The organism is Nostoc sp., from assembly GCF_036917615.1.
In the GTDB taxonomy this organism is placed as follows: Bacteria; Cyanobacteriota; Cyanobacteriia; order Cyanobacteriales; family Nostocaceae; genus Nostoc.
The window spans coordinates 57,672-115,342 of sequence record NZ_JBALCZ010000056.1 but is presented as its reverse complement, the minus strand read 5'-3'; the positions used below and the strand labels follow the sequence as shown (position 1 = coordinate 115,342).

General features: G+C 42.5%; 49 protein-coding genes and 1 pseudogene (1 of these 50 only partly in view). 28 read left to right on the top strand and 22 right to left on the bottom strand.

Annotated features, from left to right (window positions below; genetic code table 11):
- The 4 genes from V7K85_RS18755 to V7K85_RS18740 form a co-directional block, all read right to left on the bottom strand.
- The coding region annotated (locus V7K85_RS18755) for an AAA-like domain-containing protein (RefSeq protein ID WP_334815377.1) crosses the window boundary (this coding region is incomplete at its 3' end): on the bottom strand, nucleotides 1-1,773 show 1,773 of its 2,024 nt. Its footprint begins 251 nt before the window's first position.
- A complete protein-coding gene (locus V7K85_RS18750) occupies nucleotides 1,766-3,301 on the bottom strand; it encodes an AAA-like domain-containing protein (protein WP_334815375.1) in 1,536 nt (511 codons plus the stop codon). The genes V7K85_RS18755 and V7K85_RS18750, both read right to left, overlap by 8 nt.
- Before the next feature lie 896 nt (nucleotides 3,302-4,197).
- Entirely contained in the window at nucleotides 4,198-4,797 is a 600-nt protein-coding gene (locus V7K85_RS18745; protein WP_334815373.1) for a hypothetical protein, read from the bottom strand.
- 129 nt (nucleotides 4,798-4,926) lie between these two features.
- Nucleotides 4,927-5,463 carry a DUF6658 family protein gene (locus V7K85_RS18740; protein ID WP_334815371.1) on the bottom strand — a complete coding sequence of 179 codons (537 nt, stop codon included), beginning with the start codon at nucleotides 5,461-5,463 and terminating at the stop codon, nucleotides 4,927-4,929.
- A gap of 345 nt (nucleotides 5,464-5,808) precedes the next feature.
- On the opposite strand from V7K85_RS18740, the gene V7K85_RS18735 reads away from it, so the two are divergent.
- Nucleotides 5,809-6,729 (top strand): lysylphosphatidylglycerol synthase domain-containing protein, encoded by a 921-nt coding sequence (locus tag V7K85_RS18735; RefSeq protein WP_334815369.1) that lies wholly within the window; start codon nucleotides 5,809-5,811, stop codon nucleotides 6,727-6,729.
- A 12-nt stretch (nucleotides 6,730-6,741) separates the two neighbouring features.
- Here V7K85_RS18735 and V7K85_RS18730 read toward each other — a convergent pair whose 3' ends face one another.
- Complete coding sequence (locus tag V7K85_RS18730; RefSeq protein WP_334815367.1) at nucleotides 6,742-8,061, bottom strand: hypothetical protein; 1,320 nt, start codon at nucleotides 8,059-8,061, stop codon at nucleotides 6,742-6,744.
- Nucleotides 8,062-8,401: 340 nt separating this feature from the next.
- Between V7K85_RS18730 and V7K85_RS18725 the strand changes: the two genes are divergently transcribed.
- From V7K85_RS18725 to V7K85_RS18700, 6 genes are all read left to right on the top strand, one after another.
- Complete coding sequence (locus V7K85_RS18725) at nucleotides 8,402-8,647, top strand: hypothetical protein (protein WP_334815365.1); 246 nt, start codon at nucleotides 8,402-8,404, stop codon at nucleotides 8,645-8,647.
- 188 nt (nucleotides 8,648-8,835) lie between these two features.
- Entirely contained in the window at nucleotides 8,836-9,369 is a 534-nt protein-coding gene (locus V7K85_RS18720) for a TetR/AcrR family transcriptional regulator (RefSeq protein WP_334815363.1), read from the top strand.
- Between the two features lie 1,138 nt (nucleotides 9,370-10,507).
- Nucleotides 10,508-10,720 (top strand): NAD(P)H-quinone oxidoreductase subunit L, encoded by a 213-nt coding sequence (ndhL, locus tag V7K85_RS18715; protein WP_334691763.1) that lies wholly within the window; start codon nucleotides 10,508-10,510, stop codon nucleotides 10,718-10,720.
- 24 nt (nucleotides 10,721-10,744) lie between these two features.
- A complete protein-coding gene (locus V7K85_RS18710) occupies nucleotides 10,745-11,056 on the top strand; it encodes a DUF3007 family protein (RefSeq protein ID WP_334815361.1) in 312 nt (103 codons plus the stop codon).
- Nucleotides 11,057-11,151: 95 nt separating this feature from the next.
- Complete coding sequence (trpA, locus tag V7K85_RS18705) at nucleotides 11,152-11,979, top strand: tryptophan synthase subunit alpha (protein WP_334815359.1); 828 nt, start codon at nucleotides 11,152-11,154, stop codon at nucleotides 11,977-11,979.
- Between the two features lie 236 nt (nucleotides 11,980-12,215).
- Nucleotides 12,216-12,881 (top strand): heterocyst differentiation related protein, encoded by a 666-nt coding sequence (locus tag V7K85_RS18700; protein WP_334815357.1) that lies wholly within the window; start codon nucleotides 12,216-12,218, stop codon nucleotides 12,879-12,881.
- Nucleotides 12,882-13,039: 158 nt separating this feature from the next.
- On the opposite strand, the gene V7K85_RS18695 is transcribed toward V7K85_RS18700, so the two are convergent.
- Complete coding sequence (locus V7K85_RS18695) at nucleotides 13,040-14,962, bottom strand: protein kinase domain-containing protein (protein WP_334815355.1); 1,923 nt, start codon at nucleotides 14,960-14,962, stop codon at nucleotides 13,040-13,042.
- Nucleotides 14,963-15,125: 163 nt separating this feature from the next.
- Here V7K85_RS18695 and V7K85_RS18690 point away from each other — a divergent pair, with 163 nt between their 5' ends.
- Nucleotides 15,126-15,614, top strand: a complete 489-nt coding sequence (locus tag V7K85_RS18690; protein WP_334815353.1) for a hypothetical protein — start codon at nucleotides 15,126-15,128, stop codon at nucleotides 15,612-15,614.
- A 107-nt stretch (nucleotides 15,615-15,721) separates the two neighbouring features.
- Here V7K85_RS18690 and V7K85_RS18685 read toward each other — a convergent pair whose 3' ends face one another.
- Nucleotides 15,722-17,923, bottom strand: coding sequence for a dynamin family protein (locus tag V7K85_RS18685; RefSeq protein WP_334815351.1), 2,202 nt, complete (start codon nucleotides 17,921-17,923; stop codon nucleotides 15,722-15,724).
- A gap of 311 nt (nucleotides 17,924-18,234) precedes the next feature.
- On the opposite strand from V7K85_RS18685, the gene V7K85_RS18680 reads away from it, so the two are divergent.
- Nucleotides 18,235-18,531: a hypothetical protein gene (locus V7K85_RS18680; RefSeq protein ID WP_334815349.1), complete on the top strand. Its 297-nt coding sequence runs from the start codon at nucleotides 18,235-18,237 to the stop codon at nucleotides 18,529-18,531.
- Nucleotides 18,532-19,101: 570 nt separating this feature from the next.
- On the top strand, nucleotides 19,102-22,605 hold the full coding sequence (locus tag V7K85_RS18675; protein ID WP_334815347.1) for a GAF domain-containing protein: 3,504 nt from the start codon (nucleotides 19,102-19,104) through the stop codon (nucleotides 22,603-22,605).
- A gap of 249 nt (nucleotides 22,606-22,854) precedes the next feature.
- Here V7K85_RS18675 and V7K85_RS18670 read toward each other — a convergent pair whose 3' ends face one another.
- Both V7K85_RS18670 and V7K85_RS18665 read right to left on the bottom strand, forming a co-directional pair.
- Entirely contained in the window at nucleotides 22,855-23,076 is a 222-nt protein-coding gene (locus V7K85_RS18670) for a type II toxin-antitoxin system HicA family toxin (protein ID WP_334815345.1), read from the bottom strand.
- A complete protein-coding gene (locus V7K85_RS18665) occupies nucleotides 23,066-23,272 on the bottom strand; it encodes a type II toxin-antitoxin system HicB family antitoxin (protein ID WP_334691741.1) in 207 nt (68 codons plus the stop codon). The genes V7K85_RS18670 and V7K85_RS18665 overlap by 11 nt, the downstream gene beginning before the upstream one ends.
- 136 nt (nucleotides 23,273-23,408) lie before the next feature.
- Here V7K85_RS18665 and ygfZ point away from each other — a divergent pair, with 136 nt between their 5' ends.
- Nucleotides 23,409-24,404 carry a CAF17-like 4Fe-4S cluster assembly/insertion protein YgfZ gene (ygfZ, locus tag V7K85_RS18660; RefSeq protein ID WP_334815343.1) on the top strand — a complete coding sequence of 332 codons (996 nt, stop codon included), beginning with the start codon at nucleotides 23,409-23,411 and terminating at the stop codon, nucleotides 24,402-24,404.
- Between the two features lie 361 nt (nucleotides 24,405-24,765).
- On the opposite strand, the gene V7K85_RS18655 is transcribed toward ygfZ, so the two are convergent.
- Nucleotides 24,766-25,104 (bottom strand): hypothetical protein, encoded by a 339-nt coding sequence (locus tag V7K85_RS18655; RefSeq protein WP_334815341.1) that lies wholly within the window; start codon nucleotides 25,102-25,104, stop codon nucleotides 24,766-24,768.
- 366 nt (nucleotides 25,105-25,470) lie between these two features.
- Here V7K85_RS18655 and V7K85_RS18650 point away from each other — a divergent pair, with 366 nt between their 5' ends.
- From V7K85_RS18650 to V7K85_RS18630, 5 genes are all read left to right on the top strand, one after another.
- Nucleotides 25,471-26,076 carry a vWA domain-containing protein gene (locus V7K85_RS18650; protein WP_334815339.1) on the top strand — a complete coding sequence of 202 codons (606 nt, stop codon included), beginning with the start codon at nucleotides 25,471-25,473 and terminating at the stop codon, nucleotides 26,074-26,076.
- Between the two features lie 55 nt (nucleotides 26,077-26,131).
- Nucleotides 26,132-26,737, top strand: a complete 606-nt coding sequence (locus V7K85_RS18645) for a vWA domain-containing protein (protein WP_334815337.1) — start codon at nucleotides 26,132-26,134, stop codon at nucleotides 26,735-26,737.
- A 27-nt stretch (nucleotides 26,738-26,764) separates the two neighbouring features.
- Nucleotides 26,765-27,157, top strand: coding sequence for a salt stress protein, Slr1339 family (locus V7K85_RS18640; RefSeq protein ID WP_334815335.1), 393 nt, complete (start codon nucleotides 26,765-26,767; stop codon nucleotides 27,155-27,157).
- A 252-nt stretch (nucleotides 27,158-27,409) separates the two neighbouring features.
- Nucleotides 27,410-29,815, top strand: a complete 2,406-nt coding sequence (locus tag V7K85_RS18635; protein WP_334815334.1) for an ATP-dependent helicase — start codon at nucleotides 27,410-27,412, stop codon at nucleotides 29,813-29,815.
- A gap of 358 nt (nucleotides 29,816-30,173) precedes the next feature.
- A complete protein-coding gene (locus V7K85_RS18630; protein ID WP_334815332.1) occupies nucleotides 30,174-30,338 on the top strand; it encodes a hypothetical protein in 165 nt (54 codons plus the stop codon).
- 135 nt (nucleotides 30,339-30,473) lie between these two features.
- Here V7K85_RS18630 and V7K85_RS18625 read toward each other — a convergent pair whose 3' ends face one another.
- Nucleotides 30,474-31,142: a DUF1345 domain-containing protein gene (locus V7K85_RS18625; protein ID WP_334815330.1), complete on the bottom strand. Its 669-nt coding sequence runs from the start codon at nucleotides 31,140-31,142 to the stop codon at nucleotides 30,474-30,476.
- A 194-nt stretch (nucleotides 31,143-31,336) separates the two neighbouring features.
- On the opposite strand from V7K85_RS18625, the gene V7K85_RS18620 reads away from it, so the two are divergent.
- Genes V7K85_RS18620 through V7K85_RS18605 form a run of 4 tightly spaced genes read left to right on the top strand, consistent with a single transcriptional unit; the run spans nucleotide 31,337 to nucleotide 36,397 of the window.
- Nucleotides 31,337-32,443, top strand: a complete 1,107-nt coding sequence (locus tag V7K85_RS18620) for a sugar ABC transporter substrate-binding protein (RefSeq protein ID WP_334815328.1) — start codon at nucleotides 31,337-31,339, stop codon at nucleotides 32,441-32,443.
- Between the two features lie 33 nt (nucleotides 32,444-32,476).
- Nucleotides 32,477-34,006, top strand: coding sequence for a hybrid sensor histidine kinase/response regulator (locus V7K85_RS18615; RefSeq protein WP_334815326.1), 1,530 nt, complete (start codon nucleotides 32,477-32,479; stop codon nucleotides 34,004-34,006).
- Between the two features lie 9 nt (nucleotides 34,007-34,015).
- Complete coding sequence (locus V7K85_RS18610) at nucleotides 34,016-35,050, top strand: ATP-binding protein (protein WP_334815386.1); 1,035 nt, start codon at nucleotides 34,016-34,018, stop codon at nucleotides 35,048-35,050.
- A gap of 54 nt (nucleotides 35,051-35,104) precedes the next feature.
- Nucleotides 35,105-36,397: a sensor histidine kinase gene (locus tag V7K85_RS18605; RefSeq protein ID WP_334815324.1), complete on the top strand. Its 1,293-nt coding sequence runs from the start codon at nucleotides 35,105-35,107 to the stop codon at nucleotides 36,395-36,397.
- A gap of 33 nt (nucleotides 36,398-36,430) precedes the next feature.
- Here the strand turns inward: V7K85_RS18605 and V7K85_RS36565 are convergent, their stop codons facing one another.
- A complete protein-coding gene (locus tag V7K85_RS36565) occupies nucleotides 36,431-36,499 on the bottom strand; it encodes a DUF1499 domain-containing protein (RefSeq protein WP_442940599.1) in 69 nt (22 codons plus the stop codon).
- A gap of 885 nt (nucleotides 36,500-37,384) precedes the next feature.
- On the opposite strand from V7K85_RS36565, the gene V7K85_RS18600 reads away from it, so the two are divergent.
- Nucleotides 37,385-38,533: an alanine--glyoxylate aminotransferase family protein gene (locus V7K85_RS18600; protein ID WP_334815322.1), complete on the top strand. Its 1,149-nt coding sequence runs from the start codon at nucleotides 37,385-37,387 to the stop codon at nucleotides 38,531-38,533.
- Nucleotides 38,534-39,104: 571 nt separating this feature from the next.
- Here V7K85_RS18600 and V7K85_RS18595 read toward each other — a convergent pair.
- The 3 genes and pseudogenes from V7K85_RS18595 to V7K85_RS18585 all read right to left on the bottom strand — a co-directional run bounded on the left by V7K85_RS18595 (nucleotide 39,105) and on the right by V7K85_RS18585 (nucleotide 42,251).
- Nucleotides 39,105-39,251 (bottom strand): hypothetical protein, encoded by a 147-nt coding sequence (locus V7K85_RS18595; protein WP_334815320.1) that lies wholly within the window; start codon nucleotides 39,249-39,251, stop codon nucleotides 39,105-39,107.
- A gap of 612 nt (nucleotides 39,252-39,863) precedes the next feature.
- Nucleotides 39,864-41,309: pseudogene (locus V7K85_RS18590) on the bottom strand (hypothetical protein).
- Nucleotides 41,310-41,921: 612 nt separating this feature from the next.
- A complete protein-coding gene (locus tag V7K85_RS18585; RefSeq protein WP_334815318.1) occupies nucleotides 41,922-42,251 on the bottom strand; it encodes a hypothetical protein in 330 nt (109 codons plus the stop codon).
- Nucleotides 42,252-42,583: 332 nt separating this feature from the next.
- Here V7K85_RS18585 and V7K85_RS18580 point away from each other — a divergent pair, with 332 nt between their 5' ends.
- A complete protein-coding gene (locus V7K85_RS18580) occupies nucleotides 42,584-43,357 on the top strand; it encodes an MlaE family lipid ABC transporter permease subunit (protein WP_334815316.1) in 774 nt (257 codons plus the stop codon).
- Nucleotides 43,358-43,500: 143 nt separating this feature from the next.
- On the opposite strand, the gene V7K85_RS18575 is transcribed toward V7K85_RS18580, so the two are convergent.
- Both V7K85_RS18575 and V7K85_RS18570 read right to left on the bottom strand, forming a co-directional pair.
- On the bottom strand, nucleotides 43,501-43,950 hold the full coding sequence (locus V7K85_RS18575) for a hypothetical protein (protein ID WP_334815314.1): 450 nt from the start codon (nucleotides 43,948-43,950) through the stop codon (nucleotides 43,501-43,503).
- Between the two features lie 284 nt (nucleotides 43,951-44,234).
- Complete coding sequence (locus V7K85_RS18570) at nucleotides 44,235-44,585, bottom strand: hypothetical protein (RefSeq protein ID WP_334815312.1); 351 nt, start codon at nucleotides 44,583-44,585, stop codon at nucleotides 44,235-44,237.
- Between the two features lie 1,020 nt (nucleotides 44,586-45,605).
- On the opposite strand from V7K85_RS18570, the gene V7K85_RS18565 reads away from it, so the two are divergent.
- Nucleotides 45,606-46,196, top strand: coding sequence for a DUF4360 domain-containing protein (locus V7K85_RS18565; RefSeq protein ID WP_334815310.1), 591 nt, complete (start codon nucleotides 45,606-45,608; stop codon nucleotides 46,194-46,196).
- A 190-nt stretch (nucleotides 46,197-46,386) separates the two neighbouring features.
- On the top strand, nucleotides 46,387-46,917 hold the full coding sequence (locus tag V7K85_RS18560; protein WP_334815308.1) for a hypothetical protein: 531 nt from the start codon (nucleotides 46,387-46,389) through the stop codon (nucleotides 46,915-46,917).
- Between the two features lie 532 nt (nucleotides 46,918-47,449).
- Here the strand turns inward: V7K85_RS18560 and V7K85_RS18555 are convergent.
- The gene (locus V7K85_RS18555; RefSeq protein WP_334815306.1) at nucleotides 47,450-48,577 is read right to left on the bottom strand and encodes an ABC transporter ATP-binding protein; all 1,128 of its coding nucleotides are present in this window, start codon (nucleotides 48,575-48,577) and stop codon (nucleotides 47,450-47,452) included.
- A gap of 208 nt (nucleotides 48,578-48,785) precedes the next feature.
- Here V7K85_RS18555 and mrdA point away from each other — a divergent pair, with 208 nt between their 5' ends.
- Both mrdA and V7K85_RS18545 read left to right on the top strand, forming a co-directional pair.
- Nucleotides 48,786-50,633, top strand: a complete 1,848-nt coding sequence (gene mrdA / locus V7K85_RS18550) for a penicillin-binding protein 2 (protein WP_334815304.1) — start codon at nucleotides 48,786-48,788, stop codon at nucleotides 50,631-50,633.
- Nucleotides 50,634-50,711: 78 nt separating this feature from the next.
- Nucleotides 50,712-51,749: a serine hydrolase domain-containing protein gene (locus tag V7K85_RS18545; protein WP_334815302.1), complete on the top strand. Its 1,038-nt coding sequence runs from the start codon at nucleotides 50,712-50,714 to the stop codon at nucleotides 51,747-51,749.
- Between the two features lie 112 nt (nucleotides 51,750-51,861).
- On the opposite strand, the gene V7K85_RS18540 is transcribed toward V7K85_RS18545, so the two are convergent.
- The gene (locus tag V7K85_RS18540) at nucleotides 51,862-52,665 is read right to left on the bottom strand and encodes a M15 family metallopeptidase (protein WP_334815300.1); all 804 of its coding nucleotides are present in this window, start codon (nucleotides 52,663-52,665) and stop codon (nucleotides 51,862-51,864) included.
- Between the two features lie 102 nt (nucleotides 52,666-52,767).
- On the opposite strand from V7K85_RS18540, the gene V7K85_RS18535 reads away from it, so the two are divergent.
- Nucleotides 52,768-53,685 carry an AEC family transporter gene (locus V7K85_RS18535; RefSeq protein WP_334815383.1) on the top strand — a complete coding sequence of 306 codons (918 nt, stop codon included), beginning with the start codon at nucleotides 52,768-52,770 and terminating at the stop codon, nucleotides 53,683-53,685.
- Nucleotides 53,686-54,072: 387 nt separating this feature from the next.
- Here the strand turns inward: V7K85_RS18535 and tsaB are convergent, their stop codons facing one another.
- The 3 genes from tsaB to V7K85_RS18520 all read right to left on the bottom strand — a co-directional run bounded on the left by tsaB (nucleotide 54,073) and on the right by V7K85_RS18520 (nucleotide 55,776).
- Nucleotides 54,073-54,723 (bottom strand): tRNA (adenosine(37)-N6)-threonylcarbamoyltransferase complex dimerization subunit type 1 TsaB, encoded by a 651-nt coding sequence (tsaB, locus tag V7K85_RS18530; protein WP_334815298.1) that lies wholly within the window; start codon nucleotides 54,721-54,723, stop codon nucleotides 54,073-54,075.
- A 221-nt stretch (nucleotides 54,724-54,944) separates the two neighbouring features.
- Nucleotides 54,945-55,394, bottom strand: a complete 450-nt coding sequence (locus V7K85_RS18525; protein ID WP_334815296.1) for a 6-aminohexanoate hydrolase — start codon at nucleotides 55,392-55,394, stop codon at nucleotides 54,945-54,947.
- 133 nt (nucleotides 55,395-55,527) lie between these two features.
- A complete protein-coding gene (locus V7K85_RS18520; protein ID WP_273765271.1) occupies nucleotides 55,528-55,776 on the bottom strand; it encodes a Ycf34 family protein in 249 nt (82 codons plus the stop codon).
- Between the two features lie 86 nt (nucleotides 55,777-55,862).
- Between V7K85_RS18520 and V7K85_RS18515 the strand changes: the two genes are divergently transcribed.
- Complete coding sequence (locus tag V7K85_RS18515) at nucleotides 55,863-57,179, top strand: CCA tRNA nucleotidyltransferase (protein WP_334815294.1); 1,317 nt, start codon at nucleotides 55,863-55,865, stop codon at nucleotides 57,177-57,179.
- The last annotated feature ends 492 nt before the right edge of the window (nucleotides 57,180-57,671 follow it).

The following is a 57,671-nucleotide window of genomic DNA, read 5'->3' as shown; positions in this document are numbered from 1 at the left end:
ACGTTCCTTGACTCCATAAAGCACCTGCTGGAGTGTGGCTACTGCCAAAATGCGGGTATCTGGTTCTACATTTTTATTTGATATTTTGAGTCGTTTTCCTACCTTCAAGCTAGTTACTAAAGCATCAAGTTCTAAATTTGCTGCCATCAGGTTTTGTGATTTGAGGCTATCAGCCCGAATTTCGGCATTTATTCGACCTTTATCTGCATCTGCTTTAGCGGCGATTGCTTCCTGTCCTTTTACCTTTGCCAAATCTCGTTGCTTTTCAGCGTCTACCTGTCTGTCCTTAGCTAATTGTTCAGCAGTTTTTGTTTTCTCAAATGCATTTGCTAACTTTATTCGGCTTTCTTCAGCTAATTGTTGTGCAGACTTTGCTTGCTCCTCTCCTTTTTTAGCTCTTTCACTCTCCTGATTAGCAATCCGCTTTTGCTTTTCTGCCTCCCTGCCTTTTTCCTCTGCTTCTTTCTGCTGTGTTCGCGCATTTCTAGCCTGATACCTTGCGTTATTTCGTTGAGTTTCTACTTCTAGACGCTGTTTTTCTACCTCTTTGAGGGCATCTTGGACAGTCAGACGTTCGCTATTCACATACACAACCACTCCCGTCATTAAAACCGAAAATACTACTAATATTGCCACATAGGGCAGCGCAGGTTTAAGCTGTTCCCACCTATCCCGCAAGTTAAACGGCAAATGTTTATTAATCCACTTGTAATCAAAGACTTGCCGATAGATTTGATTCCGCACCCGCAAAACATTATTCTCCCGCCGTACCACCCCCGATAGCTTCAAGTGAGATTTAGCTAAAGACTGCTCCTCATCCACAACTGCCCGCTTGCCTTGGCGAATCTCGCGGTAAATAGTCAAAACCTCCGGGTCTGGTGAGCGTTTAGTCAACATATCCCGTACAAACTGCAAGTTATTGTCTTGCTCACTCATCGCGCCAAAAAATGTGCTGTTAACTATTCGATTTACATCTGCTTCGCCAAGAGAAAGAAATTCACCTTCCCTGTTACTCTCTGCTAACAAAACACCGCACAAACGCTGAGTTAAATATGGATGTCCCCCCGTCCACTTCAGCACCCACCGCAGTACTTTCTCTGCCTCCTGGGCGGAAAGTCCCAAACCATCAGCCAAGGGTAAGGCTTCCTCAAAGGTAAAATCAGTTAAATCCACCTGTTGTCCGATATTAAACGGTGTGCGCTTGGCATCGCGGATTAAATCGCCGGGAGTCGCTACCCCCATTAAGACAAAAGAGAGACGGTGAAATTCAGGATTAGTCGCACGGGCAACGTAGAGATAGCGAATTGCTGTATAAAAATCATCGGTAAAATCTAAGCTGAGGGTGGAATCAATTTCATCCACAAAAATCACCACCCGTTCTTCAACCTCAGCCAGTAAAACCTGCTCAAAAAACAGCGTTAGCCGTTGCGATACTCCTAAATGCTCGTGTTGTTGCCACCAACTCACCACATCTGTATCAAACATGAGTTGGTCATCTAGCTTCACCAAAAAGCCAAAATACCACTGTTCTACTGTGACTTGTGCCCCCAATTCCTGAAGGTCAACAATAACAGAACGAATTCCCTTGTTTGTTAGCGTTTGCGCCGTGCGTACCATCAGGCTAGACTTACCCATTTGGCGCGGCGTGAGAACATAGGCGAAAGTTGCTGACTCACATAAACCGAGCAATTCTTCATCAGCTTGGCGGGGAATGTAAATACCACCGCCAGCCTGTACAGTTCCCCCAACAGTGTAAATGCTTGGATTAACCACGCAGATGCTCCCGGAAATAGTCGGTGTAAAGTTGACAACGGGGAAACACTACACGTCCTTCTCGACGCACTAAACCCGCACCCCGCAAACGGAAAAAGATGCGCTCATCTTCACAGGTGTTCTGGCGAATTATTTGGAACATACCCTGAACCAACTCCTGTTTGTTATGCAGCCGGAAGAGGTGGTTACGCAGATGATTGCCAAAGGGGCCATTATCTGCGATCGCATTGGCAAATAATTCGGTAGGATGGAGGCGATCGCTAGCAACTGAGTAGAGGGCAAGGCGTACTAAATAAGGATGTCCACCTAGTAACGCGATTAATTGCTTTTCTTCGCTGGCGTTGAGAGGTGAACCATGACGGCGGTTTAAATCAGCAACCTGTGCTGCTGTAAAGTCCTCTAAATCAATTACTAGCCCAACATTAAAGGGGGATTGGTTGAGATTATCAATTAGCTGGTAGGGTTCGGTGGAAGTAACCAGCGCTAAATCCAGTTGCTTCCAGATGGGAGTGGTGGCGCGGCTATTGTGCCAGCTTCGCAGCATTCCAAAGAAATCAGAGCGGAATTCAGTATCAAAGACCCTTTCAACTTCATCCATCGCTAAAACAATGGGGTTGCCAAACTCTTTGAGCAAATAGCGCCCAACATAGCGGGTGCAACGCTGACTATTGCCCAAAGGCATATTCCAATACTCATCAACTTTGTCAGTCATTTCCAGTTCATCAGTTAACCAACTACAGAACTGGCGAAAGAAAAGATCAGCATTAGTTAAAGCGGCTTTATCAAACAATTGGAAATCCAGCAAAGCAACCCGCTTCCCTGCATTCACAGCAGTGTTTATTGTGCGGATTAACAGCGAACTTTTGCCCATTTGCCGGGGGCCTTTAATTGTAATTGTCACACCCTGCCGCTCAATAGTCTGCAAAGTAAGTGGATCAGATAAGCGTTCCACGTAAAAAGCAGATTGCGATTCCATTGTCCCTTCCGGCATTTCCAGTGAGACGGGCTGTGCTGAAGGAAAGGGATGGGGTAAGGGTGACGGCTGACTTATTTGGAGTAAATCTGCCTTCGATTTTTCATCACTGATAGCCAATGCACTGCCAGAGACAGCTTGCAACAACTCTGCAATCAGGCGCGGCGTATCTTCTGCATCTTTCCAGAAAGCCCAGTTAATGCCATTTAAGTAAGCACTCAAGGGATACAAGAACGGTTCTTGATACGCCAGACGCACTGGGAGAATTATCGGGCGTCCTGACTGTGATTTTGCTAAGTGGTGTGCTGTCTCTATCTCTGCCACCACCATCTCGCTGCTGGTTGACAAGGCTGAAAGGAAAGTAATCAGAAAATCAGCTTGGCGGATTTCTGCTTCAATACATTCAGCCCAGCGTGTGCCAACGGACATCGTTTGGTCGATAAAAACTTTGTGCTGCTGCGATAGAGCCTGGAAGACTTGCATCGCCACCGACTCATCGGGGCTAGCATTGCGCTTATAGCTGATGAAGATGCGTTTAGCCTGTGACTTTAACATTACTATTAACCTTGTCTTGCTTCAGCTTTTTGAGTGCAAAAGCTTGTCTAGTTGCGAGTCAATCTGGTACAGAAGTTGGTTAATTCTGTGTTTCGTCATCCAAAGGCAGCTTTTCCCTATTTTGAGGATTAGCTGAACAAATTAGGGTTTTATTCACAGCACAATCAAGTAGTTACACTCTACTACAGTGCAGTTGCAGGCAATTACCGACAACACAAAAAAATTGTTCATGGAGTTCAAACACTGATTAACAGAGTTAAAACACTCATTAATGGAGTTAAAACACTCATTAACGGAGCTAAAACACTGATTAACGGAGTTAAAACACTCATTAACGGAGCTAAAACACTGATTAATGGAGTTAAAACACTCATTAACGGAGCTAAAACACTGATTAATGGAGTTAAAAGACTGATTAATGAAGCTAAAGTCATTTCTGATGAAAAAAATACCTATGTTAACGAGTTTCGACTTCGCTCAACTCTCGACCATTCAGTTGGTTGAGCGAAGTCGAAACCAACGGCTATGGTAAATTTATTACTAGTAATTCACCTAAAAGACTAATTAACGGAGTTCAAACACTGATTAACGGAGTCCAAACACTCGTTTCCAATCTCCGACTATTGGTGACAATTTCAAAAACAGGTAATTTTGTCAAACTGTGCATCCAAGGTAAGTAGGGGGACAAAAATACTTACCCTCATTACGAACGGAGCGAAGCAATCTCGTCAAGACTGGGATTGCTTCGCTCCGCTCGCAATGACTAATCACCACTGCGTAAGTCCTACCCACCTAAAACTAAAACAAAGCCTGGGTAGGCAGGCTTTGTTTAGGTAGCCCCATATTAAAGGTCTGTGGGCGCTTTCATATCTTTGCAGAAGATTGAATAACTAATTTCAATCAACGTCTTTGACTGTCCTCTTCACTGCGTTGCCTGCATCTTCAGCTCCACGCTGAACATTTTTACCAGCATCTTCAGCTCCACGCTGAACATTTTTTGTCACGTCTTCGGCAGCATTCTGGGTATTACCCTTAATATTTTCAATTCCTCGCTGAGTTCCCTTAACAAGACCTTTGCGAACTTCTTCAGCTGAACTGCCGATATCTTCACCCAGGTTCTTCACTCTTCCACCAAGGGATGTCCCTTGTTTGTAATTTTCGCCATATTGCTCTGGGCTGTCAGCTCCCTTTTGCTCAATATTCCTTTGAGCATTTTTTGCCATCGCATCACCTCTGTCATTCACTGCCTTTTCATCTTTCGCTCTAGGATCTACATCACTAAAGTTATTTATCCCACCAGCAGGAGAAGAGAGAGGATAATCTTTTGTGGGATCGTATCGTTTGGAATAAGGTGATTGAGCGTCAGGCTGTGGTGGCGGTGTTGCTATTCCTGGCGCACCACAAGCCTGTGTCAGAAATAAGAATATTCCTGCTAAAAAAACAGTTAAAACTTTCAAGGGACGAATGTTTTTCAGCCAATTCATTGCTTTTTTCATACTTCTAACTCCTTGCATTTTTCTGACTAAGTTAAACTTCAACCAAGATAGCATTTGGAATTAATTTTGTATCCCAAGTATTCAGACAAAATAAGGTTTCTATTTGTCTATTGCTGGATTTAGTTGTAATTAAGGTCTTGCTTTAGCTTCATCTGGGTTCTTTTTCAAAAAGCCGGAAGCTTCTTCAACAGCCTCTTTTACAATCTCAAGACGATCTTTAACCCGATCTCCTACATTTGATTCATCCTGAATCAAACCACCTGGTTCAGGCTGGCGGAAGTCCTTATCAGTGATGATTGGCAGTTCTGCTTCTTTCTGGACTCGACCTGCTGGTGTCTCAGCACCAGGATAAAGGATCTCGGATTCTCTATTTGTAGCAATCAACAATTGCGAACTTGGTTGTAAGCTAGCTTGGTCGCTTCCCTGATTGGCTTTTGGGTTTGTTATTTTCGGATCGGTGGACATTCTGTTGTTGGTATAGTTGTCTCCACCATTCTTATAAGGATTGTTTGCTCCACCAGCTTGTACAGCCGGATTTTGTGGATTTGCACCTTGAGCATTTGCCCCACTACAAGCAGTGCTAACTATCAACAATAGTCCAGCTAAAAAGATAGTTAATATCTGGCGCAATCTTATTTTTTTCAAAAAAACTCTCACAGTGTTCACGTAGTCCTCCTTACCAAAATATTAATTAAGTTAAACTTTTGCTGAATTCATTGGATCGGTCAGCAAATTATTGTGCTTGTTTTGGTTAACTTGCATTTGATAACCTCATATTAAGGATATGAATAATAAAATTAACTTTACCTCTAGCGCAGGCCACATTTTAATTATGATCAATATAATATTCTTATCTAACTATAGGAAGATATAAATTAAAATAATATCCTTTTATGAAAAAGAACTACATAAACCTATTTAATACTTCAAAAGCTTTGGATAGGTAGCTGATGTGCTGTAATAGTTGAGGTATTCAGCCCTTGTTGGTCTAACCGTTAAATTACTAAATTAATGAAGCAATTTTTACGCTGGATAATTTTGGGCGGAACGCTGTTTTTTTTAGGGAAAGCTTTGAAGGATAATTGGCTTGAAGTGACTGCTATCCGCATTGATCAGGTAGGATGGGCAATTATGGCGATCGCTACAGGCGTCACTTTAGTGGCACATACTTGGGCTGGCTGGATATGGACTTGGATTCTGCAAGAGTTAAATCAACCTGTATCATCTTCCCAGTTCATCCTAGTTTACCTAAAAACGAATATAGCTAAGTATTTACCAGGAAATATCTGGCATCACTACGGGCGAATTGTAGCTGCCAAAAATGCCAATATTTCCGCTGGTGCAGCCACCTTAAGCGTTTTACTGGAACCGCTACTGATGCTAGCGGCTGCTTTAATCATCATTGTCCTATGCAGTAGCCAATTTGCAGCAGATAATACTACTTTTGTTGTACAAATACTACAATTGCTGAGTTTAGCTGTAGTCCTTTGTGCGATTCATCCTTGGTTTTTAAACCCAGTTATTCGCTTTTTGTACAGATTGAAAGCAAAAAAGTCTGCTGTCACCACTGAACCAACTGTTCCCTTCAGTCTTAAAAGCTATCCCCTACGACCTTTGTTAGGAGAATTGGGCTTTATGGGACTGCGTGGAACTGGCTTTATATTAACTATGTTCGCCCTGGATTCGTTGAATGCGAATCAAATTCCTTTATTGTTAGGGGCTTTTAGTTGCGCTTGGTTGTTAGGGTTTATCATTCCGGGTGCGCCTGGTGGGTTAGGTGTGTTTGAAGCGACTGCATATGAACTTTTACGACACCACTTTCCAGCCGCCCTAGTTTTTAGTGCGATCGCTCTATATCGCCTCATTAGTATTCTAGCTGAAACTGCGGGTGCTGCCTTAGCTTGGTTAGACGAACGCCTTGCTAAATCATGAATCAGGCGACACTCATTTTTGTCTATCTACCTTCATCTGTGAAAACACACGATAACTATCCAAATTTAACTGCGGATTACTGCTTTGTTCTTCTTCCATCTTAATCAAGTTGTATTCTACGTTTTCTGCATGAATTGCAAACGTGATATTAAAAATCTCGATAAAATTTATTACTCCCTTGCATTCTTCTTCGGGATACTTTTCGTAAAAACGAATCAGATGAGCAATCTTAATTTCTAAATGCCTGCGAGAATTTTTACAAATTAAAATAATCTTTAGCAGGATAATCACCAATGTTAGAGAGTGACCTGAGGTAAGCAATAAGATAAATAATGATGAAGGGTCTTTCCCATTTTCTGTTGTCAAGCAATCAATCACTCGATTACAGGTTCTCAAAAACAATTCTTTAGTGATAATTTCTTGATTACAATCCGTTTTCCATAAGGATAAAGTATCCGCAAACTGCTGCCTCCAAGTCTCGACTATTTCTTGATTTTCTACAGAAAAGAATAAATATTTTTCCAGATTTACTTTAAATTCTTCAAGAGTTTGATTTTGAGTTTGCTTAATAAATATATGGGCAATATTTTCATGGCTAAATACACCTCTTCTTAAGACAATTGCTTTTATTAAACGCAGAACATGGTCTCCCAAAATACTGGGATTCGTGTAGCGTGTTGTGCTTGATACGGCAGATTGAGAACGAGCAATATATATTGCTAGTTCAAACTTAAATTTTTCTTTTATTTGTTTAGAAAGCCTTCTAGCAGCCTCTTGTTGTTCTTTGGGATTATTCTCATTAACAGATTGATCAATTAATAAATAGGAAGTGTAGCGATTAGCCCACTGACCTTTAGATGATTCGTCATATTTAATAACAAATAATTTCAGTTCTTGGTAGTCTTTGCTATTGACAAAAGTCTCTAACCAGCTTTTATAAATCTTTAATAAGGGAGGATCATTGGTCTTTATCTTCAGATTTTCATTAACCAATGAATTAAGTAATTTTTGGATATATTTGTCTTTTCTGTTGGTTTTCCAATTATTAACTATGATGTAGCAACACCGCTTAAGTGTATTACAAAACTCTTGTTCGTTATCATCTAAAAAAATGCTGTATATCCCAGGTATATAATCGGGATCTATTGAATACAGACCGTCTAAAAATAAACCTTTGAATTTCCGTAAAACATCATCTGGCGACAATTGTTTGACAATTTCCACGAAGAAGCTATAAACCTCTTCTTGTGCAATTTGCAAATTTGGCGGTCTAGATTTAGACGTAACAAAGTGCGGATATTCCTGACTAATTGATAAACGATTAGCGTTCATTCCAGTTCTCAGGACAAAAAGGCTTCCTGTTCATATTATTACCAGTTTACCTTGGTGAACAGTAGCATCAATCTATTCTTGAGAGATTCAGTAATCTTTTTACACAAATTTGATAAACTCGGACTATAAATAAAGTATTAAACAATTTGTGTTTAATACTTCATCAAATACTTCTGTTAAATTACTTAGTTTTAAGAATCAGAGCCAATACAAAACTATATGGGCGAGTTAGTCAGACTCAAATACTAATTTTCAGACAGGGAAAGCCGAGAGTGAACTCATTGAACAGTTTGCTACCCAAACAGGAGTAGGAGCTTGCTCTTGGATAGTTGGGGTTGGGATGTTAGGTGAAGGGGTTTCTATTAATCGCCTGAAATACCGTATTCACGCTACCAATATTCGCGCTCTTCTATCTTTTACCCAAGACTTAGGGCGCTTGCTACGCCTTTTCCCTAAAGAAAACCCAGAATCTGTAGAGACGCTGATTCCAGCACACCCAATGCTAATTAATTTAGCTTTGAGTGTTTTAGACCAAATATGCTCATATTGTCCAAGAGAGGGAACAAGAGGACGCAGACGAAGATGAAACGGAGCTAGGCAATGAAGGAGACAGAAATGCTGGTGAAGTTTAAACGCGAATGCTGTCGAGAGTGAACCAGCCAGTGAGCGGTCTGATCACCGAAATAGCCAACATCCTTCTTCCGATACAGTACTATCTTCGATTTCTCCCCCCGTATGCTCGAAATTCCCAAAAACAAGGTTTGGATGTGGCAGATGGGAAAAGTCTTGCCAGAACTGAATGTAATTTTGAAAATCTGTTTTACTCTTCAGGTATCTGTGCTGGATTTTTTGACTCAAGATACTGCTAAAGAAAATTCTAGTCAATTTTCTGCTATGCCTCAAAAGCAAGTGGTAGATAGCAGCAGAAAAAAGCTTGAAGTAAAGTTTGATAGCGATCGCACTCAACAGTTACTTGAAAATGTGCTTCAAGCGAATGAACAACCGCTACCTATGACAGCAGTAGCGAAACGCCTTGGGTATCCTAAGCGAGTTCTTTACAGGCATTTCCCAGAGCTATGCCGAGCGATTTCAGCCGAGTACGTTAAGTATATGAAAGAATCTCGCATCAAACGAATCGAACACTGTTGCGAGGAGGTAAAACAAGCTGTTAGGCAAGTTCATACTGAAGGTATTTATCCTAGTGAGGCAGCTATTTCAAGGCTATTAGCTAAACCAGGATGTTTTCGTGACAAACAAGTTCGCGCTGCTTTAAGGGCAGCGCGAAAAGAAATTTGTTTGGAACTATAACCTTGCCATCCTTTATTGGAAGCATAAGCTTAGCGTTGCGGCAAAGTTATGGGTAAAGTCACAGGAAGCCTTTTGGCATTTTCAATTTTTAATGGGGGTGGAGGGACTTGAACCCACACGACCTTTTACGGTCAACGGATTTTCATTCTCCCGCAGTTTTCACTGCTACCTGATGACTTTAACAAGGCCAGGTTTTGAAAATTGGACTCTCCCTTTACCCTCGACTTAACGTTAGGGTAGCTCCCGTCGGGTCTCTGCACCTTCCCGCAATTTTGGATTTTAGATTTTGGATTTTGGATTGAAGACTAATCGCAAATCTCAAATCGCAAATCTCAAATTTTGGGCTTGGCTCAGGATTGCCATGTCTGTCACCAGATTTAGGTTTCCCTGAGTTTGAGAGCTTCCACTTGAGGGATTTCTCCTCCAAGGCTCAGTTATCTAAGTCCGTAGCGTCTACCATTCCGCCACACCCCCGTTGGTGTTTGGCAACTAGTATAACTAGTTATTTTGTGAAGGCAGCAAATACCTCCTCATCTATTCCACCATCAATTGTGTCTTTTGTCCAACTAGATTGAAAATATTTTTTCAGATTTTGCGATTGTTTTCCAAAGTTGGAAGTCTTGCTTGTCTCCTCGTAATATCTGAATGAGTTTTTGATCTTGTCTGACTAGAGCATTTGTTTGCTAGTGGGTTCACCATAATAGCATGATATTAGCTTTTGTTATGATCTGCGTTGAATTGCCCATAGTAAAAGTACTCCACCCCGCCAAAGCTGCGCTTTAGCTCCCCAACCCGTAAGCCTACGGGGTACACACAAGTTCCTAACAACTTAGTAATGCAAGGGTGTGTTATGCCATAGGGTAACGCACCCTACGAGATTTTCGGTGCGTTAGGACTAATGTGCATAACGCACCCTACCAGATTCAAACCGTGCATGAGGTTTTCCTACTTGTGTGTACACAGTAGCCTCGCAAGCTCTTAGGGTTTGGGGGTGGGGTTGTAAAGAATTCAGGTTAAGTCAATTTGGACATAGACGAGGAATTATGGCGCAGTTATGTTGAAAGCATTTATGACTATACTTCTCTGAGTCTGGCTCTTCAGCCTATGATGGAAAACAGATGCTTAAGACTTGAAAGTTATGATTGTCGCCCTGCTGTATCTGATTTTGGCTGGAGCTTACCTTCTAGTAATCCCCGTTGCTATCTTGCTGTACCTGAAGCAGCGTTGGTATGTAGCTACCTCCATCGAGCGTACTTTTATGTACTTTTTGGTGTTTTTCTTCTTTCCGGGTTTGTTGGTTCTATCGCCCTTTGTAAATTTTCGACCTCAACGGCGACAAATTCAAGTTTAACGAGATTGGTAGGTCATAACTCTCATGCGACGGATTGACGCTATTGGAATTAGCTTAGGTGTTTTTATTGCCGGCGGCTTGGCATTTGTAGGATTGCAGCTAGTCGGTTTGGATAATCAGAAAGCTGGTATATGGAGCCAAGTCTTACTAGTTAGTGGATTAATTGGCTGGTTAGCCACCTATTTTTTCCGTGCGGTGGGACAAAAAATGACCTACCACCAACAGCGGGAACAGTATGAGCAAGACTTTCTGCAAAAGCGGTTAGAAGAGCTTACTCCCGAAGAACTAGCACGAATTCAAGCCCAAATAGAACAAGAAGAGCAATCCCAGGTGTAAAGTTATCATTGATGAGTCAAGAGTCCAGAGTCCAAAGTCCAGATTTTGAGCCTTGACCCTTGGCTCTTGACCTTTGACTCTTGACACTTGACTAAATGACTGCAATTTCTGATTGCTTTGAAACTCTTGGGCGCAATCGTGAGTGCGCTCTGATTCCGTTTATCACTGCTGGAGATCCAGATTTAGAAACAACAGCAGCAGCGTTGCAAATTCTGGATCGCAATGGGGCAGACATAATTGAAGTGGGTATACCCTACTCCGATCCTCTAGCGGATGGGCCAGTAATTCAAGCTGCTGCTAGCCGCGCCTTGCAAAAGGGAACGAAATTAGAGCAGGTGCTGCAAATGTTGCAAGGAATTACTCCCAATTTGCGATCGCCTATTGTCCTGTTGATCTACTACAACTCAATTTTGCACCGTGGGATTGAAAAATTTCTTGGACAAATTGCTGCTGCTGGGGTCGTAGGATTGGTAATACCTGATTTACCCTTAGAGGAAGCAGCAGGCTTGCTCCAAGCAGCTAGTGAGATGGGAATTGACGTAATCTTGTTGGTCGCTCCCACCAGTTCTGCCCAACGCATAGAAGCGATCGCTCGTTCTTCCCAAGGATTTATTTATTTAGTTAGCGTCACAGGGGTTACAGGGATGCGATCGCAACTGGAAAACCGCGTGTCTGATTTACTCAACCAAATTCGTAGTGTTACTGATAAACCCATCGCTGTCGGCTTTGGGATCTCCGAAGCTGCACAAGCCCGTCAGGTAAGGGCATGGGGCGCAGATGCGGCGATCGTGGGCAGCGCTTTTGTGAAACGGTTAGCCCAAGGCACACCAGAGCAGGGACTTTCGGCGATCGCCGAATTTTGCCAAAGTCTGAAGGCAGCCATCAAGACCACCAACACCAGCACAAATACTCTTCTTGATTAGACGGGCAAAGTAGATTAAGAAAGTATAACAGCGCAGTTTTTCTATGCTTGCTTGGTAGACAATTTGACCGTTATGGTCTTGAATATTAACATCAGATATCAGGATGTAAAAAAACTAGCTGATACGGTCGCTTATAGTTTGAGTATTATGTGAAATCAAGTAGGCATAATTTATGAGTGTGAGAGTGAGTCAGTCACAAATGGTTATAGTTACGTCGCAATTGAGGAGCAAAGGCGATGAGTGAGAGTATGGCGTTTATCGGCGGGGTTGCTGTAGCTGGGCTGGCGGCTCTGGTATTGCTCAAAGGGACAAATACCCCCTTACAACCTAACTTCGCTGTTGCTCCCCAAATGCCAGGGACTGTAGTAGCGCCGGGAATGCAGCCACAAATGTATCCTTACGGCCCTTATGGGCAACCAATGTATCCCAATCCTAATCAGTCGCCAGTGGCTCCTAATTCTGACCAGCGTCTGGAGATGGAGAAGCTGAACACACAGATGCAACTGGAGCGTTTGAAAAACGACAATGAACAGCTGAAGGTGCAAAATCAACAACTCCAAGGCCAAGTTCAAAATTTCAATACTCAGCAACAGTGGCAACAAGCCCAGCAGTATAATCAACAAAAAGTAACAGCACTCCAGCCGCAAAATCCTGCTTGGTGGTCTTCACCCATGCTTTGGGCTGTGGGAGGCGCAACTCTCACTATTGGTGGTGGTGTTGTCGTCGCTGGGGTATTGGCTTTATTCTCACCACGGCAGCGTCCAGCCCGTACTGTACAAGTAATTCACCCCTACCAAGGAAATACGCCGCCCTTGGTTCCAGTCCGTCGAGCCGAGTTTCTGCCTGCTTCGCGGATGGAAGCAAGACGAGTTGAAGCCCCAGAATACGACGAAATCCACTAATCGGCAAAATCAAACTAGAGATAAACACAGATTTAAAATCTCGTTTCCAGGTTATACCTGGAAACGTTCTTCACTGGGATGCTGCCGGAAATTCAGGAGGTAGAGCCTCCTTGTAGGCATTAGCTGGGAAGGAGGTAAACAGCGTTTACTGATAACTGTTAAAACCCGCTTTTAGGAGTTTCTGTAGTATTAGGACTTTCTTTAGTGGCAGGTTGGTTAGTATCGGGAAGTTTCTCTGGGGTATTTTTCTGATTACCTTGATTTTCTAGTTTAGTTAGTGCCTGTTTTGCTAGATTTTCGGCTGCTTGTTTAAATAATGGTTCTATTCTATTTCGCCAATATTGAGTATTAGGCAACTTTTCTGGATGGTTTCTATAATCTAAAACTTTATCCCACTTACCATCATCTATTGCTTTATTTATCTCATTAGACAACGCCTCTGCTTTCGCCCAATCTCCCTGCCACTGGGCAATCATTTTGCGTGTCTCTTGGATACCAGAAGCAGCATTTGCCGGAATTGATTTCAAAAGTGCGATCGCTCCCACTATATCCCCTGAATCATACTTCTGTTTTGCTTGTTCCATAATATTGGCACTGTTATCACTAGGCTGCGATCGTTCTGATTTCTCAGCATCGTCAGTTAACCCTTTCGGCTTTTCTGGTAATGGAGTTATTACATCCCTCGATTTTGCTTTTGGCTTGGGAGTCGGTCGAGTTGCAATCAGGGGACTATCATCTACTGTCTTAGTTGCAATGCCCTTTTCGCGCAGGCAAGAACCCCATTCTTGATTATTGGTTATCACATCCGAGTATGCCCAAGCCAAACGACCAGACTTAAGTTTAACTTCTACCCAACCCCGTTTTGTGCGCTTGCCAGTCACCTCAAAATTGGTGTTATCGGCAACTGTTTGCAAAATATTATCAGAATTTATCGAACTAGGTTCAGAACGGATATTAGAATTTCCGACGACCACAGCCGAGCATTTGTTTGCTAAGGCGGTATCTTTACCTGTAAGATTAAGAGCTAAACTTTTCACATTTGGATATACATTTGCTACCAAAGCAGCCGCACCACCCGCCAATAATATGCCAATTAATATTGGCCATGGATCAGATTTGCTAGAGTCTTGACGGGCAGGTTTGACAGGATTTGCTGGTGCAACTGCAACCGTTTGCAGCCGAGATACTTGAGGCTGAGATTTGGCTGCTTGGTAACTGGAATTTTTGGCAGATTCTTGAGGTATGGAAAGTGCAGCTACAGGATTAATCGCGTCTTTACATGCTTGCAGTGCTTCCGTGGCGTTTTGGTAGCGGTCTTTGAAGTGATAATGTACCATCTTGGACAACACTGCCACCAGTTGATAGTTCACGGTTACTGAATGTTGCCAAATGATTTCGCCCGTTTCCGGATCTTCTTGCAATTCTGTAGCTGATAATCCTGTTAGTGCTTGAATGGCGATGATGCCAAGGGAATAGATATCACTGTTGGGGCGGGGTTTACCTTGCCCTTGTTCTGTAGGCATATAGCCAGGTGTGCCAATAACTACTGTGGCAGAGGGTTGTCCGCCCACTGTAACCAGTTGTGTACGCAGTTGCTTCACTGCCCCAAAGTCCACTAAAACTAACTTATTATCTGAGGCACGACGGATGATATTATCCGGTTTTATGTCGCGGTGAATCACGCCTTGGCGGTGGACAAATTCGAGAATTTCCAGAACTTCTTGCAATAGTTGAATTACTTGGCTTTCACTCCAGCGCTGACCAGGTATAAGTTCTTCAGCTAGGGTATGTCCTTCAATATATTCTTGTACTAAATAAAATTCTTGGTTTTCGTCAAAGTATGCTAGTAGCCTGGGTATTTGGTCATGGTTGCCTAGTTTTTCTAAGGTTTCGGCTTCGCTGTTGAACAGGCGTTTAGCAGTATCAAAAACTCTGGGGTCAGTTCCGGGTTTGAGGTGCTTGACAACGCAGATGGGGTTGCCTGGCCGCCTAGTATCTTGGGCAATGTAGGTTTGACCAAATCCTCCCATTGCGAGGACTCGAATTACTTGGTAACGATGGTCTAGTAGCTTGCCTATCATGTTCCCTCCCCAGAGTGATTACCTAATTTTCCAGCTGGTAATAAATATCTCCAAATTTTCTTCAATGAAATCCGCTATCTTGAGAAAAGATTTAGATTAAAAACGCAGCTTTTTAATAAACGCAGACTGTTTATTTTTCTTTTAGTGCCCCTGTTTACTACCAATGTCACCTAAAATAACAAATCCAGTTGCATGGCAGCAGGCTGAAATCCTCATGCAACCTGCTTTCATTCGCGTTATCGACAATATCCGCAAGTTGCTTGATGAATCTTCCTGGACGGGAACTTACCACGATGTCCTGATTTGGCCGCCTAGCACCACTGATGAAATCAAAGCATTGGTGACTGAACTGTTGCAAGCAATGGAAACAGCAACACCCCAAGAAGCAGATGAAATCAGAGGAACTCTGGCTCGTCTGCCGATGCCCCATCCAGGATATCATCTACGTTTAGAGCGTCAACAGCAAGAAGCGAGTATCGATTTGTGGGAACTATGTTATGAAGTGTGTTTTCTTGAATACAGCCCAGAGAAGGAAACTGCTGATATTGATACTAGTTTAATCGATGAATTCGGAGAAGTGGATTGGCTGCGTTTGGATGCTAAGGCAAAGGAGTTAGTTGAGCAGGCGTTTGCTAAATTGCCAGAAGGGTAACAAATAAAATGCCTCAGAATAGAATTCTGGGGCTATACAAACGTAATCGTAATAAGGTAAAGCGAAGCTTTTTGAGCCTATCTGAGTTGGGGGAGTGGTCTAATCGCCTATCTAATTCTTTGCGATGGCTTCCAACTATCCAAAGATGCTCGAATAGATGTTAATTCAAGCAGATATTTAGTAACCTTGTCTTTGTAAATATTAAGAATTTCACGAATATGAGCAGCTTCGGCTTCTTTCGTATTCCGTTCTTTCAGCAAAAGTTCAAAATCATCTTGAAACATTTTAATAAAGTCATTGATTTGCTGTTCTGCACTTTTAAAATCTTCCTCAATTTGTTTTTCAATAACTCGCTGTAAAAGTTGTTGATTTTTTGTGACCTGCTCATCTATCTTCTGCTTAATTCCTTTTGCTGTTTGGCGTAAGTCAATATCGTAAAAATCCTGCTTATCCTGGTATGAAACATCTACATAATAGACTTCACTTGATGTACAGCAACTACTGTCTTTTTTCGCTTCTTTTCGTGTGCGAGTAAACACCTCTTGCTGGTATTTAATTTCTGCATCTATTCCTCGAAACTCAAAGCTAGGAAACTGAATATCATTTATATTTATATGAACGTTCAAAGATTGCCCAAGATATTGAGAAAGTTCATTTGATATCTGTTGAATATCTTCTTGTATTTTTTTAACTAAAGCTTCTCTTATTTTTGTGCCATCCCTAACAAGCTTATCTTGAGTGTCTAGCCACCAACTTTGAATATGAGGAGCGCAAAAATCATTGATGGTGCTGCTAATTCTTTGGGCTTCCACTCTAGTTTTTGCTCTAATGATATATGAGTCTGATATGTTGAAGGAATCTTGATACCCAGAATCAGAAATATTCAATGAGTCTGGAACAGATTTCTTCATACTGTCTAGCAAAGAGTTGCTTGTTTTCAGTACTGTTTTAAGTCCTTTTCCTAAAACTTTGCCTATCCCAGGAATAAACTCTAGTACTGTTCCACCTATTTCTCCAGCAATAGCAAACCAGTCAACATTTTGATGTACGCGACTTTGTAAATTATCAGACTGTTTAATATTGTGTTCTTTGGATTTGCCTACCCTCGACTGAGCAATGTAATCAATTTCATTTTGAATTTTATCTTTTGCTTCGTAAGCAAATATATTAACTCCTTGGACAAAACCCTTTATTAGTATCTCTTTTTGCTGTTCTACAGACTTTTTTACATTTGCAACCTTAATTTTAGCAAATTCAGAATGTCTCCGGTAATCCTCTACTTTTATTTTGAGGGATTCAATTGTTATATCCCAACCACTAAACTGTGTATTCAAAGAATTTTCAATTGCCTTTGTTGCTTTATCAAGTTTTGCCAATGCATCACTGAGAAGATTCCAACCAGCATTTTGAGTTATGGTTTCAATAACTATTTTTTGAATAGTAGGTAAGCCACTATCCTCTAAAGCTTTTGGTGCAATTTTGTGTGGTGCAGGTATAATTTGGTTGCCTTCTTCATCTTCTATGGCATACCTGGCACTAAAAAACTTTTTGAAATCCTTTTTCTGGCTTTCAGTCGCCTTGTTTTGTTCGATTAGTTTTGCTAAAAGTCCTTGTCTAGAACTTACAGGATAGATAATTGGATTTGGAAAGCCAAAAATAGTTAACTCTCGTTTCAAGTCCTCTATAACATCAGCAATTTCTCTATCTTTTTCTGTTTTCTGATCGACTTTGTTAAGGATGAAGTAAATCTTACCTGTGTTCTCAGATAAAATTTCCTTACGATTTTCTATAACATCCTTAAATAAATCTGAAATAGCATTATCTTTGTATGAAGCGTAATTTAAAACAAATAGAATTGCATTGCAGTTTCGCAATGCTTCCAGTGTAGTTTGCTTGAGTTTTACATTGAAATTGGTAGACTCCCACTCATTCGGGCCAGGAGTGTCAACTAAAGTAAAACCAGCAAGGGAAGAGAGTCCGCTAATGGCTTCAATAGGATACTCAATCTCAAAGCGTATGGTATCGTCAGGATTATCTTTCTCTCGAATCTCACGGGTACGCACTAGAAATTTCTGTTGAATTTCTCCAGGATCACCTTCAGCAAGAACAATAGGTCGTCTCTGTCCCTCTCGGTATTCCAAAAGTCTGGGGATTTGCCCAGATGGAATATGTCGAACGTCTGTACGGCAGATTGTACACGCTGCTGTCTCACTTGCTAAAACATCAGCACCAATTATGGCATTCAAAAAGGTACTTTTCCCTGCCTTCATCGCTGCAATCACAGCTACTTGATATTTCTGCTCTTTCAATTCGTGTAGGGATTTGTTAATCTCATCCTCAACACTCTGCAAACCTTTGGTATCGTCTCCTTCGCTGAGGCGGCCTTGGCGAATTTCCTGAAGGTACTGTAAGAGACGTGTGCCAGTGTTATAAATGCTGTCGTGCGCTGCTTGGAACTGTTCAGAGGACATAATTATGTGAGGGAAAGATTAGTTAAAGCACGTACAGCTTAAATTACTAAGAAAAACATTACATCAGTGATTGCACTGTTAGATGAAAGGCGATCGCACATCATCCCAATCAACAAATCGTCCAGCTACTCGCACAGAAAGAAAGTTATATGAACAAGCATGATGAAGAACTAGAATTACATTTAAGATCCCGTACTACAGAAACAGTATCAATAAAAATACCAACAGATACATTAAAATCGCTCAAAAAATTTGCAGCTAATCGAGATATGACACTTGAAGCATTACTCAAGTTTTACATTGGACAGAGTTTGCGACAAGATTTAGCTAAATTATTTTCTGAGCGGGTACTTGACTCAACCGCTGAAGTTCTCGCAAGGCACATCGAATCGGAAGAGGAAATTTTAACCATCATTCAAGAAATTCAAGCCAAAACAACTCTATAGTCAACTTACAACAAAAAGTAATAAATAAATTGAGGAATAAAACATGTCTAATCAAACATGCAATGGCGTAACTGCCCGCCGTAGGCAATCGCATGGTTTTTTCGATGCTTTCCAGGTTCATAACTAACCTATTGACAAATTAGACAATAAGTTAATTAGTAAAAGTAAGAAAAGAATATGCGATCGCCTACAGCGAGCGGGTACGCCATCGCTAGTTTTAACCCTGTGCTATCAGGAGGATGCAGTTTGTTGGAGTGATCAGCGCCAGCAAATGGGTCAAAAATCCGCTACTGGTTTTCAGGATCGATGCAATTCCTGTATCAGTAACTGCGATCGCCCATTGATTGCTGATCAGTGAATCAGACTCAATGGTAACGCAGCCTTTTTCTGTGTCACAAATAGCATTACTAACTATAATTCATATTCCCTGTGAGAATATCCTCAGAGGAGCTTTGTTTTTGCTGCGGTATATAACCGTATTTTTACTATTACTGTAAAGAGTAATTAGTTACCAAAATATAAAGTATACCAATCATAAAAATACTCAAATTTTTGATAACACTCAAATATATGGGATCGCTAACAAAGCAAGTAAGTCAAACTCAAGAAATTTTATTACATCGGATTGCGAGTCGTATCCGGCAATCTTTAGAACTACAAGAAATTTTGTCGGCGACGGTTGCAGAAGTACGCTCGTTTCTAGACACTGATCGCGTCAAAATTTATCAGTTTCAACCTGATGGTCATGGATTAGTCATTGCTGAATCGATTCAGTCAGGTCGGTTGCCGCCTCTTGTGGGGTTAAATTTCCCCGCAGATGACATCCCATCCTATGCCCGTGAACTGTTTGTGCGAGCACGCCAGCGAACTATCGTTAATTTGACAACACAAGAAATTGGTATTAGTCCTCTTGATTGCTTAGAAACAGGCAAATTATTAGACTATCAAGATATTCGCTATCGTCCCGTCGATCCTTGTCATATAGAATATTTGACGGCAATGGGCGTAAAGTCTTCAGTTGTGGTGCCGATTGTTTTAAAAAGCAAGGAAACAGGGAAAGATTCATTACCTTCTCTGGGGGAATCATCTCAATTGTGGGGACTATTGGTATCTCACCATTCAGAAGCGCGAGTGGTGACAGAACAGGAATTACTATTAATTCAGTCAGTGGTCGATCAGCTGGCGATCGCCATATCGCAATCGATTTTGCTCAGTCAAGTGCGATCGCAAGCCCGTCAAGAAGCGATTATTAATCAAGTTACGGAGCAACTACATACTACGCCGACTGTCCAACTGCGAGCTGCCCTTGAAGAAACAGTAGCTGCCTTTCAAGGCTCTGGAGGACGAGTCTACTTGCTGCCAGACGGCGAACAAACAGCAGAAATCTACACTTGTGGGATGCAGCCTACTCAACTCGATATCGGACAAGATAGACCGATTGAGGAGCATCGATTGTGGCAGAAATATCTCTATTCTGCCACTGTCTCATCCCCCGATTATCCAGAAAAGCAAAAGAACAAAACATGGTCAGTGAATTGGATGAGAGCAGTTTATGCTTTGACTCCTCCACCTAACGAACTCAGTTGTGACTCAAATTTGTGGGCGATCGGCGATCTTTATAAAGAATCCTTATTGCGATCGCTCGCCCCCAACTTTCAAGCAACGCAAATCCGGGCGTTGTTGATTATACCATTACAGCATGGTGCCACCGTCGTTGGCTGTTTAACCATCTTCCGAGATCAGGTGGATATTGAAACTATTTGGGCAGGTTGTGTTGATACCGATTCTCGCCAACTGATGCCACGTCAGTCCTTTGCAGCATGGCGCGAACTAAAAACCGGGCAAGCACAGCAGTGGACAGAATCAGAAGTTAAGCTGGCGCAAGCATTAGGCGAACGCTTTGCAACCGCAGTAAAGCAGTATCGACTTTACAAACAAGTGCAGACCCTGAATACAAACCTAGAGCAACAAGTGCGCGATCGCAACGCCGAACTGCAACAGACTAATACTGATTTGCAACGCTCGACTATTGAGCTACAGCGCTCGATGGAACGGCAGCAAGCCCTAGCTCGGATCATTGCTAATATGCGACAGTCGCTGGACGTTACCACTATTTTCCGAACCACGACTGAGGAAGTTTGCCAATTACTTAAAAGCGATCGCTTAAGTGTCTATCGTTTTAATGCCGACTGGGGAGGTGAATTTGTCAGTGATTATGAATCTGCAAATCCCCAATGGCAGAGCAATGTCAAGCTGGGAGTAGGTATGGTGTGGGACGACACATATTTACAACAAACGCAAGGCGGACGCTACCGCAATAATGAAAGTCTTGTAGTTGATGATATCTATAGCCTCGGATTTAGCCAGTGCCACCTTAATATACTTGAACAATTTCATGTCAAAGCCTTCATGATTGTGCCGATTTTTGTCGGGCAAGAACTATGGGGTTTATTGGGAGCGTATCAACATTCAAGCACTCGGCATTGGGAAGCTTTGGAAGTCGAGTTTTTCACGCAAATAGCAACTCAGCTGGGAGTGGCGTTGCAACAAGCCGAGTACCTAGAACAAGTGCGATCGCAAACCAGACAATTGGCGCTTGTGGCAGAGCAACAGCAAACTTTAGCAAGTGTGATCACCAAAGTTCGGGAATCACTGGACTTGAACGCGATTTTTGAAACCACAACCCAAGAACTCCGCCGAGTACTTAATGCTGATCGTGTTGTAGTCTTTCGCTTCTATTCTGAATCTAACTATGACGGCGGCGAAGTCATTGCAGAAGATGTTGCGTCGCCTTTCCCATCGACCTTAACAGCAAAGGTGTACGATCATTGCTTGGGTGAGCAGTATACTAAGAAATTCTCCCAAGGCTACATTCATGCAGTCACTGATATTTATAACAGCGAGTTAGACGATTGTTATATTTCAATGCTGTCTCGCTTCCAAATCAGGGCGAACTTAGTAATTCCCATGCTCAAGCAAGGGCAGCTATGGGGTTTACTGTGTATTCATCAATGCCAAAAATCCCGTGAGTGGCAAGAGTCTGAAATTGAATTTGTCAGCCAAATTGCCTCTCAGTTAGGAGTTGCTTTACAACACGTCGTACTGCTCAACCACACACAGCAGCAAGCTAACCAACTTTCCCAAACGCTTGAACATTTGCAGCAAACTCAAGCTCATCTGATTCACACTGAAAAGATGTCGAGTTTGGGATTATTAGTAGCAGGGGTTGCCCATGAAATTAATAATCCAGTTAACTTTATTTACGGCAACCTCATTCATCTTCATGAATATACGCAAAATTTGATTGAGATGCTCAATGTCTATCAACAGGTATATCCTGAAGCTAATCTGGAAATTCAACGACAAGCAAAATTAGTAGATTTAGAATTCATCGCTGAAGATTTGCCTAAACTGTTTTCTTCGCTGAAACTAGGTGCTGAACGAATTCGTGAAATTATTCTTTCCTTGCGAAATTTCTCTCGTCTCGACCAAGCCGAGGTAAAACCTGTTGATATTTCTGAGGGACTCGATAGCACTCTATTAATATTGCAGCATCGTCTTAAAGCTAATTCATTGCATTCAGGCGTTGAGATTGTCAAACAGTACGGCGAGTTACCGCTTGTAGAGTGTTTTGCTGGACAACTTAACCAAGTGTTTATGAACCTGTTAGCAAATGCGATCGATGCACTGGAGGATTTATGCCGTCAGTCTGCGAAATCAGGTGCAAATAAACACCATCCTCTGATCACTATCAAAACACAGTTGATAGCAGATGATTGGGTGCAAATCTCCATTAAGGATAATGGAGTCGGCATGACAAAAGAGGCACAGACTAAGCTATTCAATCCTTTTTTCACAACAAAGCCTGTCGGTCAAGGTACAGGTTTGGGACTCTCAATTAGTTACCAAATTGTAGAAAAACACGGAGGCAAATTACAGTGTCTGTCTTTACCTGGTGAAGGGGCTGAGTTTGTGATTGAAATTCCAGTTAAACAATCTGAGGTCAAAGTAGCAAATCTACAAGGCGATAGAGAAGGAATCTACAAAGCTGATGGGTACGCCCGTTCTTATTAAATATATAGGAGTTAATTAAACAGACCAGCAGATGCGATCGCACAAGCCCGCTTTCGTTCTTCATTACTATTGTCTGTGCGTAGACGTGTTGGCGTACCCCTGCGGGGAAGCAAGCTACGCGCAGCGTCTCCCTTAGGAGAAGCAAGTGGCGTCAGAGGCTTTGAATTTACTCCCCTTCCGTTGTCGGAAAGGGGCTGTTCTTGTTAGATCTGTATTCGACTCAATTGAGAAGTGCTATATATGCCCCCCTTACAAAACCTCAAACTCTTCTAAACTTATCCCAGCTTGTCGTAAAATACTGCCCAGCGTACCGATAGTAATTTCTCGATAATGAGGCACAATCGCAGTATGGGTTCCTTGATTGGTAGATTTGGCAAACTTTACGTGACTACCCTTTTGACTAACTTCCCCAAAGCCTGCTGCTTCTAATCGACGCTTCACTTCACGATAAGGTAATGGTTTAAGCGGCACCTATTTCTACCTGAAGTGTCTTAATTTGAGGAATAATAGTAGCTACTGGTGGTTCAAAATGCAGTGACAAAGCTTCCTCAAGATTAGCCAATGTCTCAGTTTCAGTCTGGCCCTGACTAGCAATATCAATCTCCAAGCACTGTGCCACAAACCAGTTACCTTCCTGCCATACACTTGCAGTAAAAGTTTGTTTCATAAGTTTTTCTTGTTCGGCACTTTCTTTTGATTTGATTATACTCCAGAAGAAAACTGGAGGTGGATTGAAGCTGCAAACGCTTATTTGTTAAGATTTCCAGTGCGACAACATTGAAACAGGGCAACTTTCCATTACCATGCCAACATCTACACTTGACAATAAAGACGTAGCAGCTATCCAAGCCGTAAAAGAAGGGGTTGCTATATGCGATCGCACTGGCTGGGGACGCATCAAAATCTCTGGCGACGATCGCCTCAATTTCTTACACAACCAAAGTACTAACAATTTCCAAATACTCAAGCCAGGACAAGGTTGTGATACGGTTTTCGTCACTTCCACAGCCAGGACAATTGATTTAGTAACTGCTTACGTTAGAGAAGATGCGGTAATCCTGCTGGTTTCACCCAACCGTCGCCAGTTTTTGATGGAATGGCTGGATAAATATATTTTCTTTGCCGACAAGGTGGAATTATCTGATATTACACAATACACCAACACCTTTAGCCTGATTGGCCCAGGAAGCGACGCTGTTTTAGAAAAGTTGGGTATTGGCGAACTTATCGGACAACCTTACGGTAGTCACCAAGTATACACGATTGCTCCTGCGGAGGGAGTGCGGATTGCTGTGGGTAGTGGGTTAGCTGCTCCCGGATACACCTTAACTTTTCCCTATACTGACAAAGCAACGGTGTTGAACAAATTGTTGGAAGCTGGGGCGGTAGAGATGAGCGATCGCGCTTGGGATGTGTTGCGAATCTTACAAGGCCGTCCCACCCCAGATGCTGAACTAACAGATGATTACAATCCTCTGGAAGTTGGTTTGTGGCAAACAATTTCTTTTAATAAAGGTTGCTATATTGGGCAAGAAACCATCGCTCGGTTAAACACATACAAAGGTGTAAAGCAACACCTTTTGGGTATCCGCCTCAGTGCCCCAGCGTCAGTTGGAAGTGCGATCGCAGTTGGAGATGAAAAGGTCGGCAAACTTACCAGTTACACAGAAACTGCTGATGGTTACTTTGGACTAGGTTACATTCGCACTAAAGCTGGTGGCGTGGGCTTGAAAGTTAAAGTGGGAGAAACTGAAGGTGAAGTAGTAGAAATCCCGTTTGTTTCTCAGGAGTACCCATAAGCAATTCAAAATTCACTCTAGCAATTTGAGAGCTTAAAAACTTGAGTGCATATTTTCAGATGCCCTTGTATTGCGTCATCCCAGGTAGGGTAAAAGTTTCTTTTACCGTCTAATGCCCCGCCCATGACCAAAGTCTCAAACATCATTGGTCTGCCGGAAGTACAAGGGTTTAAATTGATACCAACAAACATAGTTGAAATGCTAGAATCATTAAACTCGTTGTACATAACTCGAATGTCAGCAAAACTGATTGAATCCATCCATAAATTCCACTCCGTGAAGGACTCAACAGCAACGGGGGTTTACCCTTCTAGTCTGTAACACGTAATCATAATACTTTTATAGTCACATTGATTTGACTTTACGTACTTACGTTATTTTTGTAAAGCTCTAAAAACATCTTAAGGAAACAGCTACTTCTTCCACTTTTTGGGCTGCCATCCTCCATTAACTCACAAAAAATAATATCCCACTCTGCAAGGTATATGTTGAGTGCTACAGCTATTATCTGATTGCTGGTTTCCCACCGACGATTAATCCAAATTTCCCCAACTTTAGGGGCATTTTCTAATCCTTGGTGAAAACCCCCCGGCACACGTTGAATTTCTGACTCTTCAAAATCCTTATCATATGGATCAAGTCCTAGCTGTGAGAGTTGTTTTATTGAAAGTTTTAAATAAACTGGATATGTTTCGTCCATTAATCAAAATTCCCTTTTTGTCACATTCTCTCTGAAAGCCTTTTACTGTCTTCTCTGACTAGAATGATAAATGATCGTCCGGCATCCAGTGGGAAGATATCAGCGGGTAGCTGTTCTCGCCTGCCAGCAGGAATGTGGTAGCCGTTCGACTCGGCAGCCGACCAAATGGTTATAAAGTGCGATCGCTAAAAATGAGTAGCATTTGAGTAGCGAGAGGGTTGCTTGCGATCGCCCAGAATGCCTAGAAGTGTAGCTGTTTTGAGTAGCAAATGAGTAGCAGGATTGATACGAAACCTTAAAATGCCTGTAGTATCGTTAAATGCGTAGATTAGACTAGAATCACGGGGTAACAATCATCGGAATATTATGATGAGCGATCGCGACTATACATTAATCATTGACAAAAGCGGTAGTATGTCCACACCCGACCAGGTGGGTGGTAAAAGTAGATGGGAGATAGCCCAAGAGTCTACTCTGGCTTTGGCAAGAAAGGCCGAACAGTTTGACCCAGATGGTATTACGGTTTACGTGTTTGCCGGTAGATTTAAACGCTACGATGATGTCACCTCAGCCAAAGTCACCCAGATATTTCTCGAAAATGACCCTGCTGGGACGACAAATTTAGCAGGTGTACTCCAGGATGCACTCAATAACTACTTTCAACGCAAAGCTGCCGGGAAAGCGAAGCCAAACGGAGAGACAATTTTAGTAATCACCGATGGTGAACCAGACGATCGCAAAGCTGTGTTTGAAGTAATTATTCATGCTACTCGCCAGATGGAACGTGATGAAGAATTAGGAATTTCGCTCATTCAAGTAGGTTCAGATGCTCAAGCAACTAAGTTCCTCAAGGCTTTGGATGACCAGTTGCAAAGTGTCGGCGCTAAATTTGATATTTGCGACACCGTTACTTTAGACGACTTAGAAGAAATGAGCCTTGTAGATGTATTGACGAACGCAATAACTGACTAATGTGTTGATCACCCATAGTCCAGTAAATCTTAACTCTTAACTGGAGAATTAAATAATGCTAGAAAATCGTGACTATACCTTGATTATCGACAAAAGCGGCAGCATGGCAACCCAAGATCAAAAGGGTGGTAGAACCAGATGGGTTGCAGCCCAGGAATCTACTTTAGCTTTAGCTAGTAAGTGTGAGCAATTTGACCCAGATGGTATTACTATTTATGTATTTTCTGGTAAATTTAAACGATACGAAAATGTCACATCCAGCAAGGTATCACAAATTTTCCGAGAGAATGATCCCTCTGGTACAACTGACTTGGCAGGTGTGTTAAAACACGCAACTGATGATTACCTTCAACGCAAAGCAGCCGGTCAAACAAAGCCAAATGGTGAAACAATTTTAGTAGTTACTGATGGTGAACCGGACGATCGCAAAGCAGTAATGAAAGTGATTATTGAAGCTTCTCGCCGCATAGATCGAGATGAAGAACTAGCCATTTCCTTCATTCAAGTCGGCACAGATCAGCAAGCTACCCGCTTTCTCAAAGTCTTAGACGATGAACTCCAAAGTGCTGGTGCTAAGTTTGATATCTGTGACACAATTACTATGGAAGATATGGAAGATATGAGTCTATCGGAAGTGTTACTCAATGCCATTAATGACTAGCTATACCATCTATTAGGAATTGCAAAAATGGATTCCATTGATCAGCTGTTAGCTCAACTCCAAACTGAATACAAAGAAGTACAACCAGAACAGCAGTCAAAATCAACCACAGCTAAATCCTTTACGCCACCATTGCCAAAGTCGGCATCTTTAATAGATAACCTTTTGGCAGAAGTTCAGGCTGATTTTGCACAAAAGGATGCTGCTATTGAGTTAAAAAGACAGCAAGAACTAGAACAGGAACTAATTCAACAAGAACAACTCAAAGCTAAAAAACTAGAGGCTTTGAAAGTGCAGGCAAAAGAATGGTTAGCCAAAGTAGATCCACTTTCGTCCGAAGGACTTTGGTTTGAAAGGTTTGCTGAAAGTTACTCCTCAAAATTAAACGCAGCGATTGAATATTTAAGAAACAATGAATAAACAATTCAAAATTCATGCATTTCAGGTTCCAGGGATAAATCTGTTTGCTAGAATTGAGAATTAGCAATTATTATTTAACCCACATTCCGCACCCTCAACTGGTACATATGTTGTGATAGTAGTAAACCAAGGTTGAAGTAAATACAGAAGGTAAATAATAGAACATTTTTGTCGAGTGATAAGGTTCGATGTGATCAGATCACCGAATTTTTCGCGCCGAGGAATGTTATAAGCTAAAAATCTTTTTTTGATATGTCCGACTCTAAATTTACTGCTCCTATGGCTCAAGAATCAGTCCACTCAGAATTGTCTGAGCGATCGCCTGTTCCTAACCTGCGGGAGAAGATTCTAGCAATCCGCAACAGTTTACGCCCTGGACAGCAACAAATGGCTGACTGGCAATCTGGGCCTTTGGCTATTTCTGCCGTTCCTGGTGCAGGCAAATCTACTGGTATGGCGGCGGCGGCAGCGATCGCGATCGCACGTCAATATGAGCGTTTATCCTCCCGTCGTCACTTGGTAGTTGTTACCTTTACTCGCTCCGCTGCTGCCAATATTAAAGCGAAGATCCGCAAAGACTTAAAGAAATTATCTCTACCTCAGACGGGCTTTTTTGTCTATACCCTACATGGTCTGGCGTTAAACATTGCCAACCGCCATTCTGATTTATCGGGTTTGCAGTTAGAAAATGTCACATTAATTACACCAACCCAAAGTCACCGCTTTATCCGAACAGCTGTAGAGCAATGGATTGCGAATAATTCCGGAATATATTTACGGTTATTACAAGGTCATCAATTTGACGGAGAAGAGACAGAAAGGTTGCGTCGCCAATCGGTGCTGCGAACAGAAGTATTGCCGGAATTGGCTAATACGGTAATTCATGAAGCAAAAAGTTCTGGAATATCCCCAGAAAAGTTGCGGGAGTGGAGTAAACAAACCACAGATGAATATGCAATTTTAAGCGTAGCGGCGGGATTGTATGAGCAATATCAAAACTTAATGCGATCGCGTGATTTCATTGACTATGACGATATGATTTTAGCTGCACTGCGCGTTTTAGAAAATGACAGTGCCCGTCGCATCGAGCAAAATCAAGTATTCGCAGTCTTTGAAGACGAAGCCCAAGATTCTAGCCCTCTACAGACGCAGTTGTTGGAAATTTTGGCAAGTGATGGGGACAAGGGGGATAACTCCTCACTCCTCACTCCTAACTCCTCACTCAATCTAGTACGAGTTGGCGACCCCAACCAGGCGATTAACTCTACCTTCACCCCAGCCGATCCGATTTATTTTCGGCAATTTTGCGAAGAGTGCGATTGCATCAAACGATTGGCAACGATGGATCAAGCTGGTCGCAGTACTAGAATTATCATTGAAGCTGCTAACTTTGCCCTCAAATGGATCAATAGTCAGTGGTTAGCAACAACCAACAACAAACAGCAGACTCCTGACAACCGACAAGTACCATTTCGCTTGCAGACAATTCACCCTGTTGAATTTGGTGATCCGCAAACTAACGCCAACCCAGCAGCAATAGGACGAGGACTGGAACTTTATACACCGCGTGACATTCATCACACGGTTGAATTGTTATCTCAAAGAGTGATCGAGTTATTTGGCGAAGACCCAACAAAAAATAGTGCAGCAGTTTTAGTGCGAGAAAATCGCCAAGGACGATGGTTAGCAGAGGCTCTGACACCTGTATGCAAAGAGCATAATATTACACTTTACGATGTGGGAGAACGCGATCGCCGTTCCCATGTCCCCCAAGAGATTTTAGCATTACTGCAATTTTGCGATCGCCCCCACTCCCCCGATTACCTCAAAGCCGCCCTAGAAGCATTAGTACAGCGCCAATTAATTCCTACCCAAGACCTCAACGCCCTTGCTAGTCTCCCAGAAGAATTTTTGTATCCTGGCCCCCTAGCAGCACCCCAGCTAGAAACAGTCCAAAAAGCCGCTCGCTTGTGTCGCAGCTTACTTCGCGCTCGGTTGGAATTGCCCCTGTACCAGCTAATTTCCTTTCTCGCCTTGACCTTAAATTACGATCAAGCAGAATTGGCAACTGCTGACAAACTCGCAGAACGGGTAAACCAGCAGATAGCTGGCAATAGTTCGATGGGGGGAATGCTGTCAGCTTTAAGTGAAATCGTCAGTTCCGAACGGTTTGAACCAGTGGAAACCGAGGATTCGGAAGAACGTTACACTCGTTGCGGTCAACTGACCATTATTACCATGCACAAAGCCAAAGGGCTGGATTGGGACTATGTGTTTCTTCCCTTTCTCCACGAAAACTTGATTCCTGGGAGATTTTGGGTTCCTCCCCAAAGCCAGTTCTTAGGGGATTTTACCTTATCAGAAGTAGCCCGCGCCCAAATTCGTGCTGCTCTCCACGGAGAATCTACTATACCAGATGTCACACAAGCATGGGAACAAGCAAAGCACTTGAAAATATCTGAGGAGTACCGTTTACTCTACGTTGCGATGACACGAGCAAAGCGTCTGGTATGGATGTCAGCAGCACAGAAAGCCCCCTTCACTTGGAGTAAACCGGATAATTTACAAGAACAAGCGCCTTGTCCGGTTTTTCCAGCATTAAAGCGCCAGTTTCCTGAATGTGTGGCGAATTTAGCAGTAATGACTAAACAAGAGTGATCAAAACTCTTAAGAAATTTAATGAAATCCACAGTTACTAAGCTGTTCCACATCTAGTTTGCATATCTAAATTTAATGAAAGTATTGTGGGGTGGGCATCTTGCCCGCCATAATTATGCAATTTAAGTGTGGAACAGCTTAGTACAGCAGGCGCGTAAATCCAGCTATCATCTCAATTAACCACCATGAAGTTGCTCTGAGCAACTGGTTAAAAGTAGGCAAACTTTGCCCACAGTGTATTAGCGATCAGATTGTTCCAGAATATTTGTCGGAAATAAGCTATCTAAAGCGAAATTTGCCATTTTAAAATTGATGTTATAGATTGGTGCTCAGATTTTAATCAGAAATTTATTTACCAATGGAAACCCAACAGTTCACAACGATACAAGAAAATAGACCCACCAAGACGAGAAAACAGTCTTTTGCTGGGATGAATATTGGTACTCCTAAAGTACCATTCCGTAAATGCAAGAAAACAGCACAACAGTATGAATTACTGAGTGATTGGGAACACGCAAGTTAATTTACCAACTAGCCATGATTAACTGGCTACACCAAGACACATAAAAAACTTTTTCTCCTTTTGAGACAAAGAGAGCTGCTGCATTGCATATTTTCCCACGGCATGGAGAACCATCTTAGTTCCCTAGTCGCCAATTTAAATCAGCGATGCAATGATATTAATAGTCATAGATACAATGGTGGTATTGAAAAAGAAGGAGAATATGCTATGTAACAGAGTCAAGCGCCTCATATCGGGTGATGTCGTCTCTACATCTGAAACTTGGCTAGTCATGCCAACTACAAATGAATAATATAAAAATTCCCAATAGTCTGGACAGTCATTATGAGGAAAATCTAATCCTCTGGTGATTTCTTCACTATTACTATGATTAATATATTTGTAATAGCTGTGTGCATATTGCACTGCAAACATCGTATGCACTAGTAACCAGGAACCGAGAAGGGTCATAATTGCAAGTATGACATGTAGGGTAAGCAGAATTGTTGACAACCCTTTTTTATCATTTAGTAAAAACACAATAGCTAAAACACTCGCACTAGCTGCACTTATCACCAGCAGGAATATAGCCAAATGTCCTTCATATTCATTCTCAGCATAACGGCGAATTTTTTCTGGCTTAGCCTTGCTCATGTTCCACCACGTTAGGGCTAAGAAAAAGTCAGCACCAAAGTCCCAAGCGCAGAGAATGCGAGTGGGTAAGCGCAGCCAAGGCGGAACGATTACTAAAACGAATACAGCGAGTCCGACAGCAATGATCAGTCGGGGTCGGGAGTCAAAGTTTTTAAATAAATTCAGGTTCACAAATATTTTGCACCAAGTGATGGCAATTAAAAATTGTACTCCAGTTGCTGCCCTTTGGAGAACCTGAACCCTTATTTTATTTGTGGTTTACTGATTTTTGTCTTGAGCAAAATTGAGTAGCATAATCTACGTTAGAATACAAGTCTTTTTGGGTAAGTTAAATAAGAAAATATCACTTGCCTAGAGAGGACATAATGAATGAAGCTGCCCATCAGTGGCGTTTAGCGATCGCCAAAATTGTTCAACCATATCGCCCTAGCATCATGCAACGGCGGCATTTCCTGAAGCTTTCTGGCATATCTGGCTTAGTTTTTTGTTCATTAAGTGCTTGTCGGCCAGCAACAACCAAACAAGGAGCATCGCCTACCCCAGCCTCTAAAATTGCATCTGCGCCACAAACTCAATTTACTCAACTTTTTAGCCAAGAGATCAAAGCGAACCGACCTTGGAATCTGGTTGTGATGATTAAGGATGAGCAAGATCCCTACCAAGTCCAGCTTAAACGAGGGGCTGAAAAAGCAGCCCAAGATTTTGGTGTAAATGTCAAGGTGTTAGATAACAAGTGCAACACCTGCATCGACCAGGAAATCCAAGCAATATCAAATGTAATCCAGCAAGGTCATCTAGATGGGCTAATTATTGTAACCGTGGATTCGGTAAAATTAGTCCGTGTGGTGGAAAAAGCCATTGATGCAGGTATCTCTGTGATTGCTATCGATACACCGATTAATAGCGATCGCATTGTCAGCTTTGTAGATTTTGATAATTTTACAGCCAGCCAGCAGTTAGGAGAATGGGTAGTTCAGCGACTAAAAGGTCATGGGCGCGTGCTGATCTTAAATGGGGTTCTGGAACAGCAAAATGCCTTAGAACGACGCAATGGCTTCCTTGCCGGTTTAAAGCAAGGAGATATGGAAGTATTGGATATGCAATCTGCCCATTGGGAACAGAAGGAAGCAAAAGTAATTACAGCAAATTGGCTCAAGCAGTTCCCGAATGTCGATGTGATTTTTGCAGCTTGCGACACTATGGCATTTGGTGCTAGGGAAGCAGTTGTAGAAGCCAAGGAGCAGAAAATCCAGATTGTGAGCTTTGATGGGACTCGTCCGGCGCTAGAAGCAGTTCAAAAAGGAGCGATCGCGGCGACGGCGATGCAACAACCTCTCCCGCAAGCCCGTTTAGCTGTACAAATGATGATCCGTCATCTGCAAAACCGGGAAACTTTTCCACCAATCGTCAAAATTCCTCCACCTCCTGTAATTACTCAAGATAACGTCAAAGAGTATTTAGCTAGGCAGTAACCCGAATCTTATTTTCTAGCAACAGAGATATATATGACAAATTACCGAGCTTGGCTGAAAAAAACTCGAAACAAAATTTACCCCGCAAGATTCCTGAGTCGGGAGATTGTCACCAGAACTCTGATTTTGAGTTTAATTGGCATATTCGGCATTGGTTCCACTATGACGCTGGGATTAAAAGCGACAGTAGAAAAAATTCAGCGGCAGTTAGATATTGCTAGTGCAGAAGCAGCACGCACCTTTGACCTATTTTTACTCAATGTTCAGAGCGATTTGATCGCCACTAGCGCGTCAATTTCAACAACGAAAACCACAACTACTATCAATGATATTCTCCGCAGCATGGTATCACGCAATGTATCTTTCACAGACGTGAAACTTGTTAGTTTAAAGGGAAAGATTTTGGCTCAACAGAGAAGATTTAGACAGCGCCAAGAAACTCAAGTTTTGCAACAACCGTGGTTAAAAGTCTTTAAGGAAGGGAAGCTTGTTTACAACGGGTTTGTCAACTTTGACAATCATTTTCCCTCTTTGGATATGGCAGTTCCAGTGGTTGATGATATTGGACTTCCCAAAGCCACATTGCTCGTTAGTGTAGACTTAACCCAGCTTTTAGATAAAGCGCTAGCAATACAAGTGGGAAGAATGGGATATGTTTATGTCACCGATGAAACAGGTCAAGTAATTGCCTACCGAAATCCCCGATTACAAGGACAAGGGATGACGATGGAAAAGCTGATCAAGCTCACTCCTGAAGCAATTGCCAAGAATGGAATGCAGCCATACAAAGGGTTAGGGGGAAAGTTAGTGTTCGCCTCTGTGCGATCGCAGGAGATAGTACCCTGGTTTGCGATCGTTGAACAACCCCTAGAAGAACCCCTAGCTCCTTTGGTGTTACCAATAATCTTTTCCTTAGTGATCCTAATGCTTGTTGGGCTAACAATTTACAACACGATCACATTTACCCGTGATCGGATTAGCCTCAGATTAGACTTACTCCGCAATGCTGCAATTTTGATGGCCAGTGGTGAATGGCAAACCAAACTAGAGATTCAATATCAAGATGAACTTGGGGAAGTTGCCCAGACCTTTAATGATATGGCAGGACAACTGCAAGAGGCTTTTGAGACTTTAGAACAAAGGGTGCAAAAACGCACAGTTGAACTAGCGATCGCCAAAGAAAAAGCAGATACTGCTAATCAGTCTAAAAGTGAGTTTCTGGCAAACATGAGTCATGAACTCCGCACTCCCCTAAATGGAATTCTCGGCTATGCCCAGATTTTGCAACGGTCTAAAGCATTAGGTGAGCAGGAGAAAAAGGGAGTTGGGATTATCTATCAGTGTGGTTCTCACCTTTTAACATTGATCAATGACATACTCGATTTGTCAAAAATCGAAGCTCGTAAACTCGAACTCAATTTGGGAGAACTTCATCTACCTTCTTTCTTAGAGGACATAATCGAAATTTGTCGGGTGCGGGCCGAACAAAAGGGAATTAGCCTTGTGTATGAACCTAATTCCGAAATTCCTAACGGTATTCGCACCGATGAAAAACGCTTGTGACAAGTATTAATTAACCTGTTGGGGAATGCCATCAAGTTTACCGAGCGAGGAAGCGTTACCTTTCGCGTCACAGTCCTAGAGCAATCCAATATCCCGATAGCTCTACACAAAATTCGCTTCGAGATTGAAGACACGGGTGTGGGAATGACTCCCGAACATCTGGAAAAAATCTTCCTGCCCTTTGAGCAAGTGGGAGATATGAAAAAGCAAGGTGAAGGAACAGGTTTAGGACTGGCCATTAGCCTAAAAATCATCTCCTTGATGGGTAGCCAAATTGAAGTCAAAAGTGACTATGGCAAAGGCAGTACCTTTTGGTTTGAACTTGAGGTACCAGGAGTCACACATTGGGCAGAACAGTCAACAAGGTTGAGTCAGGGGAATATTATTAGCTATCAAGGGCAGAAACGCAAGGTGTTGGTGGTGGATGATAAGTGGGAAAATCGCTCAGTGATTGTCAACTTACTCCAGCCCATCGGCTTCGAGGTGATTGAAGCCAGCAATGGCCAGGAAGGTTTAGATAAAGCGGTGGAATTGCAACCAGATATCGTGATTACCGACTTAGTTATGCCCGTAATGCATGGCTTTGATTTGCTTCGGGGGCTGCGTCTATCTCCACAACTGAAGAATGTAGTAGCGATCGCTTCTTCTGCCAGTGTATTTGAAGAAGATCACTTCAAGAGCTTGGATGCAGGAGCCAACACATTTCTACCCAAACCCCTGCAAGCAGATATCTTATTGGAAATACTATGCCAATATCTCAAGCTGGAATGGGTATATGAAAAACAATCTCCACAAAAACACCCTCAATCAGAACTGTTGATGGAAATACCTGACAATCAACTGGTGTCTCCTCCCTCGGACATCCTCACACAGCTTCATCAATTCAGCGAAGAAGGTGATTTTGACGCTGTGGTAGTAGTAGCGGAGCAATTACAGCAGTCCCATCCAGAATGTATCGGGTTCGCGCAAAAACTGATTGAGTTAACCGAAGATTGTCAAATCAAACAAGTGCGGGAGTTAATCTCCCAAGTTTTCAATCCCTAAAAACGCCGTTTGATTCCGCTAGCTTATACATTGAAACTTATACTTAGAGGCATAATGTTAGACCAAACTAACGAATTTATTTTAATTGTGGATGATAATCCTACTAATTTGTCAGTCCTCAAGCAAGCACTGAAAGCAGCCGGGTTGAACGTGCGCCTTGCAGAGGATGGTAAAAGTGCGATCGCGCAAGTTCATCGGGCCCTTCCCGCTTTGATTTTGCTTGATGTGCAAATGCCAGTTATGGATGGGTTTGAAACTTGCAGTTACCTCAAAGCCGATCCCCACACCCGCGAAATTCCGATTATTTTCATGACTGCACTGGCAGACACAGAAAACACAGTCAAAGGATTATCATTGGGAGCAGTTGATTACATCACTAAACCTTTTGAGCAAGAAGAAATATTGGCACGAGTCCGTGTGCATTTGCAGATGGGAAATATGACGAAAACTTTGCAGCAAATGACAGCAACGCTGGAGCAGAAAGTGGCAGAACGTACCGCTTCCTTGCAAAAAGCACAAGTACAATTGGTGCAGCAAGAAAAACTCTCAATCCTGGGTGAATTGGTAGCTGGGGTAGCGCATGAAATAAATAATCCCATCAGTTGCATTAGCAATAATGTGGCTCCGGCTCAAGAGTATGTCGCCGTTTTACAAAGAGCTATACATCTCTATCAAGCAGAGGTAACTCACCCATCCGCCCAAATGCAGCAAGAACTTGAGGAGTTGGATCTCGAATTTGTCCTAGAAGATTTACCAAAGTTACTGGATTCAATGAAATTGAGCAGTCTACGAATCATAGACATCTCTGTTTCGTTGCGAAACTTTTGCCGTGCAGATATCCCTGGTAAAGTGCTTTTCGATGTCCATCAAGGACTTGATAGCACTCTTTTGATCCTTCAACATCGACTTAAAGGCTTGAGCGGGCGATCGCCAATTCAAGTGATTAAAGAGTACGGAAAGCTACCAGAGGTGGAATGCTATCCCGGACAACTCAATCAGGTGTTTATGAATTTACTTGCCAATGCCATCGATGCCTTGGAAGAATCAAATCAGCAGCGATCGCCCGAAGATATCAAAGCCAATCCGCATCGTATTGAGATTCAGACTCGACTGGATGATCAAAAAAAGTATGTGGTGATTTGTATCCGAGATAATGGTATGGGAATGTCACCAGAGATTCAGCAACACATCTTTGATCATCTGTTCACAACCAAGGCAGTTGGTAAAGGAACAGGGTTGGGATTAGCGATCGCCCGTCAGATTGTGGAAGATACTCACAGAGGTCAGTTAAGTTGTAATTCTCAACTGGGAAAGGGAACGGAATTTGCGATCGCGCTCCCAATTTAACCTTTTAAGAAATTGAAACCTATAGTAGAATACTTACTTTAACTTGGCTCTAATCGTCTCTATTCGTTGACGATTGACACCAAAATCGCTTTCGGAAGTCATCAAGGTAGCCGAAAAGTTTGTAATGGCTAACTGCTACGACCCCAAAATAGCGATACAGTTATTCACGTAATTACGAATTGATCGACGCCGTGCCAGGTAATCGAAACCGATGTCGCCTTCTGGGTTGTGCGTCAACTCAAAGAGGCGAATCGAACGCTACAAGGTGTGGAAAAAGGCTTTTGACATGAGGAACGGTCTGTGATAAATTCAGACGGATGGTTGGTCGGGTCATCGGTCGTAACTAATTAATCCGGTCTCTTGATGAAGAGGAAATCCGATTTGCCCCCGCTTCTGCCGGGAGGGAAAGGCTGAGGCTGGATGCCCCCCTGAATTTTGCCCTCCGCAGCCGGTGAGAGTTCAGAGAACAATTTGACTTCCGGACTCTTTTGTTTTTGGTTGTTTTTCTTCATTTTTACAACTTTTTTCACTCAGGACTAGGACTACGCAAGGACTCGACTGAGCGATGATTGGTCATTGCGAGGCAAACGCAGTTGAGATTGCTTCTATTCAAGACGCTCCGCGAACGCTTCTCTACCAGAGGCTGCGCCAACGCTCGCAATGACGGATAACCGTTCCGTTCTGCGTAAATCCACAAAAACACTTTAATATGAGACTCCAAACATTTCCGCATCCGTCTAAAAAATTAACATCTAATAAGACTCCAAATATTTCCGCATCCGTCTAAAGAATTATTATACCCAGACAATATTTTCTATTTTCATGATTAAAATCAAATATCGCTTAGGGGTGGGACTCAGAACGCCCAAAAATTCATCTGATCACTGCTGATTTGCGGTGAACAGAGGCAACATTCAATTCAGCTAAAACATCGGTGATGCGATACGCTCTATGATTCGGTAAGTATGGTCTAAGCGAAGACAGATTATGACGCAAACAATTTCCATCAACGACTCTGGGCGCTTGCAACTCACACCGCTAGAAATCCCATCCCGTCTGCTGTTGGGGCCTGGACCCTCCAATGCCCATCCTACAGTTCTCCAGGCGATGAATACTTCACCCGTTGGGCATCTTGACCCAGCTTTTCTCGCACTCATGGATGAAATTCAGTCGTTGCTACGCTACGTATGGCAAACTGAAAACCCACTCACCATTGCAGTCAGCGGTACGGGAACAGCCGCAATGGAAGCAACCATCGCCAATGCTGTAGAACCCGGTGATGTGGTTTTGATTGGTGTAGCTGGTTACTTTGGTAATCGCCTTGTGGATATGGGTGGACGTTATGGCGCAGATGTGCGAACCATTACCAAACCTTGGGGACAAGTCTTCAACCTCGATGAACTTCAAACAGCCTTAAAAACTCATCGTCCAACTATTTTAGCTCTAGTTCATGCCGAAACCTCCACCGGCGCACGTCAACCGTTGGAAGGAGTCGCTGATTTGTGTCGTGAATTTGGCACTTTCTTACTAGTGGATTCAGTCACAAGTTTGGGTGGTGTCCCCTTGTTTTTGGATGCTTGGGGAGTTGACTTAGCTTATAGTTGTAGCCAAAAAGGGTTGGGTTGCCCACCTGGTGCTTCGCCTTTTACAATGAGTGCGCGTGCAGTTGAAAAATTGCAACAGCGCCAAACTAAGGTTGCAAACTGGTATTTGGATATGTTGTTGCTGGGCAAGTATTGGGGTCCTGAACGCACCTATCACCATACAGCACCGATTAATTTATACTATGCATTCCGGGAAGCACTACGTTTGCTTGCAGAAGAGGGGTTAGCAAACTCCTGGCAGCGGCATCAAAAGAACGTAGAATATCTCTGGCAAGGGTTAGAGAACTTAGGATTAAGTATGCACGTTGAGCAAGAATATAGACTGCCAACGCTGACCACTGTCTGCATTCCAACAGGGGTAGATGGGAAAGCGATCGCTCGGCAGTTACTCAATGAACATAATATTGAAATTGGCGGTGGTCTTGGCGAACTCGCTGGTAAAGTTTGGCGCGTGGGATTGATGGGCTTTAATAGTCGAAAGGAAAGTGTTGACCAACTTTTAGCAGCACTGCGGCAGGTTTTACCTAAGTAGTTTTTGGGTTAAAGAGGTGCGTTAACAGTAGCTTAACGCACGTGATAAAAAGGCGATGGGGCTAACATTACGTGAGTTCGACGGATAAAATGGTATCCGTTTAGTTAGTCGAATCTAAAGACCTCTAAGAGGTTTTACTACGCAAAACCTGTCCCTCTCCGAGTCGGAGAGGGAGATTTTGATCCCCCCTAACCCTCGTTAAAAAGCAGGGTGGTTTCATACGAAGAAAGAAAAATACATACAGCAGATTGCAACTTCTCTACGAGAGGCTACGCCAAGGTGAGGTACAGATAATCGTAAGGGCACAACATGTTGTGCCCCTACACGTGTACTTCATTTACCTGAAATACGCTGTAAGTCTTGATTTCTCGTTTTGTGGCATAGCTTTTTACCCCTCTCCAAACCTCTCCCCGCAACGGAGAGAGGCTCTGAAACCCAGTTTTAGTTTTTTCTCTGCTTGTATGAAACCACCCTGCCCTAACCCTCGTTAAAAAGGGGGGAACTAGAATCGAGTGCCCCCTTTTCAAGGGGGTTGGGGGATCTAAAAGAACGGAAAATTGAGTGTTTGGGCTTAAGTTGACACCAATGCACTGCGCCCTTGCGGTTTCCCGTGTTGTAGCAAGTGGCGTTGTGTTACGCCGTAGGCTAACGCACCTTGAATCGTTGATGGTGCGTTGTCGCGCAGCGCTACGCACCAACGATTTAAATTTATTAACATAGCTTGAAATATTAGCACCGACTTACTTAACTCGCAGCAATCGCAATGTAAGCCGATACAATCGCATTGTCAGTCGATACAATCGCATTGTCAGTCGATACAATCGCATTGTTAGTCGATGCATTAACAATTCAGGAGATTAGGTTAAGATGGCACGGCAATATAAAGCACGACTCGTTTGCATTTTGTGAAAAACATCGGGAGAATATATCTGTTGAGGATTCCTCACGAGCTTCACTGTGAGAAAAAACCAACAAACAGCAGAGGTAAGAGTATTAGGAGAGACACAATTAAAACTAGGGTTGTCGGCTCTATTTTAATGTGGTTCTTCTGTGGATCGCGCATTTGGCACTCTCTCGAACAATAAGTATATCAACTCAGCCTAAAGGATATTTACTTCTTTTTCCAAGCCCAATGAGGTTTAGAAGTGTAAATTTTTTAGCTATTTTATCCCCCATCTGCTTATTTCTTCCAAGGTAGTTTAGTCCCCATTTCAGTCAATGCAGAAAAGATGAGATAGAGGACGAGTAACCCAGCACCCGCAAAGAAAGCCAGTAAATCGTTATCCATAAATGCTGTTAGCTAAAACTTCGCTAATCATAGCGGAATCATCTAATCTTTAGCATTTTTCTGAGTCTGCAATCTTTGGTCTTCTGGGTGGAAACTGTACCAGTCATACCAATGACGAACTGCTAGCCAAACGGCTGAAAGCAAACCTGCTAGGCTGAGGGTTAGTCCACTGAACGGTACTAATAATCCAAAGGTGGGTAATACTGCTCCAGCAATAGTGCAGATAATCGCAGCAAGGGAAGCACTGCGGCTGGCTCCCAATCCCCATGTCAAAATTAGTAAGATGATGGAAATTAAAGTCCAAGCCAACTGAGCATTTATAACACGAGCGAGATAGGTCAAAGTCAACAGACAAGCAAAGAAAATACTACCAGCGATCGCTAGATTTTTGAAACTCATTGGCAGTGACAAATATAACAACAATATCCACCACAAAAATATTGCTGGTGCTAGCAATAAAAGACGCGGAATTATCCCTGTGTGACGAATAGGTTCGGTGTTTGTAAACACTCCAAATGGATTTTTTACTGAAACATTATCGTCAAATTTCCACGTAAATTGCGTACTGTGTCCGTCAACTTTAATATCATTAGGTACAATGCCACTGGCAAAATCAGCCGGAGCAAAGTTAGCAATTGCTGTGAGGCGGAAGTTAGATAGCATCTGTCCCGTTGCACTATAAACCCAGCGCGGCCCTCCTTGAGCCTGATAGGCGACTCGAAAGGTGGTTTCTTCCCCTGGTTGCAGCCGGAAGGGAAAGCCATAGTCTCCCGGATTGGTTTGTTGTAACCTAGTACCGTCACGCTCCACTTTGTAGCTAGCAAGCAGCGTGTAACCGTTGGGTGGCGGTGCTTAAAAGAAAAAATTATTAATATCCTTGAGTTGGTTAATTACTTTATAGTCGGCAGTATAATTTGCTCGATAAATTGAGCTACGACCTGGAACATCTACGCTTTGGTCAAGCTTGACTTGAATTTGCGAACCAGCCAACGTCAAGAAGCGGTTAACTTCTCGTGTCTCATTTACCTTAACTATCTTGCCATTGATTTGAGTGGTAGATGTGTATGGCTCTTGAATAGAGTAGCGAACTTGGGGGGCAAATTGTTCGAGCTTGTCACCTGCAACACTTTGGGCCACTTGAGCCACCCTTGCTTGTTCCCAGTGGTGGTAGCGATTGCTTAAAGTTGAACAGAGAAAAAATCCCGGTACTAAAAGAACTAATACCAAAGTTAAATGCTGCAATCCTCGCAAAAGTTGGGAATAACGAACAGCCCATTCGCCAATGAATATTACTTGTTCCGGCTGGCTTCGACGCAGGGAAAAACTTATCAGTGCGATGCCTACGGCGGCAAGCTACGCAACTCCCAAAGCTACGACCAAAAATACTAATAACAGTGAAGCTTTGAGCGCTTGGGTTCCAAATTGGACAAGCTCAATTGGATGCGTCAAATCAGGTAATCCGGGAATACCTTGAGCAGAAGATGACATTGGCAGATTTTTGCAGAATTTGGAGAGTCAGACCGATAAAATCTCTTAAAAGTTTCTGGAAATGGGTATAAATTATTCTCCAATCTGGTGGCGGTTCTGAGTCTACAATCCCTAATTCAACTTTGGGTTTTCAAAACTACTACTAGCCAGAATTTGACCATCATAACTAAAAGCAATAGATTTGAACTATGTGTCATCTCTTTTCGAGGTTCTTTTCATTGCGTTCCGACAAGCCTAAATGAAGAACTGAACTAGTTAAAAAAACGGAAAATAGAAGTAAAATCAAAAACCCGGTCATGAAGACCGGGCTTTTGAGCGGAAACAATGGGGCTATATTCCCCGAAGGTTTGTTATAGAGGTTCAGTATAATATCGATGCTCTGATATGTACTACCACCCCGTTGTTATCGATTCCGGAAAATTCGCGAAGAATTTTGGAGTAGTCTTTCTTTATCTTCCAAAATACGGCAATCGACTGGTAGCGTCAGCATGTAGGATTGAGAAATATTAATTTTCCGGCTTTTGCTGATGAATAATGTATTTGGTAGCTGGCAAGAATGGCTAACAGTATTCGCCTATCTAGGTTTCACCGTCTTTATTATCTGGCGCGTGTTTACCGCCGAGAAGAATTAAAAAAGCTGCATATCATCTCACCAGGGTCTTTTTGCTCAAAGGGCAAAACAGTCCCACCCTGTTGAACCTTGACTCGTTCACGACAATTGTAGACCTCGGTCGGTCTTTTTACTCCATCCACACTAACGGCTGCCCTGTATTCCCAATAATTTTTAGCACTACGGTTGATACTGAGAATGCAAATCTGGTGGCGTAGGTGTAGCCCGTCGTAGACATGATAATTGCGGCATACAGATGTAAAAGCCGGATCTACCACGGAAAAAGACAGTATCAATAGCAACAAAAATATTATGTATTTAATCCTGTTCATAAAAAAAATTATTTAACATTAGATTATTTGAAGCAGCAGCAAAAAAGCTCACAATACCATAGGTGCTATTTTTCGCTAAAGTTTACTAAGCTAAGTTGAACCATGCCTAAACACCTCCTCAAGTTTGAGGGTAAACATCTAGTGCGTCTATTCATGTACCATACCCTAATACCAATTCGTAATACCTTACGTAAAGCCCTACTTCGTGCGTCTACATAATAGAGAAAGTCAGATTACATCTGGCTGGGTTTCCACCATTTGTATCTGTAGTCTGATTTTGGAGAATTGAGATAACATATGTGCAAAAAAAGTCAGTTTTAAGGACGATAAAATTGCGACTAAAAACAAATTTTGAGCAATCTGGGATTGTACGCTGTTTTGCGGCAGTACTGCTTTTCGGTCAAGTGTGGCTACATTTACTCCAAGGAAAAACGTACTACCGCAAGATTCTGCAACATATGGTGACTGCTGGACCAGTTTCTATCTCTCCAGTTCTCCTTGTCAGCGGTTTTGCAGGAATGATTTTTACTATTCAGATAACGAGGGAATTAGCCCGATTTGGCGCTGTCAATGCTGTTGGAGGTGCTTTTGCCTTAGCTTTTTGTAGAGAATTGGCTCCAATTTTGACTGCTAGTATTATGGCGGGACAAGTTGGTTCTGCTTTTGCAGCAGAAATAGGTGCAATGCAAGTCACAGAGCAAATTGATGCACTTTATATGCTCAAAACTGATCCAATTGATTATTTAGTACTTCCTAGAGTAATTGCTTGTAGTTTAATGGTGCCTTTGATGACGATCTTGGCTTTAGTTACGGGCATCATCGGCGGAGTTTTTGCCGCGTCATACTTTTACAAAATTATACCAGAAACATTTTTGGAATCAGTCAGAAATTTTTTAAACCCGTCAGATTTGTTTATTATTTTGCTAAAAGGGTTTATTTTTGGTGTACTGGTTGCTGTCATTGGCTGTAGTTGGGGGTTAACTACTAAGGGAGGAGCCAAAGAAGTAGGAGAATCGGCAACAAAAGCAGTTGTTACTAGTTGGGTATCAATTTTTCTCATGGATTTTTTCCTCTCTCTACTGCTGTTTGAACAGCCTGCATTTTGAACCCAAGCAAGTATTGAAAAAGATTCCCGACCTCTTAAAAAAGTCGGGAATTTGAGCCAAAAAGAAATCTTTAGGTAAGCAATATTGGTTCTGAAGCGTTGGCACAACCCGCCGCAAGTATCGCTAGCTTTTTTGGGTATACTTCATAACGTTAGCGGAATTTGGGAATATATTAACTTGTAGATTAGCGCACCCAAAGCTAAACCTCCCAATGAAAAGATAGACGTAGTTAAAAAGGCTAGCCCTTCCCTAAGACCCGCTCTTTGAAAGTCTATCCTGACTAATATAGTCGCTGAAATGATCAGTAAGGTATCAAGAAATACCCCAAACCAGGCAATCATAATAAAAAACAAGAAAGCTGCTAAGACGGCAACGCCGAAAGTCCTGGTATTTGATTTAAGCAAAGCACTGTAGGAATAAGTCATTTTCGACCAAGGAGCAGTCAACGTTACTATTAAAAGCAAGATAGCAACTACAGTTACCAGCCACACAAACAGAGGAGCATGTGTTTCAGATATTACCCAGCCCAATGCACTGTAACAAAGCAGTACTAACGCTAGGGACATCCAAGGAACTCTTTTCAAAATTGACATGAGTTGATATTCCTAGTACAGGGTCAAGGTATTATTCCATTACTGAATGTTATAACTCACCGTTCGCACCTATAGGATTTGACTAAAAAGAATTGACTTAATTGTCTGGTCGCGATGAAATTGAAGTTACGCCTGATTTGGTCGAGAAGGATGACGACGGCTGGTATCCAAAACTAAGGATGCACTAATATTTGACCTGGAGCGGAAATTTCTCGCAAACCGTGATTTTAAACCAGCTAAGGCGCAGTTAGAGGCTGAGGAGAATTCGATATGGAAACCAGATTTTAATAAAGGGCAGCTATTGCCGGGAAGTTATCAGTTATCAGTGGGGAGTCAGAGTTTGAGACTTTGTGTAGATTCTCAATAAAAACAGCTATTTCACTGCGATGCCTGCGGTGGTCACTGACTTGTATTGAACGCAGTCGTAAAGTCTGCGGCATAGCTACGCTTAGGGCGCAGCCTCTCGCAGAGAAGTAGCTTTGCCGTACCACTTCCTGGAAGCAAGCTACGCGCAGCGTCTCGTAGAGAAGTGCGGGCTGTGACGCTCGTTCGCGTAGCGTGCCGTAGGCAAGACTCGCTACCGCTATCGGTGTCGCACTATTAAATCGGTGATTTATACTCCTAATTTTTAGCACTTAACTTTGGAGCACTGCTCTTATATACTACTCTTTTGAAGTTTGCAGTGTTCAGAAACACAATATGTCTGTGATCTATAACACACATATACTAATTTAGATAACTATATAATTTCTACTACATGAAGTACAGCAAGAATACATCTGACAACAGACATTCCGTACCCCCGACTGTCACAATCGGTTTTTCGCATTTTCATTTTTTGATGTTGTATTTAATACAAGTATCAGGATTGCGATCGCCTACGGCGGGGTATAGCCCATCGCACATCGACAAAACCCAAACCCCAAAAGCTGAAAATTCGTAGTGTGAAACTTTAGGATGCGGAATGTGGGTTACAACTTGATGTCCATCTTGTTTCTGTTAAAGTGTTCCAAAAAATAAATGAGCCAAAATCCCTCATTATGAGCCAAACGTACTCCTTTAAAGTACGCTGCATTCGCAATGACAATTGGGCATTTTTTTACTTGGAGTACTGTTAAATCTAGGGATGCTACAGTTATGCTTCATTGTCTGATTGAGCAGAATTTGTCAAAGCATACCTGAAAGGATTTCCCACAATTGAAGAGGCTGGGGCAGAAGGCAGAAAGTATCAATTAAGACTTTAGTTGTAGGTCATTGCCCACTAGTACCGCAAGGCGGAAGTTAAAAGTCACTTGTACTGAGCGTAGCCGTTGGCGCAGGCTCTCGTAGAGAAGTAAAAGTCAAAAGTCAAAAGAATTGTATTCCGGGCTTTTGTGCAATTTTGAATAGTCTGTTTATCTACGCCCTGCTCTACTAGTATAACAAAATTGTGTCGAGAGGCGTAAGCTAATCGTCATTCATTTTTGTGGACTGATTCGCTTGTAGTAACGACTTCAACCCTAGTTTTATGCAACTTAAATGCTCACTAGCTTAAAAGCAGACACAAGGCATCCTTGCTTTAATCCCATGCTTTTAAGCACGAGAACATAGTTGCCTTCTGCCTTATGAATGCATTTTTCATCAAAAAACAACCTAATAGCATGAGTAGAATCCATATGAACTTTAAACAATTTGGTGTCTTAGTGTCTATATCTACAATTTTAGGAATGAACCTTATTGCCACCAAGGCTTTGGCTCAAGAATCGCCTAGTATTACTTTCGGAGATGCAATTGCGGCTGGTGGATGTAGTATTGCAGATCAGCAAGTTGGAGAGGACGGTAGAACCTTATCGCTTATATTGAATAACTTTAGCGCATATAACGGTCAGCGTAATAGGTGTATTATACGTATTAATACTAGTATTCCAAGTGGTTTCAATGTCCAAGAGGTAAATGTACTGTACCAAGGAAGTGTTGAGGTTGGTGCAAGCAGTAAAGGTTCAAATTTAAGCAGAAGCTACAGCTTTAGTGCTGGTAACCTTGGTCAAGTCGTAGCTACCCCTCAAAAGACCGACTTTAAAGTAAGCGATGATCTTTTTGAGGTGCAAGATAATCTTGCTGTTATATCTGCTTCATGTGGTGGACAAGGACAATTAGGTTTTAATTTGATTGAAAAATCCAACCCAGGAAGTAATATTATTGTTGATACAACCGATGTCAATGCTGGGAAAGTAATATTGAGTTTAGACCTAATTCCTTGCTCTTAACAAAACAGAATATATTTGGCAGAATTCAGTTGGGTATTCTGACCGAAAAAGCGGATAAATGGTGAAATACCGCACCCAATTCCAAATTTGGTAGTCATTCAATGAGTGGTGTATATAAATTCCCTACTCATTGATTCTACCAGATGTATTCTTCTTTAAAATTCCAAATTTATCTAAATGGAGACTAGTTATGTTGAGATTAAGTAATGCACGTAATCTTTTCATGTTCCTATGCTTGTTTGTTTCATATTGTTATGATGCCAATTCATCTAGCATTGCTGCTCCAATAGTAAATCAGCCACAATTTATTGTTAATAATGGATGTCAAATAAATTACAATCGGCAAACAAGTGAGTTGAAAATTAGCTCTAAATTAGCTGTAAACGCACAATTGTCAAGGGTTAGATGTATCATTAGAATTAATACTTCTACTCAAAATCAATTTAGGCTCGTGCCTTTAGCTTTCAAAGGTCAAGTAAAGAAAGCACCAGCACAAGTAGCTATCTCATCATTTGTAATTGGCGATCAACCAACTCGTGTCTTATATACAAGTCCGTCAAATGCAAGTTTTCTTAATTTTGATTTGACCAAGCAAATACTTCCAACTAACTACACAACTCCAACTCAAGGAAAAAGTGTTATAGGCATTAATTTAATATTAACAACGAGCGGAGGAGAATCAGAGTTGACAGATGTAAGGTTTACACTTCAACAAAAATAATATAGCGCTTCTCGTACCCTGCGGGAAGCCGCTACGCGTCTATGGATGCAATACATTCTGACCTCACTTCCATTCTTCTCTCCTAAAAGGAGGAGCCACTGCGCCCTTACGCTCAAGGGCGCATTTGCGTAGCGTCTCGTAGAGAAGAACGCAAAGGAAGAGAAGGAAGAGAAGGAAGAGAAGGAAGAAATGCTTAACTGAACTGTATTGGGCTTTAACCCTCTCAGGACTTACGCAAAAAGGCATTGAAAGCCTTGATTTACCGTAGGGGCAATTCATGAATTGCCCCTACATTTCTTACTTAATGCGTAAGTCCTACCTCTGACTATATGAGGCTTAAAAGTTAGCTGAAATTTTTAGTTGGCGAGAGTGATGCAAGAGCGTTAGGGACTAACAAAAAACAAATTATCCAAAATTAAATTTATATTGTACATTTGTAGGGGAGCTAGATCTTGTGCCCCTACGTTTGCGAAGCGTCCCGCAGGTATGGGATGTTTTTTAATTGGAAGTCCCTTAAGGCAGATTATTATAACTATTGACTAATAGCTAAACAATCATTTTCTGCCCACCAAACGTAGATGGGCGTGTTGCGGTCTGGTAAACCGCCAAAAGTATTAGGTTGTAGCACATTTATGCTAATACCATTTGTTAATTCCACAACATAATTAACGTGTGTACCCAAATACATAACATTGACAAGCCGTCCTTCAAAGCAGTTAGCTGGCAAATTGGGTGGATAAAGCGAAAGCTGTATTTTTTCTGGGCGCACACACACTATTACAGCTTGTGATAATTCAGATGGTGTATCTTCAGCGCGGCTAATGACAATTGAGAGTCCGGTTTTTGTCGAAATTTTAACATTTGAGGAGTCTACCGCTACGATTTCACCGCTGAATAAATTAGTATCGCCAATAAAATCAGCAACAAAAGATGTGCAGGGACGTTCGTAAATTTGGCTGGGAGTGCCAACTTGTTCAATTTTGCCTTGGTTCATCACGGCAATGCGATCGCTCAAAGACAATGCTTCTTCTTGGTCGTGTGTCACCATCACAAAGGTCAATCCTAAGTCTTTGTGTAAATTTGATAACTCAACCTGCATTTCCTTACGCAGCTTTAAATCTAACGCCCCTAAAGGTTCATCCAGTAGTACAACGGTGGGACGGTTGACTAGGGCCCTTGCTAAAGCAACTCGCTGCTGTTGACCACCAGAAAGTTGATTGGGAAAGCGCGATCGCAAACTTTCCATTTTTACCAGTTTTAAAGCTTCTTCAACTCTAGCTTCAATTTGCGATTTGCGTATTTTTTTTAACCTCAGTCCGAAGGCGATATTATCCCAGACATTCAGGTGGTTAAATAGAGCGTAACTTTGAAATACAGTATTGACGGGTCGGCGGTAAGGCGGCACATTAGTCATAGACTGACCCTGAATCAATACCTTGCCAGCGTCAGCGATTTCAAACCCAGCAATTAAGCGCAGTGTGGTTGTTTTACCACAACCGGAGGGGCCTAAAATACTAAAAAATTCTCCTTGTCTAACATCCAAGTCGATTCCATTTACTGCTGGTTCTTGGTTAAAAAACTTGAAGACATTACGCAGTTCAACATCAAGTGGCTGAAAAGTTGTTATCCCCCTCTGATTCTGCATGACAATTTGAGCCATAATCCTCAGTAGAATGCCGTGATCTTACGTTAGTTTATCAATTGATCTAGTCTATTGGGCAGACTAGATTTCACACTTTGGTTTATTGTATCCGCCAAAAACAATTGTTCAAGAATATACTCGCCCGATTCTTTCATACCCACTACTGGGCATGAGTTTAGGGTAATTGTGTACAGATAATACCGCTCTTGGAATCATTCTTTGTCTTATGTCTTTATTCCCATCAATTGGCAGTAAAAAAGATACCCGTACAGTTGGACGTGGTTTCCAATCAATATTTTTAATCGTATTTACCTTATTAATGACTGCTGGTATTGGGGCGCGTTTGGCATATTTGCAAATTGTTGAAGGCCCAAAACTCCGGGAACGAGCCGAAGCGAACCGAATTCGGATGATTCTCAAACAACCGGAACGGGGCAATATTTTTGACCGAAATGGCAAACTTTTAGCCAGTACTCGCTATCCTAGCTCTGTATATTTGTGGCCGATGGCACATACAAAGCCTTCCTGGTCTGTAGTCGGCCCGCGTCTAGCGCAAATTCTTAACATTCCGCAAGATGAGATGGAAAAGAAATTAGAACAAGCAGGTGCTAATTCTTCTTCGCTTATCCGCGTTGCTCGTGATCTAAATGAAGCACAAATCACGGCATTAAAGGAGTATAAAAATGAACTACCAGAAGTAGAAATAAATAGAGATTCTGTACGTTATTACCCTCACGGGAAAGAATTAGCACATGTACTCGGTTATACGCGCGAATTGACCGCCGACCAGTTAAAGGACAAGAAGCAGGAAGGCTACCGACTGGGAGATGTAATCGGTCAAATGGGGGTGGAAAAGGCCTATGAGAAAACTCTACGGGGCGAATGGGGCGGTCAGCAAGTGGAAGTGGATGGTGCGGGTAGACCAATCCGGGTTTTGGGGGAGAAGCAGGCAAAAGCTGGTAACGATTTGCACCTGACCATAGATTTAGATGTGCAAGAGGCAGCCCAAAAAGCTTTGGGAAATCACCGAGGTGCGATCGCCGCACTTGATCCGAATAACGGTGCTGTTTTAGCACTGGTATCTTACCCCAGCTTTGACCCAAATATCTTCTCCAAACAAAAACTCTCCCAGAAAGATTGGGAAAGCGTGCAAGGTAAAGATCATCCCTTGATCAATCGGACCCTGAGTGCCTTTCCACCCGCCAGTACCTTCAAAATTGTCACTACGACAGCTGGACTAGAATCAGGTCAATTTTCTCCTGACTCAGTATTACAGACCTTTGGTTCCCTAACTGTTGGGGGGGTGACTTTTGGAGAGTGGAACCACGCCGGATTCGGGCCATTAGGATTTCCCAGAGCGATCGCTATGAGTAGTGATACTTTCTTCTATCAAGTTGGCAGAAAAGTTGGTGGCCCAACTTTAATCGAATGGAGTCGCAAATACGGGTTTGGTCAAAAAACTGGCATTGAATTTCCCAACGAAGAATCAAAAGGCTTGGTTCCAGATGAAACATGGAAGCAGAAAGTTTTGAAAACGCCTTGGAGTGTAGGCGATACCATTAATATGTCAATTGGTCAAGGCGCTTTGCAAGTGACACCCCTGCAATCGGCAATTATGTTTTCTGTCCCTGCTAATGGCGGGTATCGAGTTCAGCCGCATTTGCTCAAAGACAACGAAGAAGCAAAAAGTTGGCGAGAATCTTTAAATATGAAGCCGGAAACCATCAAAGTTCTCCGTGAGGGACTACGGAAGGTGGTGAGTGAGGGTACAGGTAAGCGCTTGGACGTACCGACAATTGCCCCAGCGTCTGGGAAGAGTGGCACTGCTGAAGCTGGTATTGGTCGCCCAAATCATACTTGGTTTGGTGCTTATGCCCCCAGTAATAAGCCGGAAATTGTGGTTGTGGCTTTTGGGGAAAATACTGGCGAACATGGCGGTACTGTTTGTGGGCCGATGGTTTTACAAGTGCTGGAAGCTTATTTTCAGCACAAGTATCCAGGTAAGTATCAAAAACCTCAGCCTGACCCATCAGAAGCTAAAACTCAGAGTTCAGGACATGTGACTGGCGACTAAAAGAAGGAAGAATTAAAAATACATTTTGAATTTGGAATTATTTTGTCTGGCCATCGCCAAACAAAAATGAGGTGAATCGTGATTGACGACTATATTCGAGCCACAATGACTAAAAACCAGATTCCTGGACTTTCTGTTGCAGTGGTGCAGTCAGGTGAACCTGTTTTAGTTAAGGGCTATGGACTGGCGAATGTTGAACACTCTGTTCTGGCGACTGAACACACAGTTTATGAAATTGCGTCTGTCGGTAAAACTTTCACCGCTACAGTCACAATGATGCTGGTGGAGCAAGGGATAATTTCGCTAGAAGAAGCGATCGCAGACTATCTCGATCATCTACCCCTAACGTGGCAAAATGTCACAATCGAGCATATTCTGTCTCATCAGTCTGGAATTCCTAGCTATACCGATGCCCCAAACTACTGGGAAATTACCCATCTTAATTTATCTAAATCTGAAATTTTGGCTCTAGTTACTCACCTACCCCTCAAATTCCAACCAGCTGAGTTTAGCGCCTATGACAACACAGGCTACTATTTATTGGGTTTGATGCTAGAAAAGGTAACTGGACAATCTTATGGAAATTTGTTGCGCGATCGCATTTTTGCTCCTTTGGGAATGAATGCAACCGTAATGAATGATCCCAAAGACATTGTGCCGCACCGGGCTGCTGGCTATCGGTTGCTAAACAGCAAACTTGTTAATAAACCCTACTACAGTCCCTCAGTCACTTATTCTGCTGGAGGTCAACTCTCCAGTGTAGAAGATATGGTGAAGTGGGAACAGGGGCTTTGTGGTGCAACTCTGCTAAAGCAATCAACCCTTGAGAAAATGTGGACTCCTCATTTTCCCAATCAGGGCGATGATTGGGAAAAGTTGAGATATGTTGCAGGTTTAGGTTGGTGGGTATTTAATTATGGCGATCGCCGAGTAGTTGGTCATAATGGTTCGATATTAGGATTCGCAAGTAACATTACCCGCTTTATTGATGACAAAATTACTGTAATTTTACTTTGCAATCTAGATAAAATTTCCCGACCAGATGCGATCGCTAAGGACATCGCTGAATATTATTGTCCAGCTCTTAAGGAAGTAGTACTTCAGCCTCCACCCTAGTAGAGGGGGTAAAACCAATGCCTCGTGGCTCCTCTTGACTCTGCCAATTTTAGATTTTTCCTTCAATCCAAAATCCAAAATTTAAAATCTAAAATCGAATGACTCCTGTCTCCTATGGCGATATCTTAGCGGGTTTCAAATTTCTGGCTTTGTAGAACATTTCCAAGCTATCGCGATCGCCTACAAAACGCCAGTGCCAAGGCTCATAACTCACACCTTGAATATTATCTTTAGGAAATGACATTTCAAAGCTGAAACGTGCTGCATTTGCTTGCAGCCACCGATAAGCCTTAGTATTGTCAAAGTTGGTTTGGAGATTAGTCGCTGGTACTGCTCCATCTCCAACATCCACAGCATAACCTGTGTGATGTTCGCTATGACCAGGAGGAGCGCTGAGGGCAGCTCGTTCTGCTGGCGTCTGATTTCGCTGGGCACCGACAGCAAAAAACAACTGCTCTTGGTCTTTAACTGAGCGAAAGCCAGAAATTGGTTCTATAATTACACCTGCACTCCGCGCTGCTGCCACCATCTCCTCAAACTTTTGGGCAGCAGCTTTTCGCATTCTAACACCCCTCTTTGCGGAGATGGTTACTAGTTCTGATTCAGGGGCTTCTGGGTATGGAAAATGCCCTAACACAGTATCGTTAGAATTATTAGATGCTGCTGGAGTAACAGGAGCAGAAGTAGCTGGTAAAAGTTGAGAATCGGCGGTTTTTTTGGGTGCTGTGAGGAAAAACAAAAAACCGCTAATTAAAGCCAGCAGGACAAATCCCGCTACTCCCGCAATCAGCAAAATTCGGGGTTGCAACCACATTTTCGGTGTTGCAACAGGGGTATCGCGTATAGCCACTGGAATATCATCACCAAGGTCATTCGATGAATTTTGCGGTTTTCCAGAAAACCCTGCCTTATTCAAGGGTAAACTCCTGTTTTTGTGGGATAGCCATAACAGATTTTGCACTGGACAAAAGTAGACGTAACAGGTAGCATTTTACATCTGTGGTTCTTAGGCGCAATCTTGACAAACCTTTTAGAACTATATGTCAAGCTGGGAGGATTAGTCCTGGTAGGTTTTATTCTGGGACGCAAACTACCTGTGACAGTTCCTACACATTTGGGACAGTTCCTTTTTTGGGTGGGAGTACCCATCAGCATAGTATCGTTTTTGCGTCAATCTAGCTTGTCGGGGCAAATTTGGATTGCACCTGCGATCGCTTACCTAGCCATTTTACTAGGAGCATTTTTAGCCTGGTTAGCGATTAAAGGACAAGCCTATTTTAGAAATACCGTCCCCCAACAATCGACTCAGGCTAGCTTGATATTAGCAGCAATGTTGGGTAATACAGGTTATCTTGGCTTTCCCATTACCTTAGCAATAGTAGGTAAAGAATACTTTGCTTGGGCGCTATTCTATGATTTACTAGGTTCATTCCCAGGAACTTATGGCTTAGGTGTGTTACTAGCAGCGCGTTTTGGCGGTGGTATCCATAATCATTGGCAGATTGCTAGAGCCATCTTAATTAATCCTGCCCTGTGGGGTTTCGGATTTGGCTTGCTGTTTCGGCAGGTGACAATTCCCACAGTCGCGGAATTCTGGTTAGAGAAATTTGCTTGGAGTGTCGTAACTTTATCTTTGATGTTAATTGGAATGCGACTAGCGCTGCTCAACTCTTGGCGTAGCCTACCACAAGCAGGGATGAGCTTGGGAATCAAAATGTTGTTAGTTCCCTTAATATTGGGCAGTATTTTACCACTGTTTGGATTAACTGGGCCGATCGCAAAGATCATTGTGCTACAAATGGCCATGCCTCCAGCTTTCGCCACACTGGTAATTGCTGAGACATTCAATCTTGATCGCGATCTAGCAGTAACTGCCTTAGCTGCTGGGGCGATAGTATTGCTGGTTACTCTCCCAGTTTGGCTGTGGCTGTTTTGATTTGAGATTTATGCACCGTGATGCGATCGCTTAAAACCCCAGGAAAAACGGATCTTATCGTTCTAATGTAAGCGCGTTTAGAACACAATACAGTTCAGTTAAGCATTTCTTCCTACTCTTACTTTGCGTCCAACTCTTGGAGACGCTACGCGTAGCTTGCTTCTCGGTAGGAGTATGCGTCCAACTCTTGGAGACGCTGCGCGTTGGCGTTCGCGGAGCGTGTCGCAGACAAGCCTCTTGCAGAGAAGGCGGTTCGGAAAAAAAAATTGACTTTGACAAATAGTTTTAGCCTTAACGCAAGCGTATTGCTCTATAGGTAAGTTCTTTCTGTGCGATTCCTTAGCATTATTAGAGCGTGGCGAAGGAATTGATGCATATCAGTTAAACTTATACTGGATGCTGCCCATAATATGGCAAAGCCTGTGACCAATTAGGACACTTGCCCTCTTGCCAATCGAGATTAGCTAGTTCCAAAATACTTGTCACCGTCGCTGCTAACCCAGATTGAGCTTGAATCAGCTGATAATCAGTGTTCCAATTCGCTAAGGTTTCTTGCCATGCTTCTGGTGTGAACACTCTATCTGACAAACACACTTTTAGTTTAGAAGCATTTGGCTCAAACTGATAAATAGCAGCAAAAATTTGACCTCGTTGTGCTGGCATTTCCACAGCAAAAGTTTTTAGATTTTGACTTTTATCTGCTTCTGACCAAGCTACAGCAGCCAAAGTTGAAATCGCAAATACAGGAATATCTAACTGTTGCCCTAAAGTGCGAGCAGTGACAACGCCAATTCGAGTTCCTGTAAAGCCGCCAGGGCCTTTTGCAACTGCAATAAATGATAAATCTGCCCAAGTTTGCGGTTTGATAAATTCAATTAAATATTGATGCACTAAACTAGATAAATCACGCCCTAAATTCCAAAGTTGAGAGCGAGTATCGCCTGCAAAATTACTAATTGCTAGACCTAATTCGGGAGTGGTGGTATGCAATGATAAAGCGTATTTTTTGGTTGTGAGGTGTTTTAGTTCCGTTGTCAAAGTTATTTAAAATATCTATTTTTCTAGAGTTAACGTGATTTATTCAAGCATATAACATAGCAGTTCTTAATTGAATCGATTATACTTCTTTTCTTATGTTATGGACAGAATTCTCAGGGTAAACGTTTTGCTGTTTCAACAAAATCAGAACGCGTAGGCTAGCAAGAACCGCAGGCATCGCAAATCTTCACTTACTGTTCACTTTATCTGTGCAATCCTTGCTAGGATGGGGGATTTGGATTACCGCCTTGCTGTCTCAGTAGATAGTCCAAAACTCGGTCAATTCGCTCCAAGGCAGCACCCGTGCTGAGTTGAAACTCCTGAAACTGAGATTTTTGTGACTCAAAGTTTCGGTCAAGCTTTAGCATGAGTGCTTCTAATCGCTCAGTTCGTGCCTTTGTTTCCTCTATCTCACTGCCTGCCTTTGTAAATAGACGTTGCGTGTGAGTGATAAAACTATCAATTTTATCAGAAAGTTGGTCAACCTTTCCCCCTACCTGGTCAACACGTCCTCCTAGTTGATCAAGGTGAGATTGGGTACGGTCTTGTTTTATGGTTAACTCATCAAGCCGCCTGTTTGCTGATTCTGCGTAGCTAGCAGTAGACACTAGCAATCGCTTAACAGTTTCAAGTTCATCTTCTACATGGTCTAGTCGTTGTGTGTTGATCATGCTGTAGTCTTTTGGCTGGCTTTTTTATTTTCTGCGATCGCTTGAGTGACAATAACTTTTGTTAGTTATGGGACGCTTAAAAATTCTCTTGCCGCCCATTGTTCTAAGTACTGCCACTCTTGTTCATTTTCTATCAAGTCGGCACTAATTCACCAGGACGCAACTTCGACCATTTACCAGTTTCCCGCTTAAAGCTCAGACAACCAACAACATCCCATTCCATTTCAATTACATCCTCTTTTGTCCGAATGTTGACATTGATAGAAGGTTCATTCGGATCAAAATTTGGTGTTTCGGTCAAGTGAGGCTGTTGGTGCTGCCCTTCTACGGCATGATAGGTAAAACAGCGGTCTACATAGTGGCAGTTAACGCAAATACACATAATAGAACCAACTCCAGGGGCCTTTATTGTTAATCTAACTTAAACGCAACTTTTATTCATGAGTTGCTGGGTTGATTTTTATTACAATGCATAAATCAGTTCTTTCTACCCTAGCTCCGGAAAATTGGCCTTTTAGCTTAGAATTGCTGCCACAACCCGCTTACATGGTAGGTGGCGCTGTCCGAGATGCTATCCTTGGCAGAACTCGCGAATATCTGGATTTAGATTTTGTTATACCATCTAAGGCGGTAAACGTAGCCAGAGCGATCGCTCGTCATTATAAAGCTGGTTTTGTGTTACTCGATGCAAAACGACAAATTGCCCGTGTGGTTTTTCCCCACGCTACAGCTGATTTTGCCCAACAGGAAGGAAATAGTTTAGAAGTTGATTTGCACAGACGGGATTTTACAGTAAATGCGATCGCCTATAATCCCCATACACAAGAAATTATTGATCCCCTGCAAGGTTATCTAGACTTACAACAGGGCATTTTGCGAATGGTATCACCCACGAACCTAGAAGATGACCCTTTGCGGTTAATGCGAGGTTATCGCCAAGCTGCCCAACTAGGTTTTACTATTGAGCCAGCTACCCAAGCCGCAATTCGTTCTTTGGCATCACATATCAGCAAAGTTGCAACCGAACGAGTTAGGGTAGAAATTGGCTATCTACTCAGCAATTCTCAGGGTACTCCTTGGATTACAAGTGCTTGGGAAGATGGTTTACTTGCCCCTTTTTTCCAAAACGCCACGCGTGAAAGTTTGATCAAACTAGCAGCAGTTGACAATGCAGCTGCCTTACTCAGCCAAAATTGGCAACAATTAGGGGCACAACTGCAAGAATATGTCCGCGATAGTATCAAAACCACTTGGTTAGGTATTGCCAAACTTGCTTGTCTTGTCAACCCAGATCCGGAATTAGCAGAAATAGAGCTTCACGAACTAAGTTATAGTCGTGCCGAAATCCGGGGTGTAACCACTGTCCTGAAACTGTTACCGCAGTTTCAAGTAGTCGATATGTCGTTGCGAGAACAATACTTTTTGTTCCATGACGCAGATATTATGTTTCCCGCTACGGCAGTGCTAGCTGTAACACTTGATAATTTGGTAGAGGCGATGTCTGGTGACAAGCCACTACACACAGCAGTCGCTACAACAGAGGAAACCAAAGCCAGACGTTGCCAAGTCTTGGCACCTTTGATCAACCGCTACTTGAACCCTGATGATCTGGTCGCTCATCCCACTCCACTGGTGAGCGGGAAGGAATTGATTATAGCATTAGATATTCCAGCTTCGCCAATCATCGGCCAACTGTTGACAGAAATTGGCGTAGCACAAGCTGAGGGGAAAGTTTCAACGCCAACAGAGGCGATCGCATTTGCACGTCAGTTACTTGAGGGTTAAAGGTGATCCAACAGAGGCGATGCCTGCGGTTCTTGCTAGCCTACGCAATTTTGGCATTGTTCGGTAAGGCTGGTAAATCTACAACCCCAAGGGCATTAGGTGTCGCCTAATTGCCACAAAATCCCGCTCATTTAGTCAATCCTTGCAAGTATATGTATCACTTATGGTAATATTTGCTTGATATTATGATTGCCTTGCTGCGTTCTTCCCTAAAATTCAGCGCAGATAGACAATCTAATGGATTATACACCAGCCTATTCATTTCATGCCCTAATTAGTTGTCTGAAAATAGCCTTGTACATTTACTTAAGCACTTACCAGGAAAAAAGGCCTCTAAGTATTCCTGATAGGTGGAGTCTTTATGCCTAGCCTTTCTTGAACAGTAGGACTTACGCATCAAGTACGAAATGTAGGGGCAATACCTGCTCATTGGTGTCAACTTAAGCCAAAACCCTTTTCAAACCTCGTTTCCAGCCAGAGGCTGGAAATGCT

Coding starts and splice junctions, on each gene's coding strand:
- V7K85_RS18750 (WP_334815375.1), bottom strand. CDS start 3,301: ATGTTAAAGTCACAGGCTAAACGCATCTTCATCAGCTATAAGCGCAAT.
- V7K85_RS18745 (WP_334815373.1), bottom strand. CDS start 4,797: ATGAAAAAAGCAATGAATTGGCTGAAAAACATTCGTCCCTTGAAAGTT.
- V7K85_RS18735 (WP_334815369.1), top strand. CDS start 5,809: ATGAAGCAATTTTTACGCTGGATAATTTTGGGCGGAACGCTGTTTTTT.
- V7K85_RS18730 (WP_334815367.1), bottom strand. CDS start 8,061: ATGAACGCTAATCGTTTATCAATTAGTCAGGAATATCCGCACTTTGTT.
- V7K85_RS18725 (WP_334815365.1), top strand. CDS start 8,402: ATGTTAGGTGAAGGGGTTTCTATTAATCGCCTGAAATACCGTATTCAC.
- V7K85_RS18720 (WP_334815363.1), top strand. CDS start 8,836: ATGGGAAAAGTCTTGCCAGAACTGAATGTAATTTTGAAAATCTGTTTT.
- ndhL (WP_334691763.1), top strand. CDS start 10,508: ATGATTGTCGCCCTGCTGTATCTGATTTTGGCTGGAGCTTACCTTCTA.
- V7K85_RS18710 (WP_334815361.1), top strand. CDS start 10,745: ATGCGACGGATTGACGCTATTGGAATTAGCTTAGGTGTTTTTATTGCC.
- trpA (WP_334815359.1), top strand. CDS start 11,152: ATGACTGCAATTTCTGATTGCTTTGAAACTCTTGGGCGCAATCGTGAG.
- V7K85_RS18700 (WP_334815357.1), top strand. CDS start 12,216: ATGAGTGAGAGTATGGCGTTTATCGGCGGGGTTGCTGTAGCTGGGCTG.
- V7K85_RS18695 (WP_334815355.1), bottom strand. CDS start 14,962: ATGATAGGCAAGCTACTAGACCATCGTTACCAAGTAATTCGAGTCCTC.
- V7K85_RS18690 (WP_334815353.1), top strand. CDS start 15,126: ATGTCACCTAAAATAACAAATCCAGTTGCATGGCAGCAGGCTGAAATC.
- V7K85_RS18680 (WP_334815349.1), top strand. CDS start 18,235: ATGAACAAGCATGATGAAGAACTAGAATTACATTTAAGATCCCGTACT.
- V7K85_RS18675 (WP_334815347.1), top strand. CDS start 19,102: ATGGGATCGCTAACAAAGCAAGTAAGTCAAACTCAAGAAATTTTATTA.
- V7K85_RS18665 (WP_334691741.1), bottom strand. CDS start 23,272: ATGAAACAAACTTTTACTGCAAGTGTATGGCAGGAAGGTAACTGGTTT.
- ygfZ (WP_334815343.1), top strand. CDS start 23,409: ATGCCAACATCTACACTTGACAATAAAGACGTAGCAGCTATCCAAGCC.
- V7K85_RS18655 (WP_334815341.1), bottom strand. CDS start 25,104: ATGGACGAAACATATCCAGTTTATTTAAAACTTTCAATAAAACAACTC.
- V7K85_RS18650 (WP_334815339.1), top strand. CDS start 25,471: ATGATGAGCGATCGCGACTATACATTAATCATTGACAAAAGCGGTAGT.
- V7K85_RS18645 (WP_334815337.1), top strand. CDS start 26,132: ATGCTAGAAAATCGTGACTATACCTTGATTATCGACAAAAGCGGCAGC.
- V7K85_RS18640 (WP_334815335.1), top strand. CDS start 26,765: ATGGATTCCATTGATCAGCTGTTAGCTCAACTCCAAACTGAATACAAA.
- V7K85_RS18635 (WP_334815334.1), top strand. CDS start 27,410: ATGTCCGACTCTAAATTTACTGCTCCTATGGCTCAAGAATCAGTCCAC.
- V7K85_RS18630 (WP_334815332.1), top strand. CDS start 30,174: ATGGAAACCCAACAGTTCACAACGATACAAGAAAATAGACCCACCAAG.
- V7K85_RS18620 (WP_334815328.1), top strand. CDS start 31,337: ATGAATGAAGCTGCCCATCAGTGGCGTTTAGCGATCGCCAAAATTGTT.
- V7K85_RS18615 (WP_334815326.1), top strand. CDS start 32,477: ATGACAAATTACCGAGCTTGGCTGAAAAAAACTCGAAACAAAATTTAC.
- V7K85_RS18605 (WP_334815324.1), top strand. CDS start 35,105: ATGTTAGACCAAACTAACGAATTTATTTTAATTGTGGATGATAATCCT.
- V7K85_RS18600 (WP_334815322.1), top strand. CDS start 37,385: ATGACGCAAACAATTTCCATCAACGACTCTGGGCGCTTGCAACTCACA.
- V7K85_RS18595 (WP_334815320.1), bottom strand. CDS start 39,251: ATGTTAATAAATTTAAATCGTTGGTGCGTAGCGCTGCGCGACAACGCA.
- V7K85_RS18585 (WP_334815318.1), bottom strand. CDS start 42,251: ATGAACAGGATTAAATACATAATATTTTTGTTGCTATTGATACTGTCT.
- V7K85_RS18575 (WP_334815314.1), bottom strand. CDS start 43,950: ATGTCAATTTTGAAAAGAGTTCCTTGGATGTCCCTAGCGTTAGTACTG.
- V7K85_RS18565 (WP_334815310.1), top strand. CDS start 45,606: ATGAACTTTAAACAATTTGGTGTCTTAGTGTCTATATCTACAATTTTA.
- V7K85_RS18560 (WP_334815308.1), top strand. CDS start 46,387: ATGTTGAGATTAAGTAATGCACGTAATCTTTTCATGTTCCTATGCTTG.
- V7K85_RS18555 (WP_334815306.1), bottom strand. CDS start 48,577: ATGGCTCAAATTGTCATGCAGAATCAGAGGGGGATAACAACTTTTCAG.
- mrdA (WP_334815304.1), top strand. CDS start 48,786: ATGTCTTTATTCCCATCAATTGGCAGTAAAAAAGATACCCGTACAGTT.
- V7K85_RS18525 (WP_334815296.1), bottom strand. CDS start 55,394: ATGATCAACACACAACGACTAGACCATGTAGAAGATGAACTTGAAACT.
- V7K85_RS18520 (WP_273765271.1), bottom strand. CDS start 55,776: ATGTGTATTTGCGTTAACTGCCACTATGTAGACCGCTGTTTTACCTAT.
- V7K85_RS18515 (WP_334815294.1), top strand. CDS start 55,863: ATGCATAAATCAGTTCTTTCTACCCTAGCTCCGGAAAATTGGCCTTTT.